The organism is Thiomonas sp., from assembly GCF_054608695.1.
This window is the reverse complement of sequence record NZ_JBTRXV010000017.1, coordinates 1-54,358: the sequence shown is the minus strand read 5'-3', so window position 1 is coordinate 54,358 and position 54,358 is coordinate 1. Positions and strand designations below refer to the sequence as shown.

Genomic DNA, 54,358 nt, shown 5'->3' with positions numbered 1-54,358 from the left:
CCACGCTTCCTCCCCACGCTCTGTCGCCCTCACGCAGTTGCGCTTCGCTTCACTCGCCATGACCAGCTTGTGGCGGGACTTGCACCCGCAGGAGTGCGCCCGTGCCGGGCGCACACAATCAGGAATTCCAACCTATTCCCCAGCAACTCTGACCTATTCCCTGTGTGCGGTTTGGAGCAGGTCTGCAGCGGCATCTCGGTGTGCGGTTGCGGAGGTTGGATGGTTGGCGTAGCGGGCGTGGGTCAACATGGGACCAGTCTGCCGTTAGAGGATCATAGCCCCGGCGCGACGGATCGGAGCAGCCGCTTTGTCTTTTGGGTTCTATCTCAAATTGGTAGCGGCAGCCTGTGGAGCTTGTGGGCGAAGGGCCGTGCGGTGGGCAACCCTGTGGGCGGCGCAGTCCGTCCACAGGCGTTGTCCACGGCGGAGCGAAGCGACAGGCCCGGTGCGAAGCATCGTCCACAAATCCATAGGCTTCAAGTGCGGACGGATGCGCAATTGGCCGAGCGACGATTATGGCGAGGATACGGGTTCCGATCTAGCTAGGCGGGCATGTTGACGAAAATGCGGTCATCGACCTGGTCGGAGGCCGCAGCAAGGGTCGTCTTGTCATGCACCGTGGCGCGGCATTGGCACCGGCGATCCAAACTTCCACCGGGACGCTGAGGAGGCGAAGGCAAAGCCCGAAGAACAGCAGCCCTTCCAAGCCGACTCCCCTCTACGCTAGCATCTGCGCCGGCCTGCCGTCGTTTGCCCTCCTGGCTGTTCTTGATTGCCATCCACACCGCCTTGAACTCCACTCCGCAGAATCGCCACATCATGAAAGGAGATCGGCAGATGGTCGATGAGACGCGAAAAAAGGGTTGATCAGCGGTTCCCTATGCCTGTAATAATTCTTGGCTTTGTATCTATCTGGCACCGGTCAAAATGACTGCAAAAAATTCCAATGCGATCAAAGTTAGTTCGATAGAGTTTGGTAACGCGAAATTCCGCAAGCTGTCCAATCTCAAGATTGATTTTGCAGAGCGGATCACACTCATCGCTGGGCACAATGGAATTGGGAAATCCACTATTTTGGGTTTGGTATCCAACACTTTTGGTTATACCGACGAGAGTACGAAGAGCTATTTTGGCGAGCCTTTCTATGCCAGCATTGAGGGCATCGTCTACTTGGCGCTGAAAGAAGTAGACATCGCGCAAATAGACCCAACAACGGCTCCTATTGTTGTTGCCGACGTAGGCGAAATGACCGTCCGCAAGCGCTGCGCATTGACTAGGCGTGTTAAGTGGAAGCGTGCCCGAGTGGTGCCACGAACCATCGACAAAACAGGTGACGAATCAGTTGGCCAAGACGCCAAGGTCCCACTGCCAACGATCTATCTTGGGATCAAGCGGCTGGCGTCCATCGGGGAGGCCGCGGAGAGGGCGGTGATCAGCACGAAATTGGACATGCATACTGACGACAGCAAGCTAATGGCGGAGTTTGTCAGATCGGTCATCCTTGGCAGCCAAGTGAATACCGAAGTTACTCACCAGAGCATCAGGGGATCCAAGAAAACTGCTCAACCTGGGTACGTGAACCACGACGCACTGTCTGTTTCATTGGGGCAAGACAGCTTAGCTAGCATCGCCACTGCGCTTGCATCGTTCAATCGCCTCCAACGCGAATGGGGCAACAAATACCCGGGCGGGCTGCTGGTTATTGACGAGATGGACGCAGGTTTTCACCCCCACGCGATCGACCGTTTGGTCAAAGCACTGAAGACCCAAGCCAAACGGTTGAGCTTGCAGGTGATCGCCACCACACACTCGCCTAGGCTCATCGAAGCTGTTCATCCTGATGGTGGAGGTGACCCAAACGCACCTGATGCTGTGGTTTACCTGGTAGATACGAAGCACCCTCGGCTGGCTGAAGACCAGTCGCTCGCTGCGGTGCTGGACGACATGGCCCTGCGCCATGACGACAACGTCGTGGCTAAGGCAAGCAAACCAGCGCTGTGTGTGTATTTTGAGGACCTTGAGGGTGCGCAGTTCTGCGGCGCTTTACTGTCGTCCGCAAACAAAACGGCGCTTGGCCGCAGATATGGCATTCGGATCAAACTGATGCCGCTTGGGGTTGGTGGATCTAATTTAATCAAACTGCCTGAGTATGACCCAATATTCAAAAATCGTGTGCTCATTGTGGATGCCGACACGACAATTCCTAGGAAAGCTGCGGCGCGTGGCAATACTCTCAAATTGCCCTGCGCTAAAGGCGCAAAAGGCACTGAGCGATCTCCTGAAAACACCATAAAAATCTTCCTGCGCAACGTCGGCCAGGCGTCGGACGGCCTTTTATATGAGGCGCTCTTGCGTTTTAACATTTCCAACCCCAGTAGCGACAAAATTACGACGTCATTTTTTTCAGATGGCACCGGAAACAGCAATCAACGTGACAGTAGCAAGAGCTGGTGGGTCAATCACTGGGACAAATTGAAAAAGTGGGGTGTGATCCGAGAATGGGCTGTTTGCCACAAAACGGAAGTTGACCAATTTATTGGTGACTTTGAGGCGGCCGTGGCTAAGACAGCCAAACGGCTCAATCAAAAAGAGCTGGCCAAGACCTAAAGTCTTGGCTACAGTGCTTCCCCATGTACTCGAACAAGCTCTACTCCCCTTTGCGCTACCCAGGCGGTAAAGCGCGCTTTGCCCCGCTGATCACCAATGTGATGCGCACCAACAAGTTAGCAGGTGGGCACTACTTAGAGCCTTACGCGGGGGGCTCCGGTGTTGCCATGGTGCTGTTGATTGATGGGGTTGTGGAACATGTTCATATCAATGACGCAGATCCCGCCGTCGCAGTATTTTGGCGGGCTGTTACGCAGCAGACTGCCGAATTGGTGAAGATGGTGGCCAACGAGCCGGTGACGATGGACACATGGCACCACTGGCGGTCCGTGATGCTCTGTCAAGTGCCTGCGTCTGAACTGGAGCGCGGCTTTGCAACGCTATTCATGAACCGCACCAACCGGTCAGGCATCCTGAAAGGTGGCGTGATCGGAGGCAAGGCGCAAAGTGGCGCCTACAAACTGGGCGAACGCTTCATCCGTGATGAGCTATGCGTGCGGCTTGAGCGAATTGGCCGCCATGCAAGCGCCATCCACGTGTATGAGGAAGATGCATACCAACTGCTGCTTCGTTGCCATAAATTCCTACCCGCCCAGTCTTTGGTGTACCTAGACCCACCCTATTACGTGAAGGGGGCGGGGCTGTATCGCAACTTCTACAAACACGATGACCATGTACAAATTGCAGAATTGCTAGGCAGTTCATCCTTCCGCAGACCGTGGGTAGTGTCTTATGACAACGCAGATGAAATCCGTGCTATGTATGCCTATGCGCAGTCATTTACCTACGGTCTGCATTACACGGCCCAGCGCCGCTACACCGGCTCAGAGGTAATGTTCTTCAGCAAGCGGCTGGCACCGCCTGCGCAAACCCAAGGTCTTCAAGCTGCCTGAAGCCCGCCACTGGTACGGCAACCAAGAAGTTCGCTGGACTTAACCTGCGCGATTGCAATATTTTAACGAAAACAAACCACCGTTTTCTGTACGCCATTCGCCTGCCACTGAAAACGCCCTGTCGCGCTTGCTTTCGTCATCAAATGGCCGTAAAGTAAACAACGTACAGGCAAGGTACGTTTTCATGCTCATCGGCTACGCTCGCGTCTCCACCCAAGACCAACATCCCGAACTTCAGCTCGATGCGCTGAAAGCGGCGGGGTGTGAGCAGGTTTTCCACGAGAAGATGACCGGCAAGCTGGCCGAACGCCCGGAACTCGACGCTTGCCTGCGCACCTTGCGCAAGGGCGACACCTTGGTGGTCTGGAAGCTCGACCGCCTGGGCCGCTCACTCAAGAACCTGGTCGAGATCATCCACGGGCTGGAGCAGCGCGGCGTGGCGTTCCGATCGCTCACCGAGAGCATCGACACCGCCAACGCCAGCGGCAAGCTCATCTTCCACATCTTCGGCGCCCTGGCCGAATTCGAGCACAGTCTCATTCTGGAGCGCACGATGGCCGGGCTGTCGGCTGCGCGCGCCCGTGGGCGCCTGGGAGGGCGGAAGACCAAACTTTCTGCCGATGATGTGCGCAAAGCCGCCGCCATGTTGCTCGACCCCATGATGACCAAGGCCGAAGTGGCCAAGCATTTCAAAGTGTCCCGCGTCACTCTGAACGCCGCGCTCAGTCGGGCTGGTCTTGATTCCAAGCCCGTTGTCCGCCCTGACGACAATCCATCCAAGCACACCCCATGACCGATACCGAATTCAAAAAAATCCTCTGGGACGCCGCTGTGAAGCTGCGCGGCTCTCTGTCCGCTGCGGAATACAAATACCCCGTGCTCGGCCTCGTGTTCCTGAAATACGTCTCTGACGTGTTCGAGGCGCAAGCCGACGTGATCCGCGCGAGAGCCGCCGATCCGCACCACGACCAATATGTCGAGGATGCCTCTCTTCGCGCCGAACTGGTCGAAGAGTGGGTGAAGGACAAATCGTTCTATGAAGCCGACAACGTGTTCTGGATTCCCGAGGATGCGCGTTTTGGCAAGCTGCTGGCGCAAGCGAAGGCGCCGGGTATCGCCCACAAGCTCGATGCCGCCATGGCGTCTATCGAGGTCGAGAACCCCAAGCTGCGCGGCGTGCTGTACCGGGACTTTGGACGGCTGGAACTCGACAACGGCAAGATTGGCGATCTGCTGGGCATCATCGCCAAGATGAAGTTCGACCCGAAGGAGCACACCTCGCGGGACGTGTTCGGCGAGGTCTATGAATACTTCCTCGGCAACTTCGCCCTGGAAGAGGGGCAGAAAGCCGGGCAGTTCTACACCCCGCGCTCGGTCGTGCAAACCCTGGTGGAAATCCTCGCGCCCTTCGAGGGCCGCATCTATGACCCGTGCTGTGGCTCGGGCGGGATGTTCGTGTTCTCTGAGCGATTCATCGAAGCCCACGGCGGCAAAAAAGGCCAGGCCGTGGTGTACGGCCAGGAGATGACGGCCACAACGCGCAAGCTGGCCTGCATGAACCTGGCCATCCGTGGCATCGACTACGACATGGGCCGGGAATACGCGGACACCTTCGCCAACGACCAGCACCCCGATTTGCGCGCCGATTACATCCTGGCCAATCCCCCCTTCAACATGGAGTGGAACCCCAAGGACGTTGCCAACGACAAGCGCTGGGTTTACGGCACGCCACCGGCCAAGAATGCAAACTATGCGTGGCTGCAGCACATCATCTCCAAGCTCGCCACCAATGGTCGCGCGGGCGTGGTGCTGGCCAACGGCTCCATGTCGAGCAACCAGTCTGGCGAAGGCGCGATCCGCGAAGCCATGCTCAAAGGCGACATCGTCGAGTGCATGGTGGCCCTGCCGGGTCAACTGTTCACCAACACCCCGATCCCGGCCTGCCTGTGGTTTCTCTCCAAAAAGAAGGGGACGGGCAAGAACGGCAAGCAAGACCGCAAGGGACAGGTGCTGTTCATCGACGCCCGCAAGATGGGCGCCATCCAGATCAACCGCACCCAGATTGCGTTGTCTGACGAGGAACTGCAGAAGATCGCCCAGACCTATCACAACTGGCGCGGCACGGTCTGGAGCCAAAACGGCTATGCGGATGTGCCGGGCTTCTGCAAATCAGCCACGCTGGACGAGATCGCCAAGCATGGCTATGTGCTGACGCCCGGGCGGTATGTGGGCGCTGAGGATGTGCAAGACGACGGCGAGCCGTTCGAGGAGAAGATGGCGCGGCTGTCGGCGCAGTGGAGGGAGCAGCGGGCGGAGGCGGCAAGACTCGACGCGGCGATTGAGGCCAACCTGAAGGAGCTTGGGTATGGCGGGTGAACTCTTGTTCGGGCCGCCTCCGTCGGATTGGCGATACCTCACCTTGGGCGAGGCATGCAAACGAGCAGGCGGAGACATCCAGACCGGGCCTTTCGGGAGCCAGCTACATGCTTCGGACTATGTGCCGGTTGGTATTCCGTCGATCATGCCGCAAAACATCGGCGACAACCGCATCAACGAAAACGGCATTGCCCGCATTACGCCCAAAGATGCGGAGCGGCTCAGGCGCTACCTCGTCCGATCTAGCGACATCATTTACAGCCGAAGAGGGGATGTCGAGCGGCGGGCGTTGATTCGCCAAAAACAAGACGGCTGGCTGTGTGGCACGGGCTGTCTGCGTGTCAGATTCGGCCAAGACGGCCCCGATCCGGTTTTCGTGTCGCACTATCTCGGGCACCCGCTCGTTCGGGAGTGGATTGTCCGCCATGCACACGGCGCGACGATGCCGAATCTGAATACGTCGATTCTCTCTGCTTGCCCGTTACTGTTACCGCCCCTCCCCGAACAACGCGCCATCGCCCACATTCTCGGCACGCTGGACGACAAGATCGAGTTGAACCGGCGGATGAGCGAGACGCTGGAGGCGATGGCGCGGGCGTTGTTCAAGGCGTGGTTCGTGGATTTCGAGCCGGTGCGCGCCAAGATGGAAGGACGCTGGCAGCGCGGCCTGCCGCTCCCCGGCCTGCCCGCCCACCTCTACGACCTCTTTCCCGACCGGCTCGTTGAATCGGAGTTGGGGGAGATTTCGGAGGGATGGGAATGCGTATCAGCGAGCCGACTCGTCGAATTCAATCCATCCGAGCCTTTGCGAAAGGGGGCAGCATCCCCCTACATCGAGATGGCTGCACTGCCGACGTCTGGAAGCTGGCCTGAGCCGCCGGTGTCGCGGCCGTTCGGCAGTGGCATGCGCTTTCGCAACGGTGACACGCTGCTGGCCCGGATCACACCTTGTCTGGAGAATGGCAAGACGGCCTTCGTCCAGTGCTTGCCGGATAACACAGTGGGATGGGGTTCCACCGAGTACATCGTGATGCGGCCCAAAGCTCCGGTGCCCCCGGAATTCGGGTACTTGCTGGCACGCGACGCGGCCTTTCGGGAGCGGGCCATTCGGAGCATGACCGGCAGCTCTGGTCGCCAACGTGTTCAGGCTGACTCAGTGGCCGCATTCAAGCTTGCGGCACCTTCGAACGAAGCTGTGTGGGATGCTTTCTCGCATGTTGTCGCGCCCGCATTCATGAGCATCAAAGCCAACGCGGAGGCAATCGCAACGCTCACCCAACTCCGCGACACCCTGCTGCCCAAGCTCATCTCGGGCGAACTGCGGCTTCCCGAGGCAAAGGCGCAAGTCGTGGAGGCCACCGCATGAACTGGACAGCCATCGAATCGGTCGCAGCCTCTCTGTCTGCCATCGTCACGGGGGTGATGGCCTGGATGACTTACCGCACAATTGTGCAGGCCCGCATTCACCACAAAGACGAGTACCGCCCTATCCTTTCGTTCGCCCCAGTCGGCGTGGCTGACCCCGTGCATCGTGATCAAATTCTCAAAACCGAGATGCCTCAATCGCCGGACCCTGATTATTACTACGCGCTGCACGGTGTACTGAGCAACATCGGCCGAGGCCCTGCTTTGAATATCAAGCTGACGCTGCGATTCCTCGGCATTGAGGGATACGGAATCCAGCGCGAGCTTGCGCCGATAGGCGATGGTGAGCGCTTCAATTTCGCAGATCAACCCTTGCGGCTCCGAGCGCAGATCCATCGGGGATTCAACGATAGCGATTTCCAACTCAGTCTGAATACTCCTTGGGAAATTCTTCTCGATTACGAGGATGTATTCGGACAGTCGTTTCACACCATCCATTCCAAAGGCTGGGGGCGGCCTTGGACGGTGCTTGGTCTTGGCCCGGCCTCGAAAGGTCGTGACCTCAAAGAAGTTGGGGAAGAAGTTCAAACCACAGTACGGATGCAGGTGTACACATCAGATGTACCGATCGTCCCGGGCAATCCATGACCGAACTCGACCTCAAAAACGTTTACATCGCCTGGTGCATTTGTTCGCGGAATACGGACTGGATTCGGCCATAAACACGACTATGAACCACATTCTTCGCGTCACCTTATCCGTTTGGCTCCTCGCTATCGCTGGCGTGGCGTGCGCCGCCAGCATCTCCGGAACCTACGTTGGCCTTTATTCAAACGCAGCGGAGTTGCTGCAAATCGTCGAGCGACCTGACGGATCGATTCTTGGTCATTTCGAACAAGTGATGCTCTCGTCGAAAGGAACAAAAACGACGACGATGAATGCTGGGGTTTCAGGTGCAGTCAGCGGTGACACCCTCGTGCTCACACTGAAGCCTGCAGAGTTCATGGGGGGCACCATTCCATTATCCGGGTCCATCGACGGCGATACGCTGCGCTTATCGGGTGGCGCGAACGGGGGAAGCTTTACCGTCAACGCTCAACGATCCACGGAGGCGGTATTCAACCAGCGGGTGCAGCAGTTGACCGCCCAAGCCGGCCAAACCAGCCTGATGCAAGCAGAGCAAGCGGCGAATGAAAAAGAGCGGAAAGACATCGGGAATCTGACAGGGTGGCTACAAAATTACTCGCGACTTGCTTCCGTCCATCTGCAGAGGCTGCCAAAGGTGCCTCAGACGTATGCCGCTGTGACTTCAAAAATGGAAGCCGCTCTCGAGAAAGAAGAAAGTCTTCCTGCGGGGAGTTATGCGAGAGGTCAAGTTGACTACTTCATCGGAACGCTAAATTACCAATTCAATAGTCTCCACTACGATCTGCAATCTGTGGAATCTTCGTTTGGATACTCCGACGGAAAAATCACAAACTCGGGCGCGCCAGAGGCTATCTTGAGAGCACAAGCCTATTGCGGATTCGATCATCACCCGATCACGCTAGGCCCGGCTTGCGCAAACTTTCAAGTAGCTAACACTGCGTATCAAGCCGACGTGAAGCAGTTGGAGACCTTGTTTACTGCAGCGGAATCTGCCTGGAATGCGGAGCACGTCAAACAGAAGGCCATCGAAAAGCAGGCTGATGCCCTGAGCAACTAAGCAGTCCCCCATGACCGAATCCGACCTCGAAAACGCCTGCATCGTCTGGTTCCAGGAACTCGGCTATACCTACAAGGCCGGGCCAGACATCGCGCCGCGCGGGGCCACGCCGGAGCGCAAGAATTTCACTCAGGTCATCCTCCACGACCGCCTGCGCGACGCGCTCCACAGGCTGAACCCGAGCCTTCCTCCCTCCGCAGTCGAAGACGCCTTCGAGCGCATCGCTGGCTTCTCCTCCGGCTCCCTGGTGGACGGCAACCGGAATCTGTACCACTGGTTCCGTGATGGCGTGCCGGTGGAGATCGAGGTGGACGGTGCCAAACGCGGCGCTCTGGTGCAGGTGGTGGACTGGACCAACCAGGCCAACGACTGGCTGGTGGTCAACCAGTTCTCGGTCAAGGGCAAGCTGCCGGTGCGCCCAGACATGGTGGTGTTCCTCAACGGCCTGCCCGTCGGGGTTTTCGAACTCAAGAACCCAGCGGACATCACCGCCGACGTGCGCAAGGCTTACAACCAGATCACCAACTACCAAAACGAAATCCCGCAGCTTTTCGAGCCTTCCGCAGTTAACGTCATCTCGGATGGCAAAGTGGCCCGCGTGGGTTCCATCACCGCCGACTTCGACCGCTACGTGCCATGGCGTCTGGCCGATGGGTTCGACCCCCAAGGCAAGCTCGAACTCGAAATCCTGGTGCGCGGCCTGTTCCGGCAGGATACGTTTCTGACCTACCTGCGTGACTTCATCCTGTTCCAGCAGGAAAGCGGCAAGACCTTCAAGATCGTCGCGGGCTACCACCAGATGCGCGGCACGCTCAAAGCCGTGCAGCGTGCCAAGGATGCCCTGCAAAGCGCCGACGGACTGGGAGGCACGGTCTGGTTCACCCAGGGTTCGGGCAAGAGCTTCCTGGCGGTGTTCTATGTCGCCATCCTGCAGGAAACCCCCGAGTTCCAAAACCCGACCTTCGTGATGGTCACCGACCGCAACGACCTCGACGGCCAGCTTTACGAGACCTTCGACGCGGCCTACGACAAGCTACGCACCAAACCCGTGCAGATTGACGGCCACGATGACCTGCGCAAGAGCCTGAGCGAGCAGCCCGCCGGCGGCATCTTTTTCACGACCATCCAGAAATTCAAACCCAAGGTGCCGGGGCAGCGCCTGGAGCCGATCTCTGAGCGGCGCAACCTGGTGGTGATCTGCGACGAGGCCCACCGCACGCAATACGGCTTCAAGGCTGTGGTGGACAGCAAGACCGGCATCACCCGCTACGGCTTGGCCACGCATTTGCGCGACGCCTTCCCGCATGCCATTTTCATGGGCATGACCGGCACGCCCACGTCCGCCGAAGACCGCGACACCCAGGGCGTGTTCGGCGAGTATGTGGACATCTACGACGTGGCCGATTCGCAGGAGGACAAGACCACCGTCCCCATCCTCTACGAAGCCCGCGTGATCGACTTGGCTTACAACGAGCAGATCGACAGCGATCTCGACGCGGACCTCGACGCGCTGCTGGATGACAGCGATGAGGACGACATGCACAACCGCGCCGTGTCCCGCCTCACGCGCCTGGAATCGGTGGCGATGGCCGAGAACCGTCTTGGGCGGCTCGCAGGAGACTTGGTCAACCACTGGGAAGAACGGCTTGCCTCGCTCGATGGCAAGGGCATGATCGTGGCGATTTCGCGCAAGGCGGCGGTGGCTCTGTATGACGAGATCGTCAAACTGCGCCCCGACTGGCATGACCCCGATCTGAACAAGGGTGTCATTAAGGTGGTGATGACCAGCCCGGCATCCGATCCGCCAGAACTGCGCGCCCATGCCCTGAGCGCGGCGCAGAAGAAGACCCTGGAAAAGCGCCTCAAAGATCCAGACGATCCGCTGAAACTCGTCATCGTGCGCGATATGTGGCTCACAGGCTTCGACGCTCCCTCGCTGCACACGCTCTATGTGGACAAGCCCATGAAGGGGCACGGCCTGATGCAGGCCATCGCCCGCGTGAACCGCGTCTGGCGCGACAAACCCGGCGGCCTGGTGGTGGACTACATCGGCATCGGCCCGGAACTGCGCTTGGCGATTGCCGAGTACGCCAACCTCACCAAGACGACCGAACCCCCTGTCGATTTCATCGACAACGCGGTGCCGGTGCTGCTCGACACGGTCGATGTCATTCGCGGCATGTATCGTGGCTTTGACTACTCCAGCTTCCGGCAGTCGCCCCAGGCCATGCTGGCCATCCTGGCGCCTGCGATGGATCACATTGCAGGCTTTGATGCTGAGGATGACGGGCACGGCCGCAACCGGGGAATCAAGCGCTATCTGGATCAGGCCACCAGGTTGGCGCGGCTGCAGGCGCTGTGCGGCACGCACCCCGAAGCCTTGGCGCTGCGCGAGGAGATCGCGTTCTTTCTGGTCATTCGCAGCCTGCTGGTGAAGACCACGCGCACAGGTTCGGAGACAACCCAGGTCGAGCGTGAAGCGGCGATGCGCCAGTTGGTCTCCAAGGCCATCATCGTGGGCGAAGTCACCGACGTGTACAAGAGCATGGGCCTGGACAAGCCCAACATCTCGGTGCTGGATGAACAATTCCTCGGGGAAATCGCCAAGTCTCCCCAGCGCAATCTCGCTGCCGAACTGCTGCAGCGGTTGATCGACGACGAAATCAAGGCGCGCGGCAAACGAAACGTCACGCAGCAGGCCCTGTTCACCACCAAGCTCGAAGAGGCAATTGCCCGCTACCGGGCGCGCGCCCTGACCACGGTGCAGGTGATCGAAGAACTGCTCAAGCTGGCGCACGAGTTGAATGCGGCCAGACCGCCGGAAGGCATGACGGAGGATGAATTCGCTTTCTACCAGGCTCTGGCGCAGAACGAATCGGCGGTGCAGATCATGGGCGACCCGGTCCTGCGGGCCTTGGCGCACGAGTTGACGGACAAGCTGCGCAAATCGGCAACCGTGGACTGGTCCAAGCGCGAAAGCAGCCGCCAGCGCATGCGCGTGCTGGTCAAGGTCCTGCTGGGCAAGTACCGCTATCCGCCCGATAAGCAGCCGGAAGCCATCGACAAGGTGATCGAACAGGCCGAACTGTTCGCCGACGAATGGGCCGTGGACAGTGAGTGAGGAACAAGACCGCCCCATCGTCGCCTACACGCTCAGTGGTGTGCGAAAGGCAGTCGGGCACGGTGCGACTGCGCCGGAAATCGGTGACGTGGCGGCCATCATCAAGCAGGACGGCGGCGAATCACGCGCACAGGTTTACAGCGAGTATGTCGCAGGCCGGTTGGCTGCGATGGTGGGCGTCACCGTCGCAGCCGGGGTGTTCGTGGCCCATGCGCGAGGGCTGCGCTACGCCAGCCTGAAAATCGCCGAAGTCGGCTTTGCCTTGACAGACATCGAAGCGGAACGCGCCGGAGAAACCGCCGCCCGGTATCCCGTTGAGGCCGCCAACCTCGCCGTGTTCGACGCCTGGATTTGCAACGCTGACCGCGCCGGGAACCTGCGTGCCAATCTGGCACAGTCCACCGACAACATGATGATCGGCCTCGACCACGGCGGGAGTCTGCTGTCTGTGGCCGACACGATTGATGCCGCGCTTGAGCGGCTGCGACGAGCCGACTGGCCACCGGGGCATCTCTTTCAGGGGATGGTCGATCAGCGGTTGATGCAGCCCATGATCGATCGCATTCAAGCCATTCCTGACGAGGTCATCCAGGACGTGTGCATCCTCAGTGGGACTGTGGGATCGGCCATGCTGACAGATCAGGCAATGCTTGCCGAGGCGTTGATCTGGAGGCGGGAGAACCTGCAGATGATTGTGGATCGCATCCTTTCTTGATCGACACTTCCTTTGAGGTCGGTCTTCGAAGAGAATCGGCATGCCTTCGACCCCAACCAGGAGAAGTTTCGATGACAACGAGCAAAAAAGATGCGACGCTTGCGAGCAAAATTCTGCGTAAACCCGGAAGCTCTCCGGCGCAGAAATCAGTAGCCGGATCTGATCTCTCTCAGGCCAAGAAGAAGCCAACCCCTGCGCCGAAGAAGAAGAAGTGAAGGGCGAGCCTGGTCAAGCCTACTGGGGCGCATTACACGGTAACGCATGCTGCATGGGCCACTGAGCCGCCATCCAGCGCTTTTGCCCGGGCGTCAGCCCTTTGATCGTGCGCTCCAGCTTGCTGGCCTCAGAGCGGTCGGCACACGGCTTCGCAGCGATCATGCGCGATGGCTTGTTCAGCCGGGTGAACATCGCTCCCTTGCCGGTCGCATGCTTTCGGAACCGCTCGGTGAGATCCGGCGTGATGCCGGTGTAGAGCCTGCCGTTTTCACATTCGAGCAGGTAAACGAACCAGACTTGGCTACTCGGTGCGTTCACCACGAATGACCTCGTTGCGGCTCTTGGCCATCTCGGGATCAACGGTCATGTGCAAATCCCACTCAAAAATCTTCTCGACGTAGGCAAGAGTTGGCATGGAAACGCCGAGGATGCGATGCAGCGCACCGCGGTCAGTGATGCCGGAGCGAATCAGGTTGGCGACCGCGCCTAGGCGCAGGGGCCGCAGGGGAGCCCCTGCAGTACGGACGACCTTGTAACCGAGGGACTCACCGTTGGACTGGAAAATCCGCGTCGTGCGGCGATCATCTTCCGTCGCACCGATGTCTGGAACGAGCTTTTGCAAGTGCTTGGTCGTCAATGGGTCCAGAGGTGTCCACTGCTCGGCAAACAGCGCTTCGATTTTCCCGTTGCGCTTGCGAAAATTTCCGTAGGTCAGTTCGGCGCTCCGGGTTGGGGTTTGAGCGAACAAGGCGAGAAAGAGGCCACCAACGATCGCTTGCTGGTCCGAGGAATCGAGAAGCCGCCGCAGCACGGGAGGGATCTCTTTGATCGGCATGACGGCATCGACTGGCGGCTTCAGGCGCATTTTGGGGCGAATGAATCGCTGCGTTAGCCGGAAATTCTGCCGAATGAACTGGAGAAAAGTGTAAACCCGAGCCGCTGCCGCCCGGTTGGTGACCGCGATGTACTCGTCAAGGTGATGCTGCGCGACCTCAGGCCAGTGCTGCAGTCCTTTGTTGGCGAGGAATTCGCAAAATGCCCGCGCATCATGCGCGCGCTTGCGTACCGTGCGCTCGCTGTAGCGATGACCGTGCCGATGCTTGATCTCGGCGATTCTCTGAGACTTTTCAGCGAAGAGCGCGACGCCGTGATTCAGGTCGTCCGGCAAGATGACGACGGGCCGCACTATATTGATGCGGCCTTGGTCGTTGCTCGCGGCATCTTGCTGTCGGATGTGTTCGAGCGCATCCACGAGTTGGGCGCGCAATGCCGACCCTTCGGGTAATCGTTCCGCGAAGAGATGCACGGCCAGCCGAGGATGTTGTCGCAACAAGTCGTTGACCTGGTCTGCGGAAATAGCGCCGTCCCGGCTTAGATCGAGCACTTGCGTGGCAATGCCCAAGCGTGCGCTGTGCCTGACGTCCGATGCGTTGCGGCTCTGCAGGTAAGCGGGAACCGAAGCGAGGAGGTCGCTGGCGAAGGGGTGTTCTACGCGCTGCCAACATTCCGCGGGCAGTTCGCCGAGGACTTGGCCAGTGATGGAACGGCAGTTATGGCGTCGATGGTCGCCCTGGATGGGCGCGGAGAAACGCCCCCCACAGACGTTGCACACCCGGCTCTGGTTTGTCCGGGGAGTGCGCGATACCTGGGTCTGTTCAGTTTTTTCCATACGGGAACAACGTGACCTTTGGCCCTGTGTCAGGGTCTATCGCTTTCCGCTGGGATGAAACCTTGGCCTTTGGCCCCGTCGCGATCGTTTGTGCCGATGCGTCCTTGGCTCGTGTCGGCGTGTCGGCGGTCTTCGCTTGTGTCGGCATCGGCTCGTTCGCGCGCCGAATCACCGCATGCCGTGGAATCGCAATCGATGGGTCGAGTTCTTCATCGCCACCCAGCTCGATAACGATGTCATATAGATCATCGGGGAGGCATTGAAGGACGTTGCATGCTGCGTTGATGAAGCGCAGATCCGTTGCCGGCATATCGTCCTTCTCGAAACGTGAGGCATGAGAACTCGACATCGCGAACCCTGCCTCAGTCATGCGTCGGCCGAACTCGCTCGCACTGCGCAAGCCGCGCATGCGGATCAGTACGGCTAGGCGGTTCTTAATCGTGATCTTCATCGACGAGCCCTTCGGTCATAGCGTTGATGGCGTTGGTGAGATTGGTGATGCCCTGTTCGACATCCTGCCCAACGCGCTCGGGATCTTGGTGGTAGTAGGTACCCAAGGTCGTCGTCAGGTTTTCGTGCCCCAGTTGGCGCTGCAAGGCTTCCGCGCCGATGACTGCTGCCATCTGGGTTCCGTAGGTGTGTCGCATGATGTGCGGAGTGACGCGCACCGTAATGCCTGCATTCGCCGCGATGCGCCCGAGCATACGCCGCACTTGTTCCGTGCAGACTGGCCCGCCACGCTCGGACAAGAACAGAAGGGTGGGATCAGGAGTCGTCGCGCGAAGGAACTGCGGGCGCACATCGTCCAAGTACCAATCCATGACATCGCGGATGGCAGGCTGATACAGCCGCACCACCCTCGACTTGCGCCCTTTGCCCAAGACGACAGTCATCAGGGCGTAGCCGCCGAATTCGGGGCGCTTGAGATCAGGCTGGAAGTCTTGCAGCCGAAGATGCATCAGCTCATCGACGCGCACGCCAGTCATGAGCAGAAGCAGCACCATGACCTTGTCCCGCTGCAGGGGCTTGTAGGACTTGGAGCCGTGCAACTTGGCATCACGGATTTCCATGTCGAATTGCTCGATCAACTGCTGACATTGCTCACCCGACAGGGGTGTGATCGCCTTCTTGCGCTCATGCCGCTTGCGCTTGATCGGGATTGCGTTTTCATCGTTGATGAAGCGTTGGGGCTGGACTCCGAACTTGCGGTGGATGTCGTTGGACAATCCGCGCGAGTCGAGGACGAAATTCTGGAATGACCGCAGATAGGTGATGTAGGTTGCCTGTCGACCGAGTCCGATGTTCGACTCGTCAACCTTGTGCGCGATGAAGTCCGCAAAGTCTTGCGGCGCCCAGTCCCAGGGCGGAAGTCCCGTCCATCGGAAGAAACCGAGAATGGCGCCCATCGCCGATTCGACCGTCTTTGCGCCAAGTGCTCGCGTGCCCACCAGGTGTTTCTTGAACAACGAGAACAGCAGTGAGGCGTGCTCGGCCTCGGTTTGCTTGAGATCGCGGCCACGAGGCCCACCTGGACGAGTAACGTCGGGGGATTCTGTATTCCCTGACGTATTGCCCAGCCCAATGCGGACGATATTAGCCTTCATGCGATCAATTATTGCGTATACAGATAAACTTCGCAAGAAGGCGCAAGGTGCAAGGTTGTCATTCGTTGCACCCGTGCCACGGCGCCCGCAACAGCCCGACTTTAGAGGCTGCACCTCGAAAGCCCCACGAGCCAGGGTAGGAGCGGGCCACAGAAATCTCCGCAATGCACATCACTTTCGCGCAATAAGGAGAAAAATAGGTTGTATATGTTGTAATAAAAAAGCCGCCCCAGCAGAACGCGGGCGGCTTTGGGTGGGATTGCCTAGATCAGATGATCAGATAGCAACACACAAATGATTTGGCCGCTCGCGAAGCGCGGGGGCGATGGGGCGCTGGGCCAGGATGCGGTGGGTGAGGCAAAGATGAGGGATTGGCCGCGCTCGGGTCGTCGCAGGCTGGTGCGTAAGCGATTTTCTGATCCTCTCTCGCAAAATGTCGGCCGTTCTGGTTTTGAGAGTTGCGGCCAAAACGCCAACCATAGCCAGAAACGAGGTTGAAAGCGCCGAAATGGCTATCGCGACACTTGACGTGATAGCTCGCCAAATTAAGTGCCTGAGCGCATCCACCCCATCCCTTGGCACGAATTCGCCGTTGTATGCGCCAATTGCGGCGGCCAAAGCCAGAACCGTAAGCAACAAGAGCATGCAAACCAAACCCACAAAGCCAATCAGTGCAGCAGGCAGCGCTGTAACAAAAATTCCGCCGAGCACTAGCTTGGCAAAAGGGGCTTGCGTGAGATGAGGAAAAACCAAAAGCAATGCGTCCGCTGGCAGGACGACGATGCCTGCCAACGCGGTGAGTCGGGCGACCAACCGAACGATCGTTGGCATCCAGCCTTTGTCATTTTTATCTTGCGCAGGCCGCAATGCATCCCAGAACTCGGCGCCAATTGCTCTCGGGACTGCAAGCCAGAACGCTAGCAACGCACAAGCCAGTCGGTAGAAAGTAAGGTTGCGAAAGGAGAACATGGAAAAATTATCGCAAGCTCTGCGGACATAGTCAAAAAATCAACACACCATCAACAAATGATCGGCATCTCAAACGTCCGCACCAAAGTGACACTGGAGCAAGAACTCGCCCACAGAAAAACAAAAAAACCCTTGAAAAACAATTGCTTAGAATGCTAAATTGGTGGAGCCGGGGGGAATTGAACCCCCGTCCGCAAACTCTCTGCTGCAAGCTCTACATGCTTAGTGCCATCATTTGGTTTTAACCGCCAAGACGCAGATGGACATGCTTCCTGGCTAGCGATCCGCTGGATTTAACGAGACTGCGCGCGGCGCACAGACTAGCGATCTGATGTGAATGACCTTGCAGGTGTTGCCACCCCGGCCCATCAGCGTGCCGTTGCAAGGCTCGCGGCAATTAAGCTGCGAGTGCGAAACTATCGTCGTTCGCGTTTAACTTTGTTTCCAGTGGATTTACGAGCTTACTGGTGCTCGGCATGCACTCCACAGCGTCAACATTCACGTCGAAACCAGGTCGGCCCCGAAGTGGATATGTTAACGCGGTCGTCACCATGGCGCAGGCAGGCCAGGCCATGGCCCTGACGGCGGGGCGGTTCGTCCTCGGCATTTCATTGCGGATGCCTGGTTTGACTCTGGGTGCGGCTTGCTGTGCAGCACTCGGTTGAATACGCCAGCAGCGGCCTGCCGCTTCAAAACCCTATGATTCCCGCATGCCTGCCTTCACCACCTGCCTGCCGCCATCATGCTGAGAGCCTGCCTGCGGCGTTACGGGCTGTGGCCGACCGTGGCCCTGTTGACCCTGCTGGCCATCGCCGTGTCGGCGGGCATCGCCAGCAGCATGACTTACGGCGTGCTGGATGGCACGATGACGCGGTCGGCCTGGATCATCACCCTGCTGACGCCGGCGCTGATTGCGCCGGTGATGTCGGGCATCACCCTGCGCCTGCTGCAACAGCTCGACCGCGCCCACACCGAACTGCACGAGGTGATTCACCGCGACCATCTGACCGAGCTGCATAACCGGCGCTATTTCATGCAGATGTTGCACGAGGAAGTGGAACGAACGCGGCGGGAGGACACGGCTTTTGCCCTGGCCATCGTGGATGTCGACGATTTCAAGTCCATCAACGACCGCTTCGGCCATCTGGGTGGCGACGAAGTGCTGCGCCAGATTGCCCAGACCTGCCGCGCCGCGGTGCGCGAATCCGACGTGGTGGCGCGCATCGGCGGTGAGGAATTCGCCTGCCTGTTTCGCGCCAGCAAGCTGGACGCCGCGGAGCAACTCGCCCAGCACCTGCTGCAGCGCATTCGCGACCTGAAGCTGCAATTCCAGGGCGTTCCGCTGGCCATTTCGGTGAGCATCGGCCTGACTGGGGTGCATGGCCCGCAGGCAGACCTGGGCAGCGCGCTGCGCCTGGCCGACAACGCCTTGTATGCGGCCAAGAGCGCCGGCAAGAACCGCCTCGAAATCCACACCGCGCAGGCAGCCTGAGCCCGGGGGCACCGGCCTGCAACAGGCGTGCAGGCCGGTGCCAGGGCAACTCAGGCCGCGCCGGGTTCCATGACAATGGCAGCTTCACGATGAACTGAGAGTTGCCACAGATGTGTGGAATTTGCGGAGAACTGCGTTTCGACGACCTTGCTGCCGATCTTGACGCCGTGGCGCGCATGTCGGCGGCGCTGGCACCGCGCGGGCCAGACCATGCCGGCCGCTGGGGCGCGGGGCCGCTGGCCTTTGGCCATCGGCGGCTGTCCATCATCGATCTCAGCGCGGCGAGTGATCAACCCATGCGCGACGCCGACACCGGCTGCGTGGTGGTGTTCAACGGCGTGCTCTACAACTACCGTGAACTGCGCGCCGAACTGCTGGCCGCCGGCCAGCGTTTTGCCTCACAAGGCGACACCGAAGTCATTCTGAAGGCCTACGCCGCCTGGGGCGCGGACTGCGTGCGGCGCTTCGAAGGCATGTTCGCTTTCGCCCTGTGGGACCCACGCGACGCCAGCCTGCTGCTCGCCCGCGACCGCTTCGGCATGAAGCCGCTGTACCTGGCGGAAGACGGGCGCCGCCTGCGCTTCGCCTCCAGCCTGCCGGCGCTGCTGGCCGGTGGTGGCGTCAACACGGCGATCGACCCCATCGCACTGCACCACCTGTTCACCCTGCACGCCGTGGTGCCCGCGCCGCGCACCATTTTGCAAGGCGTGCGCAAGCTCGAACCAGCCCACACCCTGCGCCTGCGGCGCGATGGCAGCCGCCGACTGCAACCCTACTGGAGCCTGCAGGCCCAACGTCCAAGCCCGATGCCGAGCGAGGCCGAGTGGCTGCAGCGCACCCGCGCGGCACTGCGCAGCGCGGTAGACAGTCATGTGCACGCCGCCGATGTCCCGGTGGGCGTGCTGCTCTCGGGCGGGCTCGATTCCAGCCTGCTGGTGGGCCTGCTGGCCGACCATGTGCATGACCTGCGCACCTACTCCATCGGCTTCGAGAGCCTGGGCGACGACACCGAAAAGGCCGACGAGTTCGAATATTCCGATCTCGTCGCCCAAGCCTTCGGCACCCGCCACCACAGGCTCAGCATCCCCAACAGCGCGGTGCTGCAGCGCCTGCCGCAGACCATCGCGCGCATGACCGAGCCGATGTTCAGCCACGATGTTGTGGCCTTCGACCTGCTGGCCGAATGGGTGGGGCGCGACGTGAAGGCCGTGCTCGCCGGCCAGGGGGCGGACGAAGTGTTCGGTGGCTATTTCTGGTATCCGAACATGCAGGCCGAAACCGGCCTGCCCTTGCAGCGCTTTGCCCGCCATTACTTCGACCGCAGCCATGCCGAGTGGCTGCAAATGATCGCGCCAGAATTCCATGTGCCGGATGCGACGTCCGCGTTGGTGGAGCAGGCGCTGGCCCGGCCCGGCGCCGACACCTTCCTCGACCAGGTGCTGCGTTTCGATGTCACCACCCTCATCGTCGACGACCCGGTCAAGCGCGTGGACAACCTGCCCATGGCCCACGCGCTGGAACTGCGCGTGCCTTTTCTCGACCGCGCGCTGGTGGAGCTTGCGGCCAGCATGTCGCCCGAATTCAAGCTGCGCGAGGGCGGCAAATTCCCGCTCAAGGCGGTGTCGCGCGGCCTCATTCCCGACGCGGTGATCGACCGCCCGAAAGGCTATTTCCCGGTGCCCGCGCTCAAGCATGTGCGCGGGCCGTTCCTGCAGCGCATGCGCGAGCTGCTCGACTCGGCCGCCTGCCGCAACCGTGGCCTGTACCAGCGCAGCTTCGTCGACAAACTGCTCGCCGCGCCCGAGGCGCCGGAGCACTTCACCCGCATCAACGGCAGCAAGCTGTGGCACCTGGCCTTGCTGGAATGGTGGCTGCAAGTCCATGTGGACGGCGCCCCGGCCTGAACCCGCATGCCCCACCCCATGATCGACCACCTCAATCGCGACTGTTTCTGCATCAGCCTGGACCGCCGGCTGCTGTCCCACGCGCTCGAATCCGCGCTGGGCCAGCCCGGGCTTTACCAACTGGTGCAGCAGCGCAACCCGCATCTGTTCTCGGCCCAGCCGGTGTTCGTCACCGGCCGGCATGCGCAGCGCATGCGCGCCGTGGTGCAGGCGGTGGAAGCCGTTGCCGCCCTGCCCGCCTACCAGCGCGCCATGCTGGCCGCAGCGCCCGCCGCCGCGCAGCACGACCCCGGCAACCCGGGCGTGTTTCTCGGCTTCGACTTTCATCTGGAAGCCGACACCCTGCACCTCATCGAGATCAACACCAACCCCGGCGGCGCCCTGCTCTCCGCGGCGCTGGCACGGGCGCAACGCGCCTGCTGCGAGGAGATGCAAGGCATGGTGCCCAGCGCCGAGTCGGTCGACGCGTTCGAGGCCGACATCGTCGCCATGTTCCTGCGGGAGTGGAGCCGGGCCGGACGCGCAGGCAAGCCGGAGCGCGTCGCCATCGTCGACACCGCGCCCAACGAGCAATATCTCTACGCCGAATTCCTGCTGTTCGCGCGGCTGTTCGAGCGCGCCGGCATCGAGGCCGTGATCACCGACCCCGGTGAACTCCGCACCGAGGCGGGACGCTTGTGGCATGGGGCGAAACGCATCGATCTGGTCTACAACCGCCTGACCGATTTTGCCCTCGACGCCACCGCCCACATCGTGCTGCGCCAGGCTTGGGAATGCGACGCTGCCGTCATCACCCCCCACCCCCGCGCCCATGCCTTGTTCGCCGACAAGCGCAACCTGACGCTGTTGTGCGATGCGCCCCGGCTGCGCGAACTGGGTGCGAGCGCCGAGACTGCCGCCTTGCTCGCCGCGCATGTGCCGCAGACCGAAATCGTCACCGCGGACAATGCCGCACGCCTGTGGGCCGAGCGTCGCGGCCTGTTCTTCAAGCCCTGGGCCGGCTTTGGCAGCCGCGCCGCCTACCGCGGCGCCAAGCTCACCAAAAACGTGTGGGCCGAGATCGCGCAAGGCGATTACGTCGCCCAGGCGCTTTCACCCCCCGGCGAGCGCCGCATCGGCGATGCCACGTCTCCACAACCTCTCAAGTTCGACCTCCGCGCCTACGCCGACGCCGGCCAGGTGCAGTGGTTCTCCGCCCGCCTTTACCAAGGCCAGACCACCAACTTCCGCACACCTGGAGGCGGCTTCGCCCCGGTGTACACCGAGCCGACCGCAACGATCGCTGCGGCGTTTCAACCCCGGCCGATGCCGTAGTAGGACAGCCCTGCGGCGCGCACGGTTTGCGGATCCCAGAGGTTGCGGCCATCGAACACCACCTTGGCGCGCAACTGCGATGCAAGCTGATTGAAGTCAGGCGAGCGAAAGGCGTGCCATTCAGTGACCACGGCCAGGGCGTCGGCACCCTGCAGCGCCGACTTGGCGTTCTTCGCCAGGGTCAGCCCGGCGCGCTCACCCCAATGCCTGGCGGCGGATTCCATCGCCACCGGGTCGAAGGCCTGGACCTTGGCGCCGGCTGCCAGCAGCGCTTCGATCAGGTCGATGCTGGGGGCGTCGCGCATATCGTCGGTGTTGGGCTTGAACGCCAGGCCCCAGATGGCGAAGGTCTTGCCCTTCAAGCCGTCGGCGGCGAAATGGGCCGAAATTTTCTCGAACAGGCGCTGCTTCTGGCGCTGGTTGACGGCGTCCACCGCCTCGGCCAGTTCGGCGTGCAGGCCGGCCTCGTGGGCCATGAACGCCAGGGCCTTCACGTCCTTGGGGAAACACGAACCGCCATAGCCCGCGCCGGCATACAGGAAGTGGCTGCCGATGCGATGGTCCACGCCCATGCCCAAGCGCACCTGCTCGATGTCGGCGCCGACGGCTTCGGCCAGGCGCGCCAGCTCGTTCATGAAGGAAATGCGCGTGGCCAGCATGGCATTGGCGGCGTATTTGGTGAGTTCGGAACTGGCCGGGTTCATCACCATGATTTTTTCGTGGTTGCGGTTGAACGGACGGTACAACTCGCGCATGACGGCAACGGCGCGCTCGTCGCTGCTGCCCAGCACGATGCGGTCGCCACGGGTGAAGTCCTCGATGGCCGAGCCCTCTTTCAGGAACTCGGGGTTGCTCACCACGCTGACCCAATGCCGCACGCCGCGCTTGGCCAGCTCGACGTCGATGGCGCCGTGCACCATGGCCACGGTCCCCACCGGCGCGGTGGATTTCTGCACCACCACCAGCGGGCCATTCACGGTGCGGCCAATCTCGGCGGCGGCACCGCGCACCTGGCTCATGTCGGCCTGGCCGCTGGGCAGCGGCGGCGTGCCCACGGCGATGAAGCAGACCTGCGCATCCTCCAGCCCCTGTTCCAGGCTGGACACGAAGTGCATGCGCCCGGCCTCGGCGTTGCGTGCCACCAGCTCGCTCAGGCCCGGTTCGTAGAACGGCACCTGGGCCTTGGCCAGCGCGGCGATGCGGCTCGGGTCACGCTCGACGCAGGTGACGGTATTGCCCACTTCGGCAAAGCAGGCGGCAGTGACCAAGCCCACATAGCCGGCGCCGATGACGGTGACTCGCATGAAGACATCCTCTCCAGGTGACGAAGCGCGGCTTCCGAGTTCCTTGGACCCCATCGGGGGCAGTGCAGCCGGGGGCTCGGTAGGTCGCAATAGCGCGTTATTGTGCAATGGTGACGTGACGTGCGCCGCACCACGCGTTCGATGCCAAGTCACACCCCGGAGCGTCCGCCAGCGCAGGCGCCGCGATGGCTTGATGCACATCAAGCGGTCTGCGGCGGCGCAGCATTACAAACGATGCAGAACTGCTTCAGGAGATGGGCATGAAGTCAAACACGCAACCCCGTCCGGCCCGACGTGGCGAACCGCGCAGGGTGATCGTGAGCGCGACGTCAAGGCGCAAGCCCGTCGAGCCCCAGCCGGCGCCGGGCCGGGTTGAAACCGGCCGCATGCACCCGATGCAACCGGCCCAACCGGCGCAGCCCGCATCGGCACCCGAGCGGCCATCGCCCTTGCCGATCCAGCCGATTCCAGCCGTGTCCCCTCTGGCGCCACCACCACGGCCTGACGCAGGACTGGCGGATCTCATCGACCACGCCGCCCATGCCATGCAGGCACGGCGCACCCTGGGGCTTTCACCCGCGGCCTTGGGCCTGGCTGCGGCCGACTGGTGGGGCCACCTCGCTGCCTCCCCGGGCAAGCGCCTGGCGCTGGCCAACCATGCTCTGCGCCAGACCGCCGCCTATGCCAACTATGCCGTGCGTGCCATGGGCCATCGCCCGGGTGAATGCGACACGCCGAACTGCATCGGCGCAAGCCCGAACGACCGCCGCTTTGCCGACCCGGCCTGGCAGCGCTACCCCTTCAACCTGCTGCAGCAAGCCTTCCTGCTGCAGGAAGACTGGTGGCGCGAAGCCACCACCGGGGTGCATGGCGTTTCGGCGCATCACGAACAGGTGGTGGCCTTCGCCGCACGGCAATGGCTGGACATGCTCGCGCCCAGCAACTCGCCGCTCACCAACCCCGAGGTCATCGACGCCACGCTCCAGCACGGCGGCATGAATCTGCTGGAGGGCGCCAAGGCGTGGATGGACGACGCGCAGCGCGCCGTCACGGGTCAGCCCCCCGCGGGCACGGAACACTTCATTCCTGGCAGGGAGGTGGCCGCCACGCCTGGCAAGGTGGTGCTGCGCAACCGGCTGATCGAACTGATCCAGTACAGCCCGAGCACGCCGCAGGTGCGCGCCGAGCCGGTGTTGATCGTGCCGGCGTGGATCATGAAGTACTACATCCTGGATCTGTCGCCGCAGAATTCCCTCGTGAAATACCTGGTCGACCAAGGCCACACCGTGTTCATGATCTCATGGAAAAACCCCACCAGTGATGACCGCGACCTCGGCATGGACGATTACCTCAAGCTCGGCCCGCTGGCGGCACTCGATGCCGTGCAGCGCATCGTGCCGGGCCACAAGGTGCACGCCGCCGGTTACTGCCTCGGCGGCACGCTGCTGGCCATCGCTGCGGCGGCCCTGGCGGCGAAAAAAGACACGCGCCTGGCCACGGTGACGATGCTGGCGTCGCAGACCGACTTCACCGAGCCCGGCGAGCTGTCGTTGTTCATCGACGAAAGCCAGGTGAGTTTCCTCGAAGACATGATGTGGGCGCAGGGGTATCTGGACACCACGCAGATGGCCGGCGCTTTCCAGATGCTGCGCTCTTACGACTTGATCTGGTCGCGCATCACCCGCGACTACCTGCTCGGCGAACGCCGCCCGCCCAACGACCTGATGGCCTGGAATGCCGATGCCACGCGCATGCCGTTTCGCATGCACAGCGAATATCTGCGCGGCCTGTATCTGCGCAACGATCTGGCCGAAGGCCGCTGGAAGGTGGACGGCCAGGCCGTCACCGTGGAGAACGTGCCGCAGCCGTGGTTCGTCATCAGCACCGAAGCCGACCACGTCGCGCCATGGCGCTCGGTCTACAAGATTCACCTGCTGGCCGACAGTGAAATCACCTTCGTGCTCACCAGCGGCGGCCACAACGCCGGCATCGTCAGCGAGCCGGGGCACCCGCACCGGCACTTCCGCTGGGCCACGCAGGCGCGCGACGCAGCCTTCCTCGCCCCGGAACAGTGGCTGGAACAGGCCGCGCTGGAACCGGGCTCGTGGTGGCCGCGCTGGCACGATTGGCTGGTGGCGCACGGCAGCGGCATGGCGCCACCGCCGCGCCTGGGCGCGCCCGAACTGCCGCCGCTGATGGACGCACCCGGGAGTTATGTGCTAAAGCGCTGAATCCGGCTGAACTGCAAGCGACCACGAGAGCTACATGACCGAACTGATCGAAAACCGCCCGTTGGCTGAACTCAAGATCGGCGACAGCGCAAGCCTCACGCGCAACTTCACCGAGGACGACGTGCAGACCTTCGCATTGATGTCGGGTGACGTGAACCCCTCGCATGTGGACGCCACCTTCGCCGCCAGCGATCCCTTCCACAAGATTGTGGCGCACGGCATGTGGAGTGCGGCGCTCATCTCCAACGTGCTGGGCACGCAGCTGCCTGGACCTGGCACGGTCTACCTCGGCCAGAACCTCCAATTCCTCAAGCCTGTTTTCCTGGACGACACGGTGCGCGTCACCGTGACCGTGGCCGCCATCGACACGGCCACCGGCCACGCCCCGCGCGCCACCCTGCATTGCCGCGTGGTCAACCAGCGCAACGAAACCGTGGTGCAAGGCGACGCCCAGGTGCTGGTGCCGACTGAAAAGATCAGCCGCCCGCGGGTCCATTTGCCACGGCTGGAATTGCGCGACCCCGGCGTGAAGCTGCGCGCGCTGGTCGCGCAGGCCCAGGCTGCCGCCAGCGGCCGCGCACCGCTGGCGATGGCGGTTGTGCATGCGGTCGACGCCGTGTCGCTGGGCGGCGCGGTGGATGCGGCGCAGGCCGGGCTCATCGCCCCGGTGTTCGTCGGCCCCGAGGCGAAGATCCGCGCCGCCGCCGCCGCCGCCGGCATCGACCTCGGCCCCTACCCCATCGTGGCCACCGAGCACAGCCACGCGGCGGCGGCGAAAGCCGTGGCGATGGCACGCGCCGGCGAGGTGCAAGCGCTGATGAAAGGCTCGCTGCACACCGACGAGCTGATGCACGCCGTGGTCGACGCCGAGAATGGCCTGCGCACGGCGCGGCGCATCAGCCATGTGTTCGTGATCGACGCCGTGGGCCAGCCGCGCCTGCAGCTGCTGACCGATGCGGCGGTGAACGTGACGCCCGACCTGGAGGCCAAGCGCGACATCGTGCAAAACGCCATCGATCTGGCGCATGCCCTGGGCATCGCGCAACCCAAGGTCGCCATTCTCTCGGCGGTGGAAACCGTGAACCCGAAGATCCCCTCCACCATCGACGCCGCGGCACTTTGCAAAATGGCCGATCGCGGCCAGATCCAAGGCGGCCTGCTCGACGGCCCGCTGGCCTTCGACAACGCCGTGTCCAAGCGCGCGGCGCAGACCAAGGGCATCGTCTCGGAAGTGGCCGGCGACGCCGACATCCTGGTCGCGCCCGACCTGGAAGCCGGCAATATGCTGGCCAAACAACTCGAATACCTGGCCGAGGCCAAGGTCGCCGGCATCGTGCTGGGCACGCGCGTGCCGGTGGTGCTCACCAGCCGTTCCGACCTGCCCGATGCACGCATGGCGTCTTGCGCGCTGGCGGTGTTGCTGGCGGCAGCCACAAGACCGCCAGCGTCCACATCGCAAGACCCGATGACCAGCGCATGACGTCCACCATCCTCTGCTTCAACGCGGGCTCATCCAGCCTGAAGTTCGCGTTGTTCGATGCCGAGGCCGCGCGCCACCCATCGGGCCTGCCCGTGGCCATGCTGCGCGGCGAGATCGACGCGCCGCAGGGCAAGCCCATGCTCAGTTATGCCCGTGCCGGCCAGACCACCCAAAGCCTGGCGCCAGGAGCCGTGCGCGGCGACATCGGCGCCGAAACCGCGTGGCTCATCGCCTGGCTCGCGCGCACTTGCGACGCACCCCGGCCCATCGCCGTGGCGCACCGCATCGTCCACGGCGGCCTGCATTACACCAAAGCCGTGCGCATCACGCCCGAGGTGTTCAGCGACTTGCAGGCGCTCACCAGCCTCGCCCCGCTGCACCAGGGCCCAGGACTTGCCGGGGTGCAGGCGGCGCAGGCCGCCTTGCCCGAAGCCGTGCAACTGGCCTGTTTCGACACGGCCTTCCATGCAGGCCATACGGATGCCGAGCGGCGCTACGCGATTCCGCGCAGCTGGCACGATCGCGGCTACCAGCGCTACGGCTTTCACGGGCTGTCGTTCGAGGCCATCAGCCGCCGCCTGCCGGCCGTGTTGGGCGAGCGCGCGCAAGCTGCGGTGCTGGTGGCGCATCTGGGCAGCGGCGCCAGCCTGTGCGGCATGCACGGCCTGCAAAGCGTCACCACCACCATGGGGTTCACCGCGCTCGACGGCTTGGTGATGGGCACGCGTTGCGGCGCGCTCGACCCCGGCCTGGTGCTGCAATGGTTCCAGCACGACCAGCTGAGTGCCGACGACGTGGAAACCCTGCTGTACCAGCACAGCGGCCTGCTCGGCGTCTCCGGGATCAGCGCCGACACGCGCGACCTGCTCGCCAGCAAGGACCCGCGCGCGAAGCAGGCGGTGGATCTGTTCGTCGCCAGCATCGTGCGGCAAGTCGGGGCTGTCGCGGCCACGCTCGGCGGGCTGGATGCGCTGGTGTTCACCGGCGGCATCGGCACGCACCAAGCCGCCATTCGTGCCGCCGTGGTGCAGCGCCTGGCCTGGCTGGGGCTGGGCATCGACGCCGCAGCCAACAGCTCGGGGCATCTCAACATCGCCTCCAGCTCCAGCCGCATTCCCATCCTGACGCTGCCCACCGACGAAGAGGCGGTGATGGCGGCGCAGGCCGCTGCCCTGGTCGCGCCCGCCAGCGCTTGAAGCCATGACCGACGCCCTGCCCCCGCTGCTGCTGCAGTTCGCCGCAACCGTGCTGCTGAGCTTCGTGCTGGGGCTGGAGCTGCACAGTTACCGCAGGTCGCAGGATGAAGGCATCGGCTTCGGCACCACGCGCACGCTGACCCTGATTGGCGCCATCGGCTTCGTGCTGTGGCTGCTCGACGGCGTTCAGGCCAACGTCGGGGCGCCGCAAGTTTTTCTGCCCCCTGCGAATGGTGGGATGGCTGCAGCCGTCGCCTCGGATCTGCTGGGCACGCGCGGGCTTTATCTGGCGGGGCTGGCGGTGCTCGCCGTCTGGCTGGCGGTGGATTTGTGGCCGCGCGTGGCGCGAAGCACGCGTGCGGCGAGTCAGCCTGCCGACAACGGCGGCGCGTTGCTGCCGTCGCTCATCGCCCTGGTGGCTTACGCCCTGGGGCCGCTGGTGCTCACCCAGCCCGATTGGTTCGTGGCGGCGGTGATGGTCGTGACCATTCTGATGCTGGGCGAAAAGCCGCTCATCCGCCGCCTGTCCGACGCCTTCCCCAGCGCCGAGGGCGTGACCCTGGCGAAGTTCCTCATCATCGCCGGCCTGGTGCTGCCGCTGATGCCGGCCTCGCCGCTGCCAGGCCTGCCCACATTGAGTTACCAGAAGGTGTGGCTGGCGGTGGTGGCCATCTCGGGCCTGTCCTATCTCGGTTATGTCGCCCACCGCTACATCTGGCCCAAGGCCGGCACGCTGGTCACCGGCATCATCGGCGGGCTCTACTCCAGCACCGCGGTCACGATCGTGCTGGGCCGCGAGTCACGCACGGATGCGGGCATCGCCGCGCAGGCCCCGGCGGCCATCGTCGTCGCCATCATGATGATGTACGTGCGCCTGCTGGTGCTGATCACCCTGCTCGGCCACCTCGATGCGGCACGCGCCCTGCTGCTGCCCTTCGGCACCATCGTGCTCGGTTCGGGCGTGGTCGCGTTCGTGCTGTGGCGGATCGGGAGTCGAACCGCTGCGCAAAGCGCCAGCGCCGTGCAGTTGGGTCCGCACAACCCGCTGGCCTTGCCCATCGCGCTGCTGTTCGCGGCCCTGTTCATCGCCTTCGCCGCCATCACGCAGTTCATCACCACGCACTACGGCGCCGGAGCGCTCAAGCTGCTCAGCCTGCTGGTCGGTTTCACCGACATCAATCCCTTCATCCTCTCGCTGGTGGCCACGCATGGCGTCGTCAGCCCATCGTTGATGGTCAGCGCCATCCTCGTCGCGTCCGTCACCAACAACCTGGTCAACGCCGGCTATGCGCTGGTGCTCGCGCGGCAGCGCGCCATGGTGCCGGTGGCCGGCTGGTTCGCGCTGTGCCTGGTGGCGGCGCTATTCTGGACCGGATGGCTGTAGAACTTGTGGAGGTTTCCGTGAGCATGACAGTTCCTGCACAGGTCGATTGCCTGATCCTCGGCGCCGGCGGCGCCGGCTACCCCGCGGCGTTTTTTCTCGCCCAGGCCGGCAAGTCGGCGCTGATGGTCGATCCCATCGGCAATCTCGGCGGCGACTGTCTGGCCGAGGGCTGCGTGCCGTCCAAGGCGGTACGCGAGGCGGCGCTGGTGCGCGGCCTCGCGGACAAGTTCGCCCACTTCGGCCTGCGCGGCGCCGCGCCCGCCGTGGACTGGCGCGCGGTGATGGCCCGCAAGGACCGCGTGCAGCAGACGCGCTACGCCCAGCATGGCGAGGAAATCGCCCAGGGCGGCGCGCTGTTCGTGCACGGGCGCGGCGCGATCACCGCGCCGGATCGTGCCCGCATCGACGCCGCCAACGGCAGCACGCGCGAAGTCGGCTTTCGCCATCTCATCCTCGCCACCGGCTCGCGCCCGGCGCGCCTGCCCATCCCCGGCGCCGAGTTGGCCATCACCTCGCACGAGCTGTTCCGGCTCGGTGCCGACCTGGCGCAGCCCGAGCATCTGGTCATCATCGGCGGCGGCTACATCGGCGTGGAAACCGCCTCGATGCTGCAGGCGCTGGGCACCAGGGCCACCATGCTGGAATACACCGCGCAACTGCTGCCCGGCTTCGACGCCGAACTGGCCACTTTCCTGCACGCCAGCCTCGCGCAGCGCGTGCGCATCGAACTGTCCGCGCAGGTGTTGGGCATTGAGCGCAACGGCGCAGATTTCACTGTGCGCTACCGTCAGAACGGGCAGGAACAGTCGGTGCAAGGCGACGCCGTGCTGATGGCCACAGGACGCGTGCCGGTGCTGCCCGAGGGCTTCGAGCATCTGGGCCTGCAAGTCGAACACGGCCATGTCGTGGTGGATGCAACCCTGCGCACGACCAACCCGCAGGTGTGGGCGCCGGGTGATGTCAACGGCCGCAGCATGCTGTTTCACTCGGCCGTGCGGCAAAGCCTGGTGGCCGCGCACTGCATCGCCGCCGGCGGCCAGGCGGTGGATCGCATGCGCTTCGACGCGGTGCCGATGACCGTGTTCACCGAGCCAGAACTGGCGCATGCGGGCCTGACCGCCGCGCAGGCCGAAGCCGCGTTCGGCGCGGGTGCCGTGGCGGTGACGCACTACGATTATGCGACGGACTCACGTGCACAGATCTACGGCGAGACGCTGGGCTTCATCAAGCTGGTGTTCGACCTCCGCAACGGCCTGCTGCTGGGCGCGCAGATCGCCGGCATGGACGCCGCGCAACTGATCGCGCCGCTGGCGCTGGCGCTGGAGCAGGGTCTGGGTGCGGCAGCGCTGGCCGACACTGCGTTTCCGCATCCCATGCTCAGCGAGGGCATCAACAAGGCCGCGCGCGCTTTCTTTTCATCCTTGAGCGCATGAGCCGGAATGGCTCGAAAGGCAAGCACGATGCAAACTCCCGATTCCCCCAAACCTGCCACTCCCACGCCGCCGCCCACCGATCGCAAGCTGGGGCTGAGCGCGGCCGAAGCGCAGCGCCGGCTCGCGCAATTCGGCGCCAACGCCATCGCCGACAAGACGGTACCGGCGTGGCGGCAGCTCGCGGCCAAGTTCTGGGCGCCGGTGCCGTGGATGCTGGAAGTGGTGATTCTGCTGCAGCTCCTGCTCGACCGCCGGCTGGAAGCGCTGGTGATCGCCGTGCTGCTGGTGTTCAACGCGGTGGTGGCCTTCGTGCAGGAGCAGCGCGCCAAGGATGCACTGGCGCTGCTGCGCAAGCAGTTGCATGTGAATGCGCGGGTGCTGCGCGACGGGCAGTGGCGCCAGATCCCGGCCGAGCAAGTGGTGCCGGGTGACATCGTGCATGTGCGCGCGGGTGACCTCGTGCCGGCCGATTTGGCGTTGTTCGACGGCGCGGTGGCGCTGGATCAGGCGGCGCTCACCGGCGAGTCGCTGCCGGTCGACGCCGGCCCGGGCAAGCCGGCCTATACCGGCGCCATCGTGCGCCAGGGCGAGGCCAGCGGCGAGGTGACCGCCACTGGCGCACACACCTTTTTCGGCCGCACCGCCGAGCTGGTGCGCACGTCCACCGCGCCCAGCCATATGCAGCGCACCATCTTCGCCATCGTCAAGCGGCTGGTGATCTTCGACGCCGTGCTGGTCGTCTTGGTGGTGGCCTACGCCCTGCTGCACCACCTGCCGCTGCTGGACACCGCCGTGTTCGCGCTGATGCTGCTGGTGGCCTCGGTGCCGGTCGCGCTGCCGGCCACCTACACCTTGGCCACCGCGGTCAGCAGCCTGCAGCTCGCGCACCGGGGCGTGCTGGTCACGCGCCTGCCGGCGGTGGAAGAAGCCGCGGCGATGGACACCCTGGTGTCGGACAAGACCGGCACGCTGACGCAGAACACGCTGACCCTGGCCGGCACGACCGCGCTCGCATCGGGCAGCGACGGAAACGCCGTGCTGCGCGCAGCCGCCCTGGCCAGCGACGACGCCACGCAAGACCCGCTCGATCTCGCCATCCTCGGCCCGGCGCGCGCACAAGGCTTGCTGAAAGACGCCCCCGCGCGGCAGGACTTTCATCCCTTCGATCCGGCCACGCGCCGCAGCGAAGGCGTGTACACCGTGGACGGACACGCATGGCGCGCGGTCAAGGGCGCGGCCACCGTCATCGGCCCGCTGTGCAAGTTGACTGCCGACCAGCAAGCCGCGCTGGATGCCGCCGAACACAAGCTGGCAGAGAGCGGCGCGCGCGTGCTGGCGGTGGCGGCCGGCTCCGCCGACGCCCTGCAACTGCTGGGCGTGGTGGGTCTGTCCGACCCGCCGCGGCCTGATGCCGCCGCGCTGATCGCTCAGCTCACGCAACTCGGCGTGCGGGTGTGCATGGCCACCGGCGACGCGCAGGAAACCGCGCGTGCCATCGGCGCCAGGCTGGGCCTGGGCACGCGCGTGTGCGTGGCGCAGGGCGCGGGTGCGCAAAACCCCGAAGACTGCGACCTCTACGCGCGCGTGCTGCCCGAGGACAAGCACCACATCGTCGCCGCGCTGCAAAAAGCCGGCCACGTCACCGGCATGACCGGCGACGGCGTCAACGACGCGCCGGCGCTGCGCCAGGCCGAACTGGGCATCGCCGTCGCCAGCGCCACCGACGTCGCCAAGGCCGCCGCCGGCGTGGTGCTGACCGATCCCGGCCTGGGCGGCGTGTTGACCGTGGTGCGCAGCGGGCGCGAGGTGCACCGGCGCATGCTCACCTACACCCTCAACAAGACCCTCAAGACCTTCGAGATCACCGTGTTCCTGACGCTGGGCCTGTGGCTCACTGGGGGTTTCGTGATCTCGCCGATGCTGATCGTGCTGATGCTGTTCGCCAACGACTTCGTCACCATGAGCATCGCCACCGACCGCGTGCGCCCGACGCCGACCCCGCAGCACTGGGACGTGCGCAGACTGGTTGCCGCCGCTGCCGGCTTCGCTTCGCTTTCGCTGGTGTTTTCGCTCTCGTTTTACTTCATCGCCCGCAACGCATGGGGGCTGGACGGCCACCAAAGCCAGACCTTGGCCTTCCTCATCCTGGTCTTCACCAATCAGGCCGGCATCTATGCCTTGCGGACCAACACCCCGCTGTGGAGCCTCGCCCCATCGCGCTGGATGGCCATGGCCAGCATCGGTGATTTGGCAATCGTCAGCCTGCTCGCCGGCTTGGGCGTGCTGATGGCGCGGTTGCCATGGAGCTTGATCGTCCTGCTGTTGGCGTCCAGCGTGGCTTTTTCTTTCGTGCTGGACGCAGCCAAACGTCCGCTGTTCAAACACTTCGCCATCGCCTGAAAGGACGATCCGCATGTCCACACCCAGCCCCACGGCACCTGTGCCCAACATCAATTCGCCGTTTTTCTGGCCCATGCAACTCGCCGCCAGCCTGGCCGAGCAAGGCATGGAGCTGGCCGCGCGCAACGTGAAGTTTCTCGACGAGGAAGTGCGGCTGCATGGCGGCATCAAGCCCCAGCTCGCCACCGCACACACGCAGCGGCTGAAGCTGCGCACGCTGGATCTGTGCGACTACTCCGCACCCGGCGCGAAAGGCATTCCCACCCTGGTCAATGCGCCCTATGCCGGGCACACCTCGATGATCGCCGACTACCACGAGGGCCAGAGCCTGATGCAGACGCTCAAGGCCAGCGGCGTCCGGGACCTGTTTCTCACCGACTGGCATTCCGCCACGCTGGACATGAAAGACCTCGAAGTCGATCAGTACCTCGGCGAACTTCTGGCCTGCGTCGACGACCTCGGCGGCCGCGTCAACCTGGTCGGCCTGTGCCAGGGCGGCTGGATGGGGGCGATGCTGGCGGCGCGCTATCCCGACAAGGTCGCCAGCCTGGTGCTGGCCGGCTCACCCATCGACACCCATGCCGGCAAAGGCCCGCTGGTGAAGATGGTGAAAGAAAGCCCGATGGGCTTTTACGCCGATCTGGTGGCCAGCGGCGGCGGGCTGATGCTGGGCAAAACCATGCTCGCCGGCTGGAAGAACATGCACCCCGAACAGCACTATGTGCAGGAGCACATCGACCTGTACGAGCATATCGACGACCCGGTGTGGCTGTCGAAAACCGAGGCTTTCGAGCGCTGGTACGAAAACCCGCTGGACCTGCCGGGCCGCTGGTACCTGCAAGTCATCGACCAACTGTTCAAACGCAACCTGCTGGCCAAAGGCGACTACGTGGCGCTCGGGCGCAAGCTCGATCTCAAAACCATCACCTGCCCGCTGTATCTGCTGGCCGGCGAGAGCGACGACATCACCGGCCATGAGCAGGTGTTCGCCGCCGAGCATCTGATGGGCACGTCCGAGGCGCATATCCACAAGCGCATGGTGCCGGGCGGGCACGTGGGCCTGTTCATGGGCGCGCGCACGCTGAAGGAAGCCTGGCCCGAGATCGCCGCCTGGATCGTCCAACAGGAGCCGCCGGGCTAGCGGTGACGCCCACAACATTCACCGATTGCGCTGCGCCGCATCCGATCGACGGCTCTGTGTCTCAACTGCTGCGGTGCCGGAACAGCCAGGCCGCAGCCGTCATGCTGGCCAGGCCGATGAGCGCCAGCGGCCAGTACTGCGATGCCAGGGCACTCACCCCGCTTCCCTCCAGAAACACCCCGCGCACGATGACGAGGAGATAGCGCAGCGGATTGATGGTGGTGAGCATCTGCACCGCCTCGGGCATGTTGGCAATCGGCGTGGCGAAGCCGGACAGGATGATGGACGGCACCATGAACAGGAACACGCCGAGCAGGCCCTGCTGCTGGGTCACGGCAAGCGAGGAAATCATCAGCCCGATGCCGATCGCCGCCAACAGAAAAAAGAACATGCCCAGGGCCAGCGCCAGCACGCTGCCGACGAAGGGCACATGGAACCAGGCCACCGCCATCAGCGCGATGAACGCCCCCTCCAGCCCGCCGATGATGAAACCCGGAATGGCCTTGCCCAGCAGGATTTCGGCCGGGCGCATGGGCGTGACCAGCAACTGGTCGAAGGTGCCCATCTCGCGTTCCCGCGCCACCGAAAGCCCGGTGACCAGCAGCGTCACCACCAGGGTGAGCAGGGCGACGAGGCCCGGCACGATGAACCAGCGCGACAGCAGGTTGGGGTTGAACCAGGGGCGAATGTCGAGTCGGGCCGGCGGCGCCTGCCAGCCATGGGTTGCGGCCCAATGCTGGTTGAAGGCCAGCAGCACGCCGTTTGCGTCATTGAGCGCAAGCGAGGCCGTGTTGGAGTCGCGCCCGTCGATCAGGATCTGCACCTTGGCCGGACGATGGGCGAGCAGATCACGCGTGAAATGCGGCCCGATGCGCAGCACCAGCAGCGCCGCCTTGTCGTCGATCAGCGGCGCGATCCGCGCCTCGTCGCGCACCGTGGCCACCTGCTCGAAGGTGGACGAGCCGGTGAAGCGCGCCAGCAGTTCGCGCGAGGCAAAGCCCGCGTCCTGGTTGTACACCGCATAGGGGATGTGGTTGAGGTCGAAACTCGCGGCATAGCTGAACACCAGGAGCTGGATCACCGGCGGGCCGATCAGCACGAAGCGGCTGGCCTTGTCGCGCAGCAGGGCGAGAAACTCCTTGATGACAAGCGCGACGATGCGGGCCCACATGGTCAATCCAGCCTCTTGCGTGACTTGCGCCAGGCGATGCCGAGGAACAGCAGCGCCATCACCGCCAGGGCCGCGCTGTTGCTCAGCACCACCGGCCACACGTTGCCGGCGAGAAACACGGTCTGCAAGATGGCCACGTAGTACCGCGCCGCGACGACGTGGGTGATGCCCTGGATCACGGCGGGCATGGAGTCGATGTCGAACATGAAGCCGGAGAGGATGAAGGCGGGCAGGAAGGTGACGATCACCGCGACCTGCGCCGCGACGAACTGGCTTTTCGCCAGGGTCGATATCAGCAGCCCCATGCCCAGCGCCACCAGCAGGAACAGCGCGGAGCACAGCACCAGCAGCCACAGGCTGCCGCGCAGGGGCACGCCGAACTGCCAGACCGCCATCGCCACCGACAGCAGCATGCCGCCCATGCCCATGATGAAGTAAGGCATGAGCTTGCCGAGCAGGATCTCGCCCATGGTCACGGGGCTTGCCATCAGCGCCTCCATGGTGCCGCGTTCCCACTCGCGCGCCACCACCAGCGCGGTGAGCAAGGCGCCGATCAGGGTCATGATCACCGCGATCAGTCCGGGGACCAGAAAGTCGCGACTGCGCACCGCCGGGTTGAACCAGATGCGCTCCTCGGCCACCACCGGAATGGCGGGCGACTGGCCCGCCTGCTCAGCCTGCAACTGCAGCCAGTTCTGCCACACGCCCTGCAGATAGCCTTCGAGGATGCGCGCGCTGTTCGCATCCACCCCGTCCACCCACACCGCGATGGGCGCGGTCTGGCCGGAAAGCAGCTTGCGCGCGAAGTTCCCGCGCAGCCAGACGATGCCCGAGACCTGCCGCCGCATCAGCGCATGGCGCGCGGCCGTGATGTCGGGATAGCGGCGCGGGGCGAAATAGTCCGACCGCTCGAGCCCGCCGACGAAGGCGCTGGTCTGCGCCGAGGGCTGGTCGACCACCACCGCCAGCGGCACGTGGTGCGCGTCCAGCGACACGCCGTAGCCGAACAGCAGCAGCAACACCACCGGCATGACGAAAGCGATGGCGATGGCCGAGGGGTCGCGCAGGATTTGCAGGAACTCCTTGCGCACCAGTCCACGCAGGCGCATGCGCTTCATCTCTTCCCCATCATGAGGAAACGCACGGCCGTCCGAAGTGTCCTCATCCCCCTCGGGGGGCGGCTGCTGCAAAGCAGCGGCCTGGGGGTGCTCTCAAGGAAACGCCGGGCCGCTCCCAAGTTTCCTTGATCCCCACGGGGGACGGGGCGGCGCGCCGCCCTTGGGGCGCTCATGCCGCCCTCCGGACCTGCGCCTCGTGCGCCTGAATCAGGCCGATGAAGGCATCTTCCATGCTGGGGGCGGGCATCGCCTCGGTTTTGACCTTGCCGCGAATCTCCTGCGGCGTGCCGAAGGCCAGGATCTCGCCCAGCGACATCAGCACCAGATGGTCGCAGTACTCGGCCTCCTCCATGAAGTGGGTGGTGATCATCACCGTCACGCCCGCTTCGGCCAGCAGGTTGATGCGCTGCCAGAACTCGCGCCGCGCCAAGGGGTCCACGCCCGAGGTGGGCTCGTCCAGGAACAGGATGGACGGCTGGTGCAGCAGCGCGCAGGCCAGCGCCAGGCGCTGCTTGTAGCCCAGCGGCAAGTCGGCGGCGCTGGCCTCGGCGTAGGCGCCGAGTTCGAACTCGCGCCGCGCCCAGTCCAGCCGTTGCTGACGCCGCGCGCCGCGCAGGCCGTAGGCTGAAGCGAAAAAGCTCAGGTTCTGCGCCACGCTCAGGTTGCCGTAGAGCGCGAACTTCTGCGACACATAGCCGATGCGCCCACGCGCCGCAGCCGAGGCGCGGCGCAAATCGACCCCGGCCACGCGCAGGCTGCCCGAGCTTGCCGGCAACAGACCGCAGAGCATGCGAAACGTGGTGCTCTTGCCGGCGCCGTTGGCACCGAGCAGGCCGAACACCTCCCCACGCCGCACCGAAAAGCCGATGCCCTTGACGGCCTCGAAGCTGCCGAAAAAGCGGCGCAATTCCCGCACCTCGATCACCGGCGCTTCATCCACGGCCGACTGTTGGCACCCTCCCCGTTCACCGGCAGGGCTGGGGCGGGAGGCCTGGAGTGCGGCATCCGGCACAAGCTCGGGCTCCGCCTTGCGCAACAGGCTGACGAAGGCATCCTCGAAGCGCGGGGGCACCGGCTGCCAGTCTTCGCCGCCCTGCGCCAAGGGCGCCCGCCCCTCCACCACCACGCGCACGCCTTCGGCCTGCACCAGCGCGTCCAGCACGCCGGCGCGTGCCTGCAGCGCGGCTTGCAATGGCCGCCTGCGCAGCCCGGCGTGGCGCACCATGTAGCAGCGCCCGGCCAGCGGCGCCTCGAAGGCCGCCGGGGGCTGCTGCGCCAGCAGCTCGCCTTCATGCAGCAGCAGGATGTCGTCGCACAGCTCGGCCTCGTCCAGGTAGGCCGTGCTGACCAGCACCGTCACATCTTGCGCGCGCAGGTTCTTGATGATGCTCCACAGCTCGCGCCGCGAGATGGGGTCGACCCCCACCGTCGGCTCGTCGAGCAGGAGCAGGCGCGGCGCGCGCAGCAAGGCGCAGGCCAGCCCCAGCTTTTGCTTCATGCCGCCCGAGAGCGCGCCGGCGCGGCGCTGGCCGAACGGTCCGAGCGCGGTCAGGCGCAGCAGCTCGACGAAACGCGCGTTGCGCTGCGCCGCGTCCAGGCCTTGCAGATCGGCATAAAGGTCGAGGTTCTCCTGCACCGTGAGATCCTCGTACAGGCCGAAGCGTTGCGGCATGTAGCCGAGGTCCTGCTGGATCGTCGCAGCCTCCTGCCGCGTGTCGCGGCCCAGCACCCGCACATGGCCAGCGTCCGGCAGCAGCAGCCCGGCGGCCAGGCGCATCAAGGTGGTCTTGCCCGCGCCGTCCGGGCCGAGCAGGCCGGTGACGCCCCCGGCGGCGATCCGCGCGCTCAGGCCCTTCAGCGCTTGGACCTGCCGCCTGCCCTGCCGGAAGTGCTTGTGCACGGCCTCCAGCACGAGGGCGGGCGGCTCGACCGCATCATCCTGCGCAGGCATGTCGCGGGACTTGTTGCGGAGCGTTGTCGCGCAGGGGAACCTCCACCGTCACCGGCATGCCCAGACGCAGCCTGCCCTGCGGATTGCAGGCATACACCCGCACGCGATAGACCAGCTCGGCGCGCAGCTCAGTGGTCTGCACGGACTTGGGCGTGAACTCGGCGGTAGGCGAGATGAAGCCGACCCAGCCGTCGAACGCCTGCCCCGGGAAACTGTCGCTGAAAATGCGTGCGCGCATGCCAGGGGCCAGCCTGCCCAGCTCACGCTCGGGCACGTAGGCGCGCGCCCACACCGGGTTGTTCAGCGCGATGGTCATCACCGGGGTTTGCGATGCGGCCATGTCGCCTTCCTCCAGGATGCGGTTTTCCACCACGCCGGCCTCGGGCGCGCGCAGTTCGGTGTCGGCCAGCTCGCGCCGCGCCAGGGCCAGCGCGGCCTGGTCGGCCTGCACCTGGGCCTGCGCGGCCGCGATGTCCTCCTTGCGCGGGCCTTGCAGCGCCAGGCTCAAGGCCTGCTGCGCGCGTTGCGCATCGGCCTTGGCGGTCTTGAGCGCCTGGGCGGCGTTGTCCAGCGTTTGCCTGGGGAGGAAGTCGGCATCGACCAGGGTTTGCTGCCGTTTGTAGGTGCCCTCCGCGTTCTGCAGGGCGGCCTGCGCGGCATCGACCCCGGCGCGCGCTCCGGCGATCTCCTGCGGCCGGCTGCCCGCGCGCAGTTTGGCCAGGATGTTTTGCTGGGCCAGCAGCACCGCCTGGGCACGGTTCACCGCGTCCTGGAAACGCGCTGGGTCGAGCTGGGCGACAGGCTGATTCTTGTGCACCGTGTCGCCTTCCTGCACCCGCAATCTGGCGATGCGGCCGGCATCGTTGAACGCCAGCTGGACCTGCCTGATGTCGATGTTGCCGTAGAGCGTCAGGGTCTGGGTTTGCGCCTTGGGGCGGTGCAGCGCCCAATAGGCCGCGGCCCCCGCAGCGATGAGGACGATGACGAGAACCAGCACGGGGAGGCGCTTGTTTTTCATGGCTGTCAGGCAAAACTTTCGGGAAGTGCGCTGGTCAATCATTGTCGCGTCAGGGTTGCCCTCCCCCTTGATCCAGCGCAAACAAGCCCGGCGGGCCGCGGCTAGCATGGAAACCGGTCAGGCCGCGCCCGAACCTGCGCCATTCGCCGATATGCGCAACCATCCTTCCATGCATCCGCAACACCTCGGACCGCCCGGCCCGAGGGCTTCGGCCGGGCGGCGCCGGCAGGCCGGGAAAGCGTTGGCCTTGACGCTGGCGCTGGGCGTGGGCCTGGCCGGCGCGGCCCGTGCCGAAACCTTGATTCAGGTCTTCGCCCAGGCGCAGCAATACAGCCCGGCACTGCGCAGTGCGCAAGCCAACTACCAGGCCGCGCTGTCCCGCGTGCCGCTGGCCAGGTCGCGTCTGCTGCCGCAAATCGCCGCAGGAGCCAGCCTGAGCGGCAACGCGCAGAACAACAGCGAGAACCCATTGCTGCAACGCTTCGGCTTTCCCACCAGTTGGGACTATGTCGCCCGCGACATCAACCTCACCGCAACCCAGGCGCTGTATCGCCCGGCCGACGGCATCGGCGTGAGCCAGGCTGACATCGGCGCGCGCATCGCCTACACCCAGTTGGCGCAGGAAAACCAGCACCTGATGGTGCGGGTTGCGGCAGCCTACTTCGACGTGCTGGCGGCGCAGGACAGCCTGCGTTCCCTGCAGGAGCAAGACAAGGCGATCGCCCGGCAGCTGGAATCGGCCAAGCGCAATTTCGCCGCCGGCAACGGCACCATCGTCGACGTGCGCGACGCGCAGGCGCGCGACGACCTGACCGGGGCCCGGGTCATCGCCGCGCAAAACCAGGTCGCGCTGGCGTACTCGGCCCTGCAGCAGCTCACCGGCCGCATGCCCGGCCGGCCCGCCGGGCTCATGTCCGACATCCGCTTGCCGGCCCCGGCTGGCGACGCGCAAAGCTGGGCGCAAGCGGCGGAAAACCGCAACCTGGCGGTCGAGCAGGCCAGGCTCGCGGTGGACAACGCGCGGCTGGAGGCGAAAAAGGCCGCAACCGGCAGGCTGCCCACGGTGGACGCCTATGCCCGGCTGGACCATGCCAGCACCAGTGGCGGCAGCAATCTGTTTCCCTTCGGCAACCGGGCGGACGTCGCATCGATCGGGGTGCAGATCCAGGTGCCCATCTTCACCGGTCATGGCGTGCAAAGCCATGTGCAGGAAACGGCGCACCTGCTCGACAAATCCCAGGCCGATCTCGACACGGCCAGGCTTGCCGCGGCGCAGAGCGCGCGAGCGGCTTATCTGGGCCTGGAATCGGGCCGCGCCCAGGTCAAGGCGCTGCAGGCGGCTGTCCAGTCGAGCCAAAGCTCGCTGCAGGCCAACGAGACGGGCTACAAGGTGGGCGTTCGCGTGAACATCGACGTGCTCAACGCCTTGTCGCAGCTGTTCGAGGTCAAGCGCCAGGCCGACAAGGCCCGCTACGACGTGTTGGTCAGCGACCTCAAGCTCAAGTTCGCCGCCGGTGAACTCAGCCAGCAGGACCTGGACGCCGTCAACGCCCTGCTGCAGCCGGATGTTCCCTGAACCCTGGACCGCCGCGCGCGAGCGGCGCTCAGACGCGGATGGGCGATTTCCAGGCGAAGGGTTTGGTCTCGCCGTCCAGCCAGGCCTGCAGGACATCGGACTTTCGGAGCGTGACCCGTTTCCTGTCGATCAGCACGACGCCGGCCTTGCTCAGCTGGCTCAGCAGACGGCTGACGGTCTCCATGGTCAGGCCCAGATAGCTGCCGATGTCTTCGCGGGTCATCGGCAGGGTGAACGAGCCGGCGGCCAGCCCGCACGCAGGCGCGTGGGCGGCCATTTGCAGCAAAAAATAGGCAATCTTCTGGGTGCTGCACATGCTGCCGAGCATGAACTGATCGCGCTTGGCCAGCGCAAGGCGCTCGGACATAGAGTCCAGCAAATGCTCCAGGAACTCGGGCGACTCCCGCGCCAACGCCTCGATGGCATGCCAGGAAAATTCGTACGCCTCGGTCGGCTCCAGAGCGATGAGATCGGTGAGGCAGGCCTTTTCGGCATACCCGCTCAGCCCCAGCAATTGCCGCGGCCAGTGAAAGGCGATGATTTGCTGGCCGCCGTCCTCCCCCAGGAAGACCGATTTGAACGAACCCTTGCACACCGCATACAGATGCCGGAAAGCCGCGCCGGCGTGGAGCAGCGTCTCGCCGTGCGCCACCTGGATGCGATGGACCGCCAGCAGGCGCAGGCGCGTCCGCAAATGCGCAGAGAGGCCCAGTGGCAGGCAGTCTTCGCAAGCGCCGGAACCGGGAAGGATGGATGCCGCAGAAATCGGAACGCGATTCATGCCGCCGCATGGTAAGCCATGCACCGGCGCGGTTCGGACAGCCAGGCGGTGCGGATCCGGGCGGGTTTCCGGCAGTTCGGGCCGCGGACGGGCGTAGCGGGTGGACGATGAGCACGGGAATCGGGCTGACCCTCGCCACGCCTTCGGCCACGCTGCCCAGCAGCAGGTGGTGCGCCCCGCTGCGGCCATGGCTGCCGATGACGATGAGATCGGCGTCCCATGCTTTCGCATCCGCCGCGATGGCATCGGCAACGCGCGGGCTTTGCGGCTCGGTTTCGGCGATCGCGGTGCAGGCGTCGTGCCCCCATTGCGTGGCCTTTTTCATCCAGCCGTCCAGCATGAGGCAGGCATCGTTGTCCGTCGCCTGCAGCAGGCTGGGCACGGCGCCGATGAAGCCGTTGTTGTCGATCACGCTGAGAAAGCGCACCGCAGCCTTGTGCCCCCGAGCCAGCGCGATGGCTTGTTCTGCGGCGGCCTGTGCCGTGCTGCTGGCGTCGAGGGAAACGAGGATTTTGGTGTAGGGCGGCAGGGTCGTGACCTGTTTGGGGTTGGAATTTTCAGGATGGCCTGTGGTTCGGCGCGCGCTTGGACTCCGCCGCATGGCTCTTGCTGGTCTTCTTCGGCTTTCCCGGCGCGGCCTCTTCAGCCATGCCGGTGGAGCCGGGGCCTGCTCCGGGAAAATCGCCCAGCATGCGATCCTTGGCCCTGAAGTACTGTCGCGCGTGCATGGCAAGCTGGCCGTCCGTCGGGTGGTCCACGGTTTCAAGCCCCAGCACACGCTGCGCGACGGCCGGATCGTGGTGCAGCATGTGCTTGAACAGTGCCAGCTTGGCCTGGCCGGGGCCGGTGATCAGGATTTCCTGCGCATCGGCAAGCGCCCGCGCGATGCCGTGGTAGTAGGGCTGGTCTTCCTCGGCCTTGCCTGGACCGATGGTGCCGCGCTTGTGATGCACATGGGGATTTCCGGCGGCCTCGACGATGGCCTTTTCAACGTCCTCGGCGTCGATGAACAACACATGAGCCTGGGCATGATCGACCCAGACGACGGCGTGGCGATGCGACATGTCAACTCTCCTTTCAAAAAACACACAATGCGGTTGCGCATCGCACGGGGTCGGTTCGACCCGGCCTCTGCGGTCAGATCAGATACTGCCCGCCGTTGATGCTCAGCGTGGAGCCGGTGATGAAGCCCGACTGCTCGTCGATGAGAAACGCCACCGCGTGGGCGATCTCGGCGGGTTGGGCCAGCCTGCCCACCGGTATTTGCGCGACGACGCCTTCCAGCACCTTGGGATCCACGGCGGCCATCATGTTGAAGCAGGCGTCGAAGTCGCTGGCGTCCCATGGGTCGGCGGCGATGGCCGTGGCATCCCTGAATGCCTTCGCCGCCACCTCATTGCCACGATAGATGACGGCGGCGCGGCAGCCGTCTTGCTGCAAGCGCCGGGCAATGGCCGCGCCAATGCCGCGCGTGCCGCCGGTGATCAGAGCCAGTCGTGTCATGCATGTCTCCTGAGCCGATGCGCGCCTCGGTCTTGGGGCAGCGTCCGCTCCACCCGAATCCGCGCCAGCTTGCAAGCCAAAACATCGGTGCCGAGTCAATGCCTCCGGCCATGCAACCCATTCACCCCACAAGGCATTTCTACGCCCAGGTGACGGGCCAGGAAGGCGGGCCATGACCGCGTTTCAGGCCGCTCGCTTGCGCGCGTGGGGGCGTGGCGCTGCAGCATGTTTCGTCACCGCTTGTGACGGATTCCGTGTGTTGTCGGCCATGATCTTGACCGCCTTGCCCTGCGACTCTTGCATCGCCTCCAGAGCCTGCGTGGTGAAGTTCATGAAGCTTTGCATCAGGCTTGCCGCCGGGGTGCGCCCCCAGGGGTCCGCAAGCGGACTCGACCCGTGGCTGCCAAGAAAACTCGGGAGCGGCCCTGCGCTTCCCGGCGCATGTGGACGCTTGCTGTTGTCGGCCGCCATGGTCTCGCGCAGGGCTTGCTGCATGCGCAACAGGCCCTGGTTCATGGCATCGGCCAGTTCCGCCTGGGTCGTGCCGGCAATTTCAGCCAGTCGCTGGGCATAGGCCAAGGCCTTCTGACCGTTGGCCTGCGCCGGATTGCCGGTCTGGACTCGTATCCACTCCGGCACGTCACGCGCGGACGCTGCGGCACGCATGGCCTCGGCGCCGTCGTGTGTGGCATCGCGCAGCATTTGCAGATTGAGCCGGGCCACTTGCTCGAAGCCATGCATGACTTTCTCGGCCATGCCGGCCATGAACTCCAACTCCGCCTTCTGCACCGCCTGAATCTGCTCACGGGTCCGCATCGCCGTTCTCCCGGAAAATGTGGAATAACGCGCCCAGTATGCGCGCGATGTTTCAAACTTCCTTGATCGACATCAAGGCTTGCCCAGACCTGGCGCTCCGGCCGCCGTGGGCCCGCCGCACACGCTTCTTGATAGGCCGATGCGGTGCACCAGCGCAAGGGCGGGTTGGCGGATTGCGGCAGAGCGCGGCGCGGGGCCATCAGGCGCGGGCCGCGCGCGCCGCGCAGCCCGCTTCAGTTCTGCGCGAACAGCAGCTTGGAGACCGTGTCGTTGTCGATGGGCTCGTCGAACAGGGTGCGCACCAGCAGGTCGCTGCCCAGCACCTGCGGGGCGAACAGCATGTCGGGCTGCACGCGGCGAATTTTCGCCAGATGGCGGGCGTCGTTCACGCCGGCGATGGTCTTCACCCCTGGCGCCAACTCCTTGACCGCGAGCACGGCGAAGGCGTTCTCGGCGTCGTCGTCGCGCAGGGTGAGCACGGCCTTGGCCTGGGGCACGCCCGCCTGCTCCAGAATCTCGCTGCGGGTGGCGTCGCCGACGATGACGTCCGCATCATCCGGATAGGGCGATGGTTTGCCGGGCGGAGCGATGATCGTGACCGGCACGTTGCGGCCACGCAGCTCTTTCCACAGCGTGTAGGCCAGGCTCGAGACCCCGATGATGACGTAATGGTTGCGGCGATTTTCGCGGTGCATCCTGCCCTCCAGAGCACGTTTCAAGCTGCCGCCCACGAGCGGCCCAATGACCACCGACAAGGTGGTGGCGAAGACGGTGATGCCCAACACAATCAGCGAGACGGTGTACATGCGCGCTTCCACCGTTCGGGGAACGATGTCGCCATAGCCCACGGTGGACATGGTTTCCACGGCGTAATAAAACGCCGTGGGCAGCGTGTGGATGGGCGGCGTATAGCCGGCGCCGAACCACAGGCTGCCGAGCACGCCGTAAATGAGCAGGCTGCCAATGCCCAGCAGCGCGAACAGCGAACTCGCTGCCAGGCTGCTGCGGTCGAAGCGCCTGGCGTAGACCGCCAGCACGACGATGAGCAGCGCGGCGATCACGAACACGGTGTTCGGCTTGTGGGCGTACCACAGCGCCAGGCCCGCCGACAGCAAGGCCAGCAGCAGGGTGATGACCCAGGCCACGCGTGCGCGCAGCAACAGGCCCAGGGCCATGAGCATCAGGCCGAAGCCGATGAGCACGCGCGGAATGACGGCCAGGTTGGCCACGCCCGCGATGGTATCGGCGCCATGCTCCAGCAGCCCGTGCAAAGCAGTGAGCAGCGGGAAGAACTGCGGACGCACCTGCAGGGCCCCGCAGCTGGCCGCCAGCAGCGCCGCCAGCACTTGCGGGCCCTGCTCGCGCCACATTTTCATCAGCCAGCGCAAGGCTGCGGCCAAGCGCGCATGCAGGCGATACGGCCAGGCTGCCTTGCGCAGCGGGGCAGGACCAGGCGCCGAGGGCGGCAAGGGCGGCGGTTTCGAAGACGGTGGCCCTGAGGGCGGCGCAGGCGGTGGCGCCACGCCGTCGGCAGGCATCGCGGGCAACGGCGCCTCTGGGTCGAGCGCCGGGTCCAGCGTCGGCTCGGGCGGTGCCATCAGCAACTCCAGGAAGCCGGGCTCATGGCCGGATCACCTTGCCCGGGTTCATCAGCCCATGCGGGTCGAGCGCGGTTTTGATGGCGCGCATCATGGACAGCACGACGGGGCTTTTGTAGCGCAGCAGTTCCTCGGTCTTGAGCTGGCCCACGCCATGTTCGGCGGAGAAGCTGCCGCCGCAGGCCGCCGCGGCGTCGTGCACGATGCGGTTGCAGGTCTCCTGGTGGCGCGCCAGAAACACCGCCGCGTCGCCCTCGATCGGTGCCTGCACGTTGTAGTGCAGGTTGCCGTCGCCCAAATGCCCGAACACCACCAGGCGCGCGCCCGGCAAAGCCTGGGTGACGAGTTCGGCCGTGCTCTCGACGAAGGCGGCCATGCGCGAAATGGGCACGGCGATGTCGTGCTTGATGTTCAACCCCTCCTGCGCCTGGGCCAGTGGAATGTGTTCGCGCAGCGCCCACATGCCTTGCGCCTGCGCCAGGCTCTGGGCCACGGCGACATCGGCCACCCTGCCCTGTTCCAGCGCCGCCCCGAGCACGGCTTCCAGCCGCGCCTGGGCATGGGTCTCGCTCTCGCTGTCGGACAGTTCCAGCAGCACGCACCAGGGCGTGCTCAGTTCCAGGGGCAGGCGCAGCCGCGGGAAATGGCGCTGCACCAGTTGCAGGCTGTGCGTGCTCATCAGCTCGAAGGCGGTCAGCCCGGCGCCCAGTGCCGCGCGTGCCTGTTGCAGCAGGTCCACGGCGTCCTGCGCGTGGGCCACCAGCGCCAGCGCGGTGCGTTGCGCCAGTGGCTGCGTGAAGAGTTGCAGGCTGGCGGCGGTGATGATGCCCAGCGTGCCTTCGGCGCCGATGAACAGGTCGCGCAAGTCGTAGCCGGTGTTGTCCTTGCGCAGCGCGCTCAGACCGTTCCAGACCTCGCCCTGCGGTGTCACCACCTCCAGCCCGAGGCAGAGCGCGCGGGCATTGCCGTAGCGCAGCACCGCGGTGCCGCCGGCATTGGTGGAGAGCACGCCGCCGATGGTGGCGCTGCCCTCTGCGGCCAGGCTCAGCGGGAACAACAGGCCGGCCTGCTGCGCGGCGTCCTGCACGTTTTGCAAGACGCAGCCGGCCTCGGCCACCAGCACGCCGTCGGCGGCGGACAGGTCGCGGATGCGGTTCAGGCGCTTGAGCGAGAGCAGCAGTTGCGCACCGCTGGCGTCGGGCGTGGCGCCGCCCACCAAGCCGGTGTTGCCGCCCTGGGGCACGACGGGCACGCCATGCGTGGCGCAAAGCTGCACCACCTCGGCCACCTGCGCGGTGTCGGCCGGCAGCGCCACGGCCAGCGGTTTGCCGTGGTAGCGGCCGCGCCAGTCGGTGGCATAGGGCGCAAGGTCTGCGGCGTGATCCAACACTTGGCTGGCCCCGAGCAGGGCGCGCATGGCGTCGAGGAAGCGGATGCGTTCAGGCGGGCTCATGGCCTCGTATCGGACGCGGAGGGCGAAGGGGCTGGCGCATCGACGCGACGACCAGCAGGCGCCTCGGCGCGCAAATCGGCACTGGCAGCAGCGGTTTGCGCAGCCCGTGCCGTCGCTTGCGGCCCGTGCGCATGCGCCCGCAGTGTGGCGGCCATCATGCCGAAGGCGGCCAGGGCCAGCGCGCATTCGGCCCAGCCGAGCATGCGCGACAGCGCCTGCGGGTCGGTCAGCCCGCGCACCACGCCCTCGGTCAGGTAGAACCACACCAGCATGCTCATCCACTGGTAGGTGTAGAGCCGGCCGCGCCACATGCCGGGGGCGGCGGCCAGCAGTGGCAGCACCTTCAGTGCCAGCCACGACCCCCCGGGACGCAGCGGCGCCCACCACAGCTCCCAGCCCAGGCACAGCACGATGAGCGCGGCCCACAGGGTGAGGTTGGCCCGCCGCCACGCGGGGGCGGCGAAGCGGGAGTCGCTGGCCTGCGCGTCGCCTTGAAGCGTTTGCGGATTCATCGCCCGGGCCTCATGCAGGAGCACTCAGTTTGCGCGCCGCGCCCGCCAGGCGACGCCCCAGCGCGGTGGCCAGGCGCAACTCCTCGGCGGTGGCCGCCAGGCTGGAGTCGTGCCCCGCGTGATGGCTGGCGCCGTAGGGCGTGCCGCCGCTGCGCGTGCTCATCACGTCCGGCTCGCCGGCATAAGGCAGGCCGACGATGAGCATGCCGTGATGCAGCAGCGGCAGCATCATCGACAGCAAGGTGCTTTCCTGCCCGCCGTGCAGGCTGCCGGTGGAGGTGAACACGGCGGCTGGCTTGCCCGCCAGCGCCCCCGAAAGCCACAGCGCGGAGGTCTGGTCCCAGAAATACTTCATGGGCGCGGCCATATTGCCGAAGCGCGTGGGCGAACCCAGCGCCAGGCCGACGCATTCCTCCAGGTCGGCCAACTCCACATAGGGCGGGCCTTCGCGCGGAACCGGCGGCTCGGGATGCTCCACGAGCGCCGCCACGCGCGGCACGGTGCGCACCCGCGGCAGCATGCCGGGAACTTCGGCCACCCCCCGGGCCGTGGCCTCGGCCAGTGCGTGCGTGCCACCATGTACGCTGTAATACAGAATCAAGATTTCATGCATGCCGCAATCCTATGCGCCCCCGCTATCGACCGCCCGACATTCCCCAAAGCCTGCACTTGCTCATCAAGCGCTTTGGCCAGGAGCGCCTGGCGCAGACGGCCGGCAGCCTGACGTTCACCACCCTCATCTCCATGGTGCCGCTGCTGGCGGTGGGCCTGTCGCTGTTCACCGCCTTTCCCGCCTTTCATCGCATGCAGGACCACCTGCAGCAGCAGTTCGCCCACGCCTTGCTGCCGCAAGGTATTGCCGAAACCGTATTCCGCTATCTCAACCAGTTCGCCGCCAAGGCCAAGGGCCTGGGCGCGGTGGGCGTGGCCGGGCTGGTGTTCCTGGCCACCTCGATGATGCTGACGGTGGACAAGGCGCTCAACGCCATCTGGCGCACCGCCCGCCCGCGCCCGCTCGCGCAGCGCGTGCTGCTGTACTGGGCCGGCATCACGCTGGGGCCGCTGGTGCTGGGCACCGGACTGGCGGCGTCGGCAGCGCTGATGGCGGCGCATCGCGGCTGGTTGCACCACATTCCGGGCGGTACGGGTGTGTTGCTCACGCTGCTGTCGTGGGCCGTCATGGGTGCGGCCATCGGCGCGCTCTACCGCTTCGTGCCCAACACCGAGGTGAAGTGGCGCGATGCCCTGGCGGGAGGATTGTTCGCCGCCATCGGCTTCGACCTGGCCGGCCGCGCCTTTGCCTGGTATGTGGCCAGCGTGCCCACGTTCACCGCCGTCTACGGCACCTTCGCCACCCTGCCCATTTTTCTGATATGGATTTACTGGAGCTGGATGGTGGTGCTGCTGGGCGCGATGCTGGCCGCATTCCTGCCGCTGCTGCGGGTACGCGCCCTGCCGCCGCAGGCCGTGGCGGGAGGCGAATTTCTTCTGGTGCTGAAGCTGCTGCGTCAGCTTGCCGCCGCGCGCAAGGCGCCCGACGTCGGCCGCGAGACCCTGGTCCTCGCCCGCAGCCTGCGCTGCGACCCGCTGCACCTGCAGCCGCTGCTGAATGCGCTCGAAGCCATCGGCTGGATCGGCCGTGTCACGCCCGATGCGCGCCATCGCTCGGTGCGCTGGGCCTTGCTGGTGGACCCGGCGCAAACCCCCGTGGCCGCCTTGGTGGACGTGCTGCTGCTGAACCACGAGGCCGCCGCCGAGTTTTCGCCCTTGCTCGGCAACATCGTCAGCGACGAGGAACGCGCGCTGATGCTGGAGCGGCTGCTGCAAGACACGCCCTGAGCGCGCATGCTGGTAGCAGATCTCGCTGACACGCAGTGCCACCTGGGGTACGAATCTTGCAAAGCCAAAAGCGCAGCCGTAGCCCATGCGCCGGCCTCGGTTCCTTGATGATTTGCCCCGTCCTTGCTGAATTGGAGGAACCATGGACATCACCGTCTATCGCGCTGAAGCCCTTGCCCGCGAAAGCCGCACCCTGCCCGCCGCCACCTACAACCTCGCCCGCACCCTGCAAGCGCGCAGCCCCAGCGGCGTGGCCTTCGTGCCCGTGCGCTTCATGCAGGTGCTGGCCATCCTCGACGCCACCGAGTTCGTGTTTCTCGACAGCCACACCAAAAGCTGGGTGATGCTCGCCTGGCAGGGCTTCCACGCCCATGAGCGCAGCGCTCTGGACGCGCCGGTGCCGTTCGAGTCCGTGTGCTACGAAGACAGCGGCGTCGAAGCCATGCGCCGCCTGCCGCGCGAACTCCATCTCGCGCTGCAGGCCCTGGCCGCGAAACAACGGATCGACGGGCCGGCGAAGGTGCTGAATTTCCATGCGCGTCGCCGTGGAGACGAGCGTCCGGCACCTCCCGACGGAGCCTGACCGCTCAAGCAGCGTTCCAACGCGCGCTTGCCGCACACGGCAGCGGCATCACTCGCCGTCACCCAACTCCGCGTCCCACCCCTCATCCTTGGCGCGGGTGATGGCCGCGGCGTAGATGCGGGCGTGGCGCTCGGCGAGCTCGGGCGGCAGGCTGCTGGGGAGGTTGCCGTACCGGTCCCACTCCTTGTCGACCTTGTCCATCAACGCCTGCATCTGACCGATATCCCAGCCGCCGCAGTCCTGCGTGTCGGGGATGAGGCCGAACAGCCGCGCATCCAGCACGACCCGTCCGAGTTGGGTGATGCCGTGTTTGTCCCGATCGAGGCCGACGTATTTGTCCATGGGTGGGTGTTGTTTAGGGCCTGTTCACGCTATTTCTGCGCCCGCGGGGAGGATCTGTCGGAGCTGGGCCACCAAGTCTGGCGGCTCCTCTGTCGCGATGCGGTAGAGCTGCACATGATCGATGCGTCCGTCTTCATGCGCCAGGATATTCGTAGCCCGATGATCAGTTTCCAGGGAATCTCCGGGTGCGCTTGGCGGGTTGGCGCGCGGATGCGGCGCGCAGCCTCGCCGATGATTTCCAGCGCGCGTTCGAGAGCGAGTTTGCGCAGGGTATCCGATGAAAATAATTCCAGCGACGATCTCGGTGCCTTGAAGTGCCGCGTCGAGCATGTCCCACAGATGGGGCAGGGTCGCGGAATTCAGGCGACATAGAGGCTACAAGATCTTTGGTGATCGCTGCGCGGCGGTATGGGTTGCGCAGAATTTCAGGAGTCGCGACATCGACCTCGTGGCCGAAAACCTGCTCCAGCTCCGCTTTCATCACAGCGAAATGCAGCAACCCCGGCGCGCTCGCCAGGCTGAATTCGACCCGCACATCCACATCGCTGTCTGGCCGGAAATCCTCACGCACGGCAGAACCGAAAACCGAGAGTTTGCGCACGCCGTACTGCCGACACACGGCGCTGAGTGCGTCGGCTTTGTAGCGAAGGTGCGTTGCAGCTTGTGACATGGTGCAACTATCGTACCCGGATCCATGGGTGAATCAGCAGATTACCGTGTCAGCCCCGCGTACAGCAGCGGCAGTTTTTCCGGCAGGCGCTGCACGTGGTCGACGACCATGAAATTGTTCTGGCCGAAGATGCGCACCACGTATTGGTCGGCGCGCGGGTCCAGGCTCATGCAGTAGGTGACGACGCCATGTTTGGCCACGTCCTCCACCGCCTTCTTGGTGTCGGAGCGCAGGTATTGCGGGTCGCGCACGTCGATGTCGGCGGGCTCGCCGTCGGTGATGACGAGCAGCAGTTTTTTCGCGGACTTCTGCAGTTGCAGATGGTGCCCGGCATGGCGGATGGCCGCGCCCATGCGGGTGGAGAGCTGGCCGGTCATGCCCGCCAGGCGCGCCTTGGGTTCTTCGTTCCAGTGCTGGTCGAAGTCCTTGAAGCGCAGGTACTGCACGTCGTGCCGGCCGTCGGAGCAGAAACCGTGGATGGCGAAGGGGTCGCCCACCTTGCTGATGGCGTCGGCCAGCAGCACGCAGGCCTGGCGCGTGAGGTCGAGCACGGAATAGTCCTGGCCCGCCACCTTGTCGTTGGTGGACTCGGACAGATCGAGCAGCACCAGGATGGAGAAGTCGCGCACTTTGCGCACGCTGCGCATCATGACGCGCGGGTCGGGCTGCTGGCCCATGCGCATGTCGATGAAGCTGGCGATGGCGGCGTTGATGTCGATCTCGTCGCCGTCTTCGAGCTTGCGGATGCGCTGCACGCCCTGCGGCTGCATGGCGTCGAGCAGGAACTTCATGCGGTGGATTTCGCGCTTGTACTGTGTGGTGATGGCGTCGATGGCGGCCAGGTCGCCCAGCTTGCCGCGCCGCTCCAGCACCGTGGCCCAGGCCGGGCGTTCGAGCTGGATCTGGTAGTCCCATTCCGAGTAATGGAAGGGTTCGGAAACCGGCTCCTTGCCCTCCATCTCGTTGAAGCTCTTGCCCATGTCTTCGTAGGGGAAGAGCTCGGTGTCGAGCACCCAGATTTCCTCGGCGTCGTCGCCGGCGTTCTCGACGTCGATCTCATTCGCCATGTCCATCACGCTGACATGCTTGCGCACCTGCTTGACGGACTCATAGCCGGCATTGGCGGCCTTGTTGAAATCGAATTCCTCGAACTCCCAGAAGTAGCGGTTGTCATCACGGTAGGGCGCGGTGAGCAGGTCGTTGCGGGCGTTGAAGGGGATGCGTTTGTCGGCCTGCAGCTTGTGTGCGAGGGTGACGCCGATGTCCCACGACAACTGGTTGTCGTGCAGGCGGTCGTGGGTCTGCGCGAACAGCGCGCGGCCCTCGGCGACCCACGGGTCAGCGTCTGCATAGCTGTCGTCCAGCAGGGCGCGGGCGAGGCGGTTGAGATAGTCGCCGACGGTGGCCGTCATCTCCGGCGTGGCCGTGTGCAGCTGGGCCCACAGTTGCTTCAGGCCGGGGAAGCGGCGGATGGAGAGGGCTTCCACCCGCGCATCTTCAATGACGGAGATCACCGCCATCTGGTAGGGGTTCAGCGCCTCGGCGGAAATGGGCGTTCGGGTCTCCACCACATGCGCGGCGCAATGCGCGGCGGCGGCGCGGTACAGCTCCAGGCCGGGCACGCCGCCGTGGTCGTCGTAGGCGTCGGGCAGGTGCAGCAGATAGTCTTCGATATAGGGCTTGTAGCCCTCGCGGTTCTCGAAGTCGCCCGAGGTGGGGCGCATGAAAAAGTCCCGCCCCCACAGCGCGCGCAAATACATATTGATGCGCCGCTGCACGTCCACCAGCAGCGTGCCCTTGCGCTCTTTTTGCAGCATGGCGAGCGATTCCTTGCTCTCCAGGCTGAAGTAAAGAATCTGCTCTTCGTAATTGGTGCGATGCGCGTGCGCGCCCCACAGCGCCCAGCGCCGCAAGCCGCCCAGGGTGAGCTGCTGGAACAGCACATCGATCTTGCCCAGCATCGGCCGCACGCCGCGCGGGGCCTGGGCGATGAGGGTGTTGATGAACTGCAGATACTTGCTGAACAGCTCGGCATCGCCCAGACGGTTGGCCGCGGTCGGGGCGGTGGCGAGCAGCAGTTCGATCACCGCGCCCGAGGTTTTGGAGGCCAGTGTGAGCGCCGCCGTGGCCAGTTCGCCAACCACGTCCTCGCCCACTTCCTTGGCCACCAGCGGGGCGTTGTCGATCCAGTTCTCCACCAGCGAATCGCCCTTGCCGAGGCCATGCAGCGCACCCGCGCCCTTGAGATAGTTGTCCAGCCCGCGCGGACTCAGCGCCTTGGTGGCGTCGGGCCACGCCGACTTGAGCACGGTCTGGGTGTGCTCGGACAGGTCTTCGAGGTAATCGGCGTAGTCGTCGAGATTGATGGCCATGGGTCATGCCTCCGCGTTGAAGAACACCGCCATCAGAAGAACGTGCTCACCGCTGCATCCAGCGCGTCGCGCATGTCGGGGTCGTCGGTGATGGGGCGGACCAGCGCCACGCGGCAGGCGGACTTGGGATCGACGCCTTTGGCGATGAGGCTGCCGGCGTAAATCAGCATGCGGGTGGACAGGCCTTCGTCCAGGCCATGGCCCTTGAGGTTGCGGCTGCGCTCGGCGATGGACACCAGCTTCTCGGCCACGTCCTTGGCGACGCCGGATTCGTGGACGACGATCTCGCTTTCGATGGCGTGCTCGGGGTAGGTGAAGTCCAGGCCGCCGAAGCGCTGCTTGGTCGACTGCTTCAAATCCTTCATCAGGCTCTGGTAGCCGGGGTTGTAGGAGATGACGATCTGGAAATCCGGGTGGGCATGCACCAGCTCGCCCTTCTTCTCCAGCGGCAGCACGCGGCGGTTGTCGGTCAGGGGGTGGATGACCACGGTGGTGTCCTGCCGCGCTTCGACAACCTCGTCGAGATAGCAGATGGC

46 protein-coding genes, 1 other RNA gene and 1 pseudogene are annotated in these 54,358 nt (G+C 64.7%); 23 read left to right on the top strand and 25 right to left on the bottom strand.

Annotation, left to right across the window (positions count from 1 at the left end):
- Positions 1-927: 927 nt before the first annotated feature.
- The 10 genes from ACYCUK_RS08655 to ACYCUK_RS08610 all read left to right on the top strand — a co-directional run bounded on the left by ACYCUK_RS08655 (position 928) and on the right by ACYCUK_RS08610 (position 12,997).
- A complete protein-coding gene (locus ACYCUK_RS08655) occupies positions 928-2,607 on the top strand; it encodes an AAA family ATPase (protein WP_461594388.1) in 1,680 nt (559 codons plus the stop codon).
- A gap of 23 nt (positions 2,608-2,630) precedes the next feature.
- Positions 2,631-3,500, top strand: a complete 870-nt coding sequence (locus ACYCUK_RS08650) for a DNA adenine methylase (RefSeq protein WP_461594387.1) — start codon at positions 2,631-2,633, stop codon at positions 3,498-3,500.
- Between the two features lie 184 nt (positions 3,501-3,684).
- Complete coding sequence (locus ACYCUK_RS08645) at positions 3,685-4,293, top strand: recombinase family protein (RefSeq protein ID WP_461594386.1); 609 nt, start codon at positions 3,685-3,687, stop codon at positions 4,291-4,293.
- Complete coding sequence (locus ACYCUK_RS08640) at positions 4,290-5,876, top strand: type I restriction-modification system subunit M (protein ID WP_461594385.1); 1,587 nt, start codon at positions 4,290-4,292, stop codon at positions 5,874-5,876. Before ACYCUK_RS08645 ends, ACYCUK_RS08640 begins: the two co-directional genes overlap by 4 nt.
- Positions 5,866-7,242 carry a restriction endonuclease subunit S gene (locus ACYCUK_RS08635; RefSeq protein WP_461594384.1) on the top strand — a complete coding sequence of 459 codons (1,377 nt, stop codon included), beginning with the start codon at positions 5,866-5,868 and terminating at the stop codon, positions 7,240-7,242. Before ACYCUK_RS08640 ends, ACYCUK_RS08635 begins: the two co-directional genes overlap by 11 nt.
- On the top strand, positions 7,239-7,889 hold the full coding sequence (locus tag ACYCUK_RS08630) for a hypothetical protein (RefSeq protein WP_461594383.1): 651 nt from the start codon (positions 7,239-7,241) through the stop codon (positions 7,887-7,889). Before ACYCUK_RS08635 ends, ACYCUK_RS08630 begins: the two co-directional genes overlap by 4 nt.
- 82 nt (positions 7,890-7,971) lie before the next feature.
- Positions 7,972-8,946: a hypothetical protein gene (locus ACYCUK_RS08625; RefSeq protein ID WP_461594382.1), complete on the top strand. Its 975-nt coding sequence runs from the start codon at positions 7,972-7,974 to the stop codon at positions 8,944-8,946.
- Between the two features lie 10 nt (positions 8,947-8,956).
- A complete protein-coding gene (locus tag ACYCUK_RS08620) occupies positions 8,957-12,067 on the top strand; it encodes a type I restriction endonuclease subunit R (RefSeq protein WP_461594381.1) in 3,111 nt (1,036 codons plus the stop codon).
- Positions 12,068-12,155: 88 nt separating this feature from the next.
- Positions 12,156-12,782 (top strand): hypothetical protein, encoded by a 627-nt coding sequence (locus tag ACYCUK_RS08615; protein WP_461594380.1) that lies wholly within the window; start codon positions 12,156-12,158, stop codon positions 12,780-12,782.
- Positions 12,783-12,853: 71 nt separating this feature from the next.
- Entirely contained in the window at positions 12,854-12,997 is a 144-nt protein-coding gene (locus ACYCUK_RS08610; RefSeq protein WP_461594379.1) for a hypothetical protein, read from the top strand.
- Between the two features lie 19 nt (positions 12,998-13,016).
- Here ACYCUK_RS08610 and ACYCUK_RS08605 read toward each other — a convergent pair whose 3' ends face one another.
- From ACYCUK_RS08605 to ssrA, 6 genes are all read right to left on the bottom strand, one after another.
- The gene (locus tag ACYCUK_RS08605) at positions 13,017-13,319 is read right to left on the bottom strand and encodes a GIY-YIG nuclease family protein (protein ID WP_461594378.1); all 303 of its coding nucleotides are present in this window, start codon (positions 13,317-13,319) and stop codon (positions 13,017-13,019) included.
- Positions 13,300-14,667: a hypothetical protein gene (locus tag ACYCUK_RS08600; RefSeq protein WP_461594377.1), complete on the bottom strand. Its 1,368-nt coding sequence runs from the start codon at positions 14,665-14,667 to the stop codon at positions 13,300-13,302. Before ACYCUK_RS08600 ends, ACYCUK_RS08605 begins: the two co-directional genes overlap by 20 nt.
- Positions 14,654-15,118 carry a helix-turn-helix domain-containing protein gene (locus tag ACYCUK_RS08595; RefSeq protein ID WP_461594376.1) on the bottom strand — a complete coding sequence of 155 codons (465 nt, stop codon included), beginning with the start codon at positions 15,116-15,118 and terminating at the stop codon, positions 14,654-14,656. Before ACYCUK_RS08595 ends, ACYCUK_RS08600 begins: the two co-directional genes overlap by 14 nt.
- Positions 15,102-16,271, bottom strand: a complete 1,170-nt coding sequence (locus ACYCUK_RS08590; protein WP_461594375.1) for a tyrosine-type recombinase/integrase — start codon at positions 16,269-16,271, stop codon at positions 15,102-15,104. Before ACYCUK_RS08590 ends, ACYCUK_RS08595 begins: the two co-directional genes overlap by 17 nt.
- Positions 16,272-16,547: 276 nt before the next feature.
- Positions 16,548-17,240 (bottom strand): hypothetical protein, encoded by a 693-nt coding sequence (locus tag ACYCUK_RS08585; RefSeq protein ID WP_461594374.1) that lies wholly within the window; start codon positions 17,238-17,240, stop codon positions 16,548-16,550.
- A gap of 161 nt (positions 17,241-17,401) precedes the next feature.
- Positions 17,402-17,762, bottom strand: a transfer-messenger RNA (tmRNA) gene (gene ssrA / locus ACYCUK_RS08580).
- Between the two features lie 220 nt (positions 17,763-17,982).
- Between ssrA and ACYCUK_RS08575 the strand changes: the two genes are divergently transcribed.
- The 3 genes from ACYCUK_RS08575 (at position 17,983) to ACYCUK_RS08565 (ending at position 21,950) form a co-directional block, all read left to right on the top strand.
- Positions 17,983-18,732, top strand: coding sequence for a GGDEF domain-containing protein (locus tag ACYCUK_RS08575; RefSeq protein ID WP_461594373.1), 750 nt, complete (start codon positions 17,983-17,985; stop codon positions 18,730-18,732).
- Positions 18,733-18,842: 110 nt separating this feature from the next.
- On the top strand, positions 18,843-20,636 hold the full coding sequence (locus ACYCUK_RS08570; protein WP_461594372.1) for an N-acetylglutaminylglutamine amidotransferase: 1,794 nt from the start codon (positions 18,843-18,845) through the stop codon (positions 20,634-20,636).
- 6 nt (positions 20,637-20,642) lie between these two features.
- Positions 20,643-21,950 (top strand): hypothetical protein, encoded by a 1,308-nt coding sequence (locus ACYCUK_RS08565; protein ID WP_461594371.1) that lies wholly within the window; start codon positions 20,643-20,645, stop codon positions 21,948-21,950.
- Here the strand turns inward: ACYCUK_RS08565 and ACYCUK_RS08560 are convergent.
- Positions 21,929-23,254, bottom strand: a complete 1,326-nt coding sequence (locus ACYCUK_RS08560) for a UDP-glucose dehydrogenase family protein (RefSeq protein WP_461594370.1) — start codon at positions 23,252-23,254, stop codon at positions 21,929-21,931. The two genes, ACYCUK_RS08565 and ACYCUK_RS08560, sit on opposite strands and share 22 nt — an antisense overlap.
- 545 nt (positions 23,255-23,799) lie before the next feature.
- Here ACYCUK_RS08560 and ACYCUK_RS08555 point away from each other — a divergent pair.
- The 7 genes from ACYCUK_RS08555 to ACYCUK_RS08525 are packed head-to-tail and all read left to right on the top strand — an operon-like array spanning position 23,800 to position 34,519.
- Positions 23,800-25,485 (top strand): PHA/PHB synthase family protein, encoded by a 1,686-nt coding sequence (locus tag ACYCUK_RS08555; protein WP_461594390.1) that lies wholly within the window; start codon positions 23,800-23,802, stop codon positions 25,483-25,485.
- Positions 25,486-25,519: 34 nt separating this feature from the next.
- The gene (locus ACYCUK_RS08550; RefSeq protein ID WP_461594369.1) at positions 25,520-26,965 is read left to right on the top strand and encodes a bifunctional enoyl-CoA hydratase/phosphate acetyltransferase; all 1,446 of its coding nucleotides are present in this window, start codon (positions 25,520-25,522) and stop codon (positions 26,963-26,965) included.
- Positions 26,962-28,161 (top strand): acetate/propionate family kinase, encoded by a 1,200-nt coding sequence (locus ACYCUK_RS08545; RefSeq protein ID WP_461594368.1) that lies wholly within the window; start codon positions 26,962-26,964, stop codon positions 28,159-28,161. The genes ACYCUK_RS08550 and ACYCUK_RS08545 overlap by 4 nt, the downstream gene beginning before the upstream one ends.
- A gap of 4 nt (positions 28,162-28,165) precedes the next feature.
- A complete protein-coding gene (locus ACYCUK_RS08540) occupies positions 28,166-29,545 on the top strand; it encodes an MgtC/SapB family protein (protein ID WP_461594367.1) in 1,380 nt (459 codons plus the stop codon).
- 23 nt (positions 29,546-29,568) lie between these two features.
- Entirely contained in the window at positions 29,569-30,978 is a 1,410-nt protein-coding gene (locus tag ACYCUK_RS08535; RefSeq protein ID WP_461594366.1) for a dihydrolipoyl dehydrogenase, read from the top strand.
- A 27-nt stretch (positions 30,979-31,005) separates the two neighbouring features.
- Positions 31,006-33,378, top strand: a complete 2,373-nt coding sequence (locus ACYCUK_RS08530; RefSeq protein ID WP_461594365.1) for a plasma-membrane proton-efflux P-type ATPase — start codon at positions 31,006-31,008, stop codon at positions 33,376-33,378.
- Between the two features lie 13 nt (positions 33,379-33,391).
- Positions 33,392-34,519, top strand: coding sequence for an alpha/beta fold hydrolase (locus ACYCUK_RS08525; protein ID WP_461594364.1), 1,128 nt, complete (start codon positions 33,392-33,394; stop codon positions 34,517-34,519).
- 61 nt (positions 34,520-34,580) lie between these two features.
- On the opposite strand, the gene ACYCUK_RS08520 is transcribed toward ACYCUK_RS08525, so the two are convergent.
- The 4 genes from ACYCUK_RS08520 to ACYCUK_RS08505 form a co-directional block, all read right to left on the bottom strand.
- On the bottom strand, positions 34,581-35,690 hold the full coding sequence (locus ACYCUK_RS08520) for an ABC transporter permease (RefSeq protein WP_461594363.1): 1,110 nt from the start codon (positions 35,688-35,690) through the stop codon (positions 34,581-34,583).
- A 2-nt stretch (positions 35,691-35,692) separates the two neighbouring features.
- Complete coding sequence (locus tag ACYCUK_RS08515) at positions 35,693-36,808, bottom strand: ABC transporter permease (protein ID WP_461594362.1); 1,116 nt, start codon at positions 36,806-36,808, stop codon at positions 35,693-35,695.
- Between the two features lie 169 nt (positions 36,809-36,977).
- The gene (locus ACYCUK_RS08510; RefSeq protein WP_461594361.1) at positions 36,978-38,759 is read right to left on the bottom strand and encodes an ATP-binding cassette domain-containing protein; all 1,782 of its coding nucleotides are present in this window, start codon (positions 38,757-38,759) and stop codon (positions 36,978-36,980) included.
- Complete coding sequence (locus ACYCUK_RS08505) at positions 38,743-39,777, bottom strand: efflux RND transporter periplasmic adaptor subunit (protein ID WP_461594360.1); 1,035 nt, start codon at positions 39,775-39,777, stop codon at positions 38,743-38,745. The genes ACYCUK_RS08510 and ACYCUK_RS08505 overlap by 17 nt, the downstream gene beginning before the upstream one ends.
- Positions 39,778-39,946: 169 nt before the next feature.
- Here ACYCUK_RS08505 and ACYCUK_RS08500 point away from each other — a divergent pair, with 169 nt between their 5' ends.
- The gene (locus ACYCUK_RS08500; protein ID WP_461594359.1) at positions 39,947-41,353 is read left to right on the top strand and encodes a TolC family outer membrane protein; all 1,407 of its coding nucleotides are present in this window, start codon (positions 39,947-39,949) and stop codon (positions 41,351-41,353) included.
- A 28-nt stretch (positions 41,354-41,381) separates the two neighbouring features.
- Here ACYCUK_RS08500 and ACYCUK_RS08495 read toward each other — a convergent pair whose 3' ends face one another.
- The 9 genes and pseudogenes from ACYCUK_RS08495 to wrbA form a co-directional block, all read right to left on the bottom strand.
- The gene (locus ACYCUK_RS08495; RefSeq protein WP_461594358.1) at positions 41,382-42,134 is read right to left on the bottom strand and encodes a Crp/Fnr family transcriptional regulator; all 753 of its coding nucleotides are present in this window, start codon (positions 42,132-42,134) and stop codon (positions 41,382-41,384) included.
- Positions 42,135-42,246: 112 nt separating this feature from the next.
- Positions 42,247-42,735 (bottom strand): annotated as a pseudogene (locus tag ACYCUK_RS08490) (universal stress protein); the annotation flags it as partial.
- Positions 42,692-43,198: a translational machinery protein gene (locus ACYCUK_RS08485; protein ID WP_461594357.1), complete on the bottom strand. Its 507-nt coding sequence runs from the start codon at positions 43,196-43,198 to the stop codon at positions 42,692-42,694. The pseudogene ACYCUK_RS08490 and the gene ACYCUK_RS08485, both read right to left, overlap by 44 nt.
- Positions 43,199-43,271: 73 nt before the next feature.
- Positions 43,272-43,637 carry an SDR family oxidoreductase gene (locus tag ACYCUK_RS08480; protein WP_461594356.1) on the bottom strand — a complete coding sequence of 122 codons (366 nt, stop codon included), beginning with the start codon at positions 43,635-43,637 and terminating at the stop codon, positions 43,272-43,274.
- A 183-nt stretch (positions 43,638-43,820) separates the two neighbouring features.
- Positions 43,821-44,453 carry a TIGR01841 family phasin gene (gene phaP / locus ACYCUK_RS08475; protein ID WP_461594355.1) on the bottom strand — a complete coding sequence of 211 codons (633 nt, stop codon included), beginning with the start codon at positions 44,451-44,453 and terminating at the stop codon, positions 43,821-43,823.
- 233 nt (positions 44,454-44,686) lie between these two features.
- Positions 44,687-46,051, bottom strand: coding sequence for a voltage-gated potassium channel protein (kch, locus tag ACYCUK_RS08470; RefSeq protein ID WP_461594354.1), 1,365 nt, complete (start codon positions 46,049-46,051; stop codon positions 44,687-44,689).
- Between the two features lie 22 nt (positions 46,052-46,073).
- The gene (locus tag ACYCUK_RS08465) at positions 46,074-47,504 is read right to left on the bottom strand and encodes an FAD-binding oxidoreductase (protein ID WP_461594353.1); all 1,431 of its coding nucleotides are present in this window, start codon (positions 47,502-47,504) and stop codon (positions 46,074-46,076) included.
- Positions 47,501-48,016 carry a DUF2069 domain-containing protein gene (locus ACYCUK_RS08460; RefSeq protein WP_461594352.1) on the bottom strand — a complete coding sequence of 172 codons (516 nt, stop codon included), beginning with the start codon at positions 48,014-48,016 and terminating at the stop codon, positions 47,501-47,503. The genes ACYCUK_RS08465 and ACYCUK_RS08460 overlap by 4 nt, the downstream gene beginning before the upstream one ends.
- A 10-nt stretch (positions 48,017-48,026) precedes the next feature.
- Positions 48,027-48,629 (bottom strand): NAD(P)H:quinone oxidoreductase, encoded by a 603-nt coding sequence (gene wrbA, locus ACYCUK_RS08455; RefSeq protein ID WP_461594351.1) that lies wholly within the window; start codon positions 48,627-48,629, stop codon positions 48,027-48,029.
- A gap of 11 nt (positions 48,630-48,640) precedes the next feature.
- Here wrbA and ACYCUK_RS08450 point away from each other — a divergent pair, with 11 nt between their 5' ends.
- The gene (locus tag ACYCUK_RS08450) at positions 48,641-49,855 is read left to right on the top strand and encodes a YihY family inner membrane protein (protein ID WP_461594350.1); all 1,215 of its coding nucleotides are present in this window, start codon (positions 48,641-48,643) and stop codon (positions 49,853-49,855) included.
- A 142-nt stretch (positions 49,856-49,997) separates the two neighbouring features.
- The gene (locus ACYCUK_RS08445) at positions 49,998-50,438 is read left to right on the top strand and encodes a hypothetical protein (protein ID WP_461594349.1); all 441 of its coding nucleotides are present in this window, start codon (positions 49,998-50,000) and stop codon (positions 50,436-50,438) included.
- A gap of 48 nt (positions 50,439-50,486) precedes the next feature.
- Here ACYCUK_RS08445 and ACYCUK_RS08440 read toward each other — a convergent pair whose 3' ends face one another.
- From ACYCUK_RS08440 to ACYCUK_RS08420, 5 genes are all read right to left on the bottom strand, one after another.
- Complete coding sequence (locus ACYCUK_RS08440) at positions 50,487-50,780, bottom strand: hypothetical protein (RefSeq protein ID WP_461594348.1); 294 nt, start codon at positions 50,778-50,780, stop codon at positions 50,487-50,489.
- Between the two features lie 29 nt (positions 50,781-50,809).
- Positions 50,810-51,016, bottom strand: a complete 207-nt coding sequence (locus tag ACYCUK_RS08435) for a hypothetical protein (protein WP_461594389.1) — start codon at positions 51,014-51,016, stop codon at positions 50,810-50,812.
- Positions 50,944-51,450 carry a nucleotidyltransferase family protein gene (locus tag ACYCUK_RS08430; protein WP_461594347.1) on the bottom strand — a complete coding sequence of 169 codons (507 nt, stop codon included), beginning with the start codon at positions 51,448-51,450 and terminating at the stop codon, positions 50,944-50,946. Before ACYCUK_RS08430 ends, ACYCUK_RS08435 begins: the two co-directional genes overlap by 73 nt.
- Before the next feature lie 41 nt (positions 51,451-51,491).
- Complete coding sequence (locus ACYCUK_RS08425) at positions 51,492-53,822, bottom strand: nitric oxide reductase activation protein NorD (protein WP_461594346.1); 2,331 nt, start codon at positions 53,820-53,822, stop codon at positions 51,492-51,494.
- Positions 53,823-53,854: 32 nt separating this feature from the next.
- Positions 53,855-54,358, bottom strand: a 504-nt coding sequence (locus tag ACYCUK_RS08420) for a CbbQ/NirQ/NorQ domain-containing protein (RefSeq protein ID WP_461594345.1), incomplete at its 5' end; no start/stop codon positions are given.

Bases quoted from the DNA above. Each gene is read 5' to 3' on its own strand.
- wrbA (WP_461594351.1), bottom strand. From the start codon at position 48,629: ATGCATGAAATCTTGATTCTGTATTACAGCGTACATGGTGGCACGCAC.
- ACYCUK_RS08575 (WP_461594373.1), top strand. From the start codon at position 17,983: ATGCTGAGAGCCTGCCTGCGGCGTTACGGGCTGTGGCCGACCGTGGCC.
- ACYCUK_RS08460 (WP_461594352.1), bottom strand. From the start codon at position 48,016: ATGAATCCGCAAACGCTTCAAGGCGACGCGCAGGCCAGCGACTCCCGC.
- ACYCUK_RS08430 (WP_461594347.1), bottom strand. From the start codon at position 51,450: ATGTCACAAGCTGCAACGCACCTTCGCTACAAAGCCGACGCACTCAGC.
- ACYCUK_RS08530 (WP_461594365.1), top strand. From the start codon at position 31,006: ATGCAAACTCCCGATTCCCCCAAACCTGCCACTCCCACGCCGCCGCCC.
- ACYCUK_RS08485 (WP_461594357.1), bottom strand. From the start codon at position 43,198: ATGTCGCATCGCCACGCCGTCGTCTGGGTCGATCATGCCCAGGCTCAT.
- ACYCUK_RS08465 (WP_461594353.1), bottom strand. From the start codon at position 47,504: ATGAGCCCGCCTGAACGCATCCGCTTCCTCGACGCCATGCGCGCCCTG.
- ACYCUK_RS08600 (WP_461594377.1), bottom strand. From the start codon at position 14,667: ATGGAAAAAACTGAACAGACCCAGGTATCGCGCACTCCCCGGACAAAC.
- ACYCUK_RS08655 (WP_461594388.1), top strand. From the start codon at position 928: ATGACTGCAAAAAATTCCAATGCGATCAAAGTTAGTTCGATAGAGTTT.
- phaP (WP_461594355.1), bottom strand. From the start codon at position 44,453: ATGCGGACCCGTGAGCAGATTCAGGCGGTGCAGAAGGCGGAGTTGGAG.
- ACYCUK_RS08645 (WP_461594386.1), top strand. From the start codon at position 3,685: ATGCTCATCGGCTACGCTCGCGTCTCCACCCAAGACCAACATCCCGAA.
- ACYCUK_RS08450 (WP_461594350.1), top strand. From the start codon at position 48,641: ATGCGCCCCCGCTATCGACCGCCCGACATTCCCCAAAGCCTGCACTTG.
- ACYCUK_RS08480 (WP_461594356.1), bottom strand. From the start codon at position 43,637: ATGACACGACTGGCTCTGATCACCGGCGGCACGCGCGGCATTGGCGCG.
- ACYCUK_RS08565 (WP_461594371.1), top strand. From the start codon at position 20,643: ATGCCCCACCCCATGATCGACCACCTCAATCGCGACTGTTTCTGCATC.
- ACYCUK_RS08505 (WP_461594360.1), bottom strand. From the start codon at position 39,777: ATGAAAAACAAGCGCCTCCCCGTGCTGGTTCTCGTCATCGTCCTCATC.
- ACYCUK_RS08620 (WP_461594381.1), top strand. From the start codon at position 8,957: ATGACCGAATCCGACCTCGAAAACGCCTGCATCGTCTGGTTCCAGGAA.
- ACYCUK_RS08595 (WP_461594376.1), bottom strand. From the start codon at position 15,118: ATGAAGATCACGATTAAGAACCGCCTAGCCGTACTGATCCGCATGCGC.
- ACYCUK_RS08610 (WP_461594379.1), top strand. From the start codon at position 12,854: ATGACAACGAGCAAAAAAGATGCGACGCTTGCGAGCAAAATTCTGCGT.
- ACYCUK_RS08500 (WP_461594359.1), top strand. From the start codon at position 39,947: ATGCATCCGCAACACCTCGGACCGCCCGGCCCGAGGGCTTCGGCCGGG.
- ACYCUK_RS08545 (WP_461594368.1), top strand. From the start codon at position 26,962: ATGACGTCCACCATCCTCTGCTTCAACGCGGGCTCATCCAGCCTGAAG.
- ACYCUK_RS08555 (WP_461594390.1), top strand. From the start codon at position 23,800: ATGCAGGCACGGCGCACCCTGGGGCTTTCACCCGCGGCCTTGGGCCTG.
- ACYCUK_RS08440 (WP_461594348.1), bottom strand. From the start codon at position 50,780: ATGGACAAATACGTCGGCCTCGATCGGGACAAACACGGCATCACCCAA.
- ACYCUK_RS08560 (WP_461594370.1), bottom strand. From the start codon at position 23,254: ATGCGAGTCACCGTCATCGGCGCCGGCTATGTGGGCTTGGTCACTGCC.
- ACYCUK_RS08650 (WP_461594387.1), top strand. From the start codon at position 2,631: ATGTACTCGAACAAGCTCTACTCCCCTTTGCGCTACCCAGGCGGTAAA.
- ACYCUK_RS08515 (WP_461594362.1), bottom strand. From the start codon at position 36,808: ATGAAGCGCATGCGCCTGCGTGGACTGGTGCGCAAGGAGTTCCTGCAA.
- ACYCUK_RS08535 (WP_461594366.1), top strand. From the start codon at position 29,569: ATGACAGTTCCTGCACAGGTCGATTGCCTGATCCTCGGCGCCGGCGGC.
- ACYCUK_RS08585 (WP_461594374.1), bottom strand. From the start codon at position 17,240: ATGTTCTCCTTTCGCAACCTTACTTTCTACCGACTGGCTTGTGCGTTG.
- ACYCUK_RS08540 (WP_461594367.1), top strand. From the start codon at position 28,166: ATGACCGACGCCCTGCCCCCGCTGCTGCTGCAGTTCGCCGCAACCGTG.
- ACYCUK_RS08425 (WP_461594346.1), bottom strand. From the start codon at position 53,822: ATGGCCATCAATCTCGACGACTACGCCGATTACCTCGAAGACCTGTCC.
- kch (WP_461594354.1), bottom strand. From the start codon at position 46,051: ATGGCACCGCCCGAGCCGACGCTGGACCCGGCGCTCGACCCAGAGGCG.
- ACYCUK_RS08590 (WP_461594375.1), bottom strand. From the start codon at position 16,271: ATGAAGGCTAATATCGTCCGCATTGGGCTGGGCAATACGTCAGGGAAT.
- ACYCUK_RS08510 (WP_461594361.1), bottom strand. From the start codon at position 38,759: ATGCCTGCGCAGGATGATGCGGTCGAGCCGCCCGCCCTCGTGCTGGAG.
- ACYCUK_RS08520 (WP_461594363.1), bottom strand. From the start codon at position 35,690: ATGTGGGCCCGCATCGTCGCGCTTGTCATCAAGGAGTTTCTCGCCCTG.
- ACYCUK_RS08550 (WP_461594369.1), top strand. From the start codon at position 25,520: ATGACCGAACTGATCGAAAACCGCCCGTTGGCTGAACTCAAGATCGGC.
- ACYCUK_RS08640 (WP_461594385.1), top strand. From the start codon at position 4,290: ATGACCGATACCGAATTCAAAAAAATCCTCTGGGACGCCGCTGTGAAG.
- ACYCUK_RS08445 (WP_461594349.1), top strand. From the start codon at position 49,998: ATGGACATCACCGTCTATCGCGCTGAAGCCCTTGCCCGCGAAAGCCGC.
- ACYCUK_RS08495 (WP_461594358.1), bottom strand. From the start codon at position 42,134: ATGAATCGCGTTCCGATTTCTGCGGCATCCATCCTTCCCGGTTCCGGC.
- ACYCUK_RS08525 (WP_461594364.1), top strand. From the start codon at position 33,392: ATGTCCACACCCAGCCCCACGGCACCTGTGCCCAACATCAATTCGCCG.
- ACYCUK_RS08635 (WP_461594384.1), top strand. From the start codon at position 5,866: ATGGCGGGTGAACTCTTGTTCGGGCCGCCTCCGTCGGATTGGCGATAC.
- ACYCUK_RS08630 (WP_461594383.1), top strand. From the start codon at position 7,239: ATGAACTGGACAGCCATCGAATCGGTCGCAGCCTCTCTGTCTGCCATC.
- ACYCUK_RS08625 (WP_461594382.1), top strand. From the start codon at position 7,972: ATGAACCACATTCTTCGCGTCACCTTATCCGTTTGGCTCCTCGCTATC.
- ACYCUK_RS08570 (WP_461594372.1), top strand. From the start codon at position 18,843: ATGTGTGGAATTTGCGGAGAACTGCGTTTCGACGACCTTGCTGCCGAT.